Genomic DNA, 56,199 nt, shown 5'->3' with positions numbered 1-56,199 from the left:
CCAGGAGCTCGTCGACGCCGTCCGCCGTGTCCGCCGCTGCCGCAGGTGTGGGGTCCGCCCCGCGCCGACTCGGCGTCCACTCGGTGGATCCTGGTCCCGTGCGCCTGCCGGCGAGTCCAGAAGGCCGGCGGGGAGGGGGAGGGGAACACGGTCCAGCACTCCAGGCCGGCGGGTGCGGTCCGGAGCGCGTCGACCGGCAGGCGGTGCCTCTCGGCGTAGCGGTCGAACAGCGCGTCCCCGTGCAGATCGGGTTCCCCGCGCGCCGGGCGAGGCGTCCGGTGCCCTGCGGCGACGAACACGGCCGCCCAGCGGTGCGCCATGCCGGTGTGGCTGAGGAGATCGCGTATCCGCCATCCCGGACCGGTCGGGACCGGGGCCTCCGGCCCCGCTTCACGAGCTGCGGAGACGCGTGCGCGACCTTCCTCGGTGAGCGCTGTCAGGTGCTCCGCGATGTCCACGCGGCGATCGTGTCAGATCCGTCTCAACCGCTCAGGCGTTCGTCGTGGACAGAAGTCCGATGTCTGGACCGTGATTTGTTTATTTATGGCACAAAGTGTGGCGCAGGGGCGGGCCGCCGGGGTGCGCAAGGCCGCTGTCCCGGTGGCTGCCCGGTGAACGCCGCAGGACGCGGGGGCGTCGGTGACGGCTCCGGATCATGGGAGACTCGCCCCCATGAACGGCAAGCCGACCACCACGCGGACGAAGTTGGAGAGGGGTCGCAGCGCACTGGGGCCCGCCCTGGAGCTCGTGCACACGGGACGCGCTCCCACCCGCGCCGTGCTGACCTCCGAACTCGGTGTCACCCGCGCCACCGCGGGCGCGGTGGCCGCGGAGCTCGAGGCGCTCGGGCTCATCACGGTGGACTCGAGCCCCGGCTCCGCCGCCGGTTCGCAGGGCCGCCCCTCACATCGGCTGTCCGTCCGGGACGGCGGACCGGTCGCCCTGGCCGCCCAGGTGCACTCCGACGGTTTCCGTGCCGCGCTCGTGGGGCTCGGAGGCAGGATCGTGGCCACCGCGCCGGGCTGCGTCGCCGTCATGGCCGATCCCGCCCAGGTCCTCGGCGAGGTCGTCGAAGCGGGCGCCCAACTGCTGCGCGAGACCGGGCTGCGCTGTGTCGGCGCGGGGCTCGCCGTGCCCTCCGCCGTGGCCGAACCCGAGGGGACGGCGCTCAATCCGCTGCACATCGCCTGGCCGGCCGGAGCGCCGGTCCGCGACATCTTCTCCGCCCGTGTACGTGCCGCGGGGATCGCCGGCCCCGCGTTCACCGGCAACGACGTCAACCTCACCGCCCTCGCCGAGCACCGGCACGGCGCGGGGCGCGGCGCCCAGCACCTGCTCTGCGCCGCCACCGGCCACCGGGGGGTGGGCGGTGCCCTCGTCCTGGACGGCCGCCTGCACAGCGGGAGTTCGGGACTGGCCCTGGAGGTGGGTCATCTCACGGTGAACCCGGAGGGCCGCCCCTGCCACTGCGGAGGCCGGGGCTGCCTCGACGTCGAGACGGACCCCCTCGCCTTCCTCACCGCGGCGCGCCGGGAGCCCGGTCCCGAGGAGTCGCTGCTCAAGCAGTCCGGTGACCTGCTGCGCACGGAGTACGGCGACCCCGATGTGCGGGCGGCGGCGGAGGAACTGATCGACCGGCTGGGCCTCGGCCTCGCCGGACTGGTCAACATCCTCAACCCGGACCGGATCATCCTCGGCGGGCTGCACCGCGACCTCCTGGAGGCCGACCCCGAGCGGCTGCGGGCGGTGGTCGCCGACCGCAGCCTGTGGGGCCGCAGCGGCAGCGTGTCGATCCTGGCCTGCACGCTGGACCACAACAGCCTGGTGGGGGCGGCCGAGCTGGCCTGGCAGCCCGTACTCGACGATCCGCTGGCCGCTCTGGCCTGACCGTCGCGCGAGGTCACGGCGGCAGGGAACGGCCGGTCAGGGCGTGACGGGCCCGATCAGGCGGCGGTCAGGGCGGTGGGCCCAGGCGACAGCCGTCGCGCGTGGTGCGTGCATCATCATGGAGAGCGGCCGGGCCGGGGGGCCCTCACGCCGCCGTGTTCCCGGCCGGATCGCGCCTGGATCCAGGTCACCGCTGGTCGCCTCTGTCCAGCCGGTCACGCTCGGGCGATGACAGGTGCAACACCTCGTAGCGGTCGCCCGGCACCTCGGGCGGCTCGTGCTCCCAGAGGGTGAAGTGGAGCAGCTCCCAGTGGCGCGGGTCGAAGGCCAGGGCCGTGGCCACGGCCCCGGGAGCGGCGGCCAGCCGGCGGCTCTCCTCCAGAGCCGCCTCCACCGCGGCAGCCGGCCGGGCACTGTCCGTGATCTGCTCGCGGCGGCGGACAGCGGTGCGGGGGAGCGCCTGCGAGGCCGCTCCCTCGCGGTAGTGGAGTCCGGCCCAGTGCTGCACGGCCGGGCGGCCGAAGTCATCGACGACACCCTGGAATCCGGGACCCAGGAGGAAGGTGTTCATGCCCTCGGGGGCCGACCACAGGTACAGCGGGGCGTACTGGTTGACCGGCGAGGCGGCACCCCGCTCGCGGATCAGGTAGGCCTTGAGGCCCAGGCCCGGGAAACCGTCGAGGAGATGACCCCTGGTCGCGACCCGCTCGCGGATGATCTCCATGTCGTAGCCGGCGGGCAGAGTGATCTCGTACTGCATGGCGTGCATCGTGCGCTCCTCAGACCGCGGGGGTCGATGTGGTGTGCGGGGCGAGCAGGGAGAGCACCCCTCGGACGGCCGAGTCGAAGGCGGCCGCCGACCCGGAGGCGCGGGCCAGGACGTAACCGCCCTGGACCGTGGCCACTACGGCCGCCGCGACCTCGGCGGGCGCGATGCCGGGGGAGAACTCGCCTGATTCCAGGCCTTCCTGGAGGATCCCGGTGAGCCGCTCCCGCAACCAGCCGATCGTCTCGTCCACCGGGGCCCGCAACGCGTCGCTGGCCACCACGTCGGGGTCCATCGTCAGCCGCCCCACCGGGCAGCCCCGCAGCACCTCGCGTTCGCGCAGCAGGTAGGCCGAGATCCGCTCGTACGCCGATCCGGGACCATCCAGCAGGCGCCCGGCCGTCTCCCGCATCTCCGCGGATGTGCGGAGCACGGCGGCGAGCGCCAGATCAGGTTTGCCCGCGAAATGGTGATACATGCTGCCCTGGCCCGCCCCCGCTCTCTCCTGGATCGCCTTGGGGCTCGTGCCCACATAGCCGCGCTCCCACAGGAGCTCCTGAGCCGCCTCGATCAACCGGTCCTGAGTGCTCATGAGAACTACTGTACATACCAGTAGGTACAGAATTCATGACCTCCGGCGCAATCGTGGGGAGCAGGCCCCGGACTCTGCGTACTCCCACCGCTGTACGCGCACTGCCGCCACCCGTGCGACGCTCCGGCCTCTTCCGGAGGCGGGCTCGCAGGTGGCGGGAACAGGAAACCCGACCGGGGAACTGGCCGAGATGAACACCCTGGCGGACCACGGGGACCCGGACCCTGCATCCTCTTCTTCCCGATCATCCGGGCGGTTGTCGCCCTCGGCGTCCTCACGCTGCTGCGCCGCACCGTCGGACACGGCCGGAGTGCGTGGTGACCCCACGGCTTCCGTCGTGCGGCCCCGTGGACGAGTACTCGCCGGCCGACCTGCCGGGCCGGCGGTTCGCGGCTGGTGGGATCGATGAGGACGGGTACGGGCGGAGGCTCTCCGTCCTGGACGAGCCCTACGGTCACTACGACAGGAGTGGCCCCTCCTGACCGCGGGGCAGGCGAGCTCCGGGCGTGAAACGGACGGAGCGCGTCGACCCGGACGGGCCGGCGCGCTCCAGGGTGCGCGGTGTGCGGTGCGCAGCCTCGTCCAGGTCAGCCGACGACGGCCGAGCACCCGCGCGTCCGTGTCGCCGTCGGTTCCATGAGCCCCGCGGCATCCGGGCCGAACGGGCCGTCGGTCGTCGATCCGTACACCGGGAGCGGGGGCAGAGCGGTGGTGAAGGACGGCGCGGCCAGGGTGAACCAGATGACCTTGCCCTCGTCATCGCTCGGTCGTACGCCCCAGCTCTCGCTGACCGCGGCGATCATCGCCAGTCCGCGCCCCGAGGTGGCGGACGAATCGGCGTCGCACACGGTCGGCAGCCGGGGGTCGTGGTCGTGGACGGACACCGTCAGCCGGTCGAGCAGCAGCTCTATCTCGACGGTGCATGATTTGTCCGGCTGTGCGTGCCGGTGGACGTTGGTCAGCAGTTCGGTGACACCGAGCGCGGCATGGTCGATCAGAGGATCGAGATGCCAGTAGCGCAGTTGCGCCGAAATGATTCTGCGGACCTGACCGATCCGCGACGGCAGGGCCTGGAGCTCCACCGTGCAGTGCCTGCTTGGCTCGCTGATCACGGCTGCGACTCCCCGAAATAGGTCCGGAAGAAGACGAAGGAACGGATCCAGCAGATGGCTGACTGCTGTTTCTGGTCATGCGTGGTCCGCCCTGCGTGGCTTCCGGCGGGGCGGCTCTCACTGTCACCGCCGGTGCACCATCAGTGACGTGTGACCAGCGTGACGCAGGGGTTTGGGCTCCGCAACTCGCGGTGTCCCTACCGGGCCGTAGCGTCAGATCCGTCGTCCTGCGGCCCGCCGCAGGACTTCCAGGAACCTGCGGACCGGCGCGGCGCCGCCCGGCCTGCGGTTGCGCTGGCCCATGGTCAGCCGGTACCGCACCCCGTTGATACGGGCGATCGCCGAGTCGGAGGCCAGGAACCACGGTTTCCCGGCGCGCACAGCAGTCACCGGAGCGCTGGCGATCTCCCGCCCGTCACTTGTCAGCAGCGCGATCCGGCCGTCCTTGACGATCACTTGGCCCGCCCTGGTCAGCGACCGCGCCCACCGCTGGATCCTGACATCACTCGCGCGGAACTCGACCACGCCGAACTCCGCCGCACCGAACTCCGCAGCGCTGAATTCCGTCTCAGCCATGGCGACTTCGCCCCCCTTGTGCCGGCTTCTGCAAGTCTGCCCGCGGAACGGGCCCCTGCACCAGGCCTCCCCACCACTATTCCGGACGGGGCCGGCCCGGGGTGGGGTGCCGGGGACACCTGGGCCAAGGGAGGGCTATGGGCCGCCAAAGCAAACGTTTGTGCTGGTGGGGGGAATATCGTGGGCGCGGACCGTACCGTCGTCACCCGGAGGAGACCGCTGATGGACGCCAGTGAGCACACACCCGGCGCTGCCGTGATGGAGACCCTGGACATCGACCGCAGTGATCCGGACTACCGGGCCTGGCTGAAGGAAGCGGTGCGCAAGGTCCAGGCGGATGCCAACCGATCGGCGGACACGCACCTCCTGCGCTTTCCGCTGCCGGAACACTGGGGCATCGACCTCTACCTCAAGGACGAGTCGACGCACCCGACGGGCAGCCTCAAGCACCGGCTGGCCCGTTCACTCTTCCTCTACGGCCTCTGCAACGGCTGGATCCGCCCCGGTAAGCCGGTCATCGAGGCCTCCAGCGGTTCGACAGCCGTCTCGGAGGCGTACTTCGCGAAGCTGATCGGTGTGCCGTTCGTCGCGGTGATGCCCCGGACCACCAGTCCCGAGAAGTGCCGTCTGATCGAATTCCACGGCGGCCGGTGCCATTTCGTCGACGACTCCCGCCGACTGTACGAGGAGTCGGCCGCCCTCGCGGCCGGGACCGGCGGGCATTACATGGACCAGTTCACCTACGCCGAGCGCGCCACCGACTGGCGGGGGAACAACAACATCGCCGAGTCCGTCTACCAGCAGCTGAGGCTCGAGAGGTACCCCGAACCCACCTGGATCGTCGCCACCGCCGGCACCGGAGGCACCTCCGCGACCATCGGGCGCTACGTCCGCTACATGCAGCACGACACCCGGATCTGCGTGCCTGACCCGGAGAACTCCTGTTTCTTCGACGGGTGGACCCGGCACGACCAGCTGGCTACCAGCGACTGCGGCTCACGCATCGAAGGCATCGGCAGACCCCGGATGGAGCCCAGCTTCGTGCCCGGAGCCATCGACCGGATGATGAAGGTGCCCGACGCGGCCAGCGTGGCGGCGGCCCGGGTGCTCGAGCGTGCCATCGGCCGAAAGGCGGGCGGCTCGACCGGCACCGGCCTGTGGAGCGCCTTCAAACTCGTCGCCGAGATGGTGGAGGAGGGGAGTACCGGAAGCGTCGTCACACTGTTCTGCGACCCGGGTGACCGTTACCTCGACAAGTACTACTCGGACGACTGGCTGAGCGAGCAGGGACTGGACATCCGGCCCTACACGGAGACGATCGACCACTTCCTGGCCACCGGCGCCTGGCCGTCCTGATCCGGACAGGAGCGACGCCCCGCCGCGCGGGGCAGAGGCCCCGCGCGGGATTCAGTCCTCCAGCAGAAAGCCGAGCTCGCGGGCGAAGACCCGACGGCCGGTGGTCGCCAGCAACGGATCGAACCAGCGGGGCAACAGCCTCACGCGCAACTCCTCGACCCAGACCACATGCGATCCCGAACCGGTCGGGCACACGTCGATCGACGCACGACCGCGCACCACGGCCCCCCGCTTCTCCAGCCGGCACGACCCCGCCCGCCCGGCGGCGGGCGGGGTCCACCGGACCACTTCCATCGGATCGTCGAAACCCAGCGGCCCCACTCCGGTACGGGCCACGAACACCGTCCCGGCCCGGGTGGGCTTGCCTGCGCGGACGGTGACCGAGGTCAGCGGAACGGTCCCCCCGTGCCGCTCCCAGTCCGTCACCCGGCGCCAGGCCTCGGCGGCCGGAAGGGGAGTGAAGCGCTCGACGCGGAATACGGCCATATATCGATACTAAGGGCTGCCCCGCACTTCCTGGCGGGCGCACGACGCCAGCCACGGCACCTCACCGCGTTGTCGAGACGCCCGGATACATCCAGTACGCGGGCGCCTCTCCGCCTTGTGATGCACCGCATCCGACGCCACGCGCTGATCCACCAGGAGGGGGACAGCCCTTAGGACGTCCGCCACCCGCGAGCCCGGGGACGGAAGACGTGGGCGCCACCCGGGAGCGCGCTACTCGTCCGGCTGCCCGCCCGCCACCACCAGGCCGGGCAGGTGCTCCTCGATCTCCTGCCTGTCGGTGTCCGGCAGGCCCGCGTCCGTGACGAAGGCGTCGACCTCGTCGAGCGTCGCGAACGAACTCAGCCCCACCGTTCCCCACTTGGTGTGGTCAGCGACCACGACGACGCGCCTGGCCGCCCGTACGAAGCGGCGGTTCGTCTCGGCCTCCGCGAGGTTCGGCGTGGAAAGGCCGGCCTCGGCCGAGATCCCGTGCACACCGAGGAACAGGACATCGAAGTGGAGTGAACCGATCGCGCGGTCCGCGACCGGCCCGACGAGTGAATCCGAGGGTGTGCGGACCCCGCCGGTCAGGACCACCGTGGCAGCCCCGGCCCGCGCCCCGCCCCCCGCCGCCGGACGCTGCGCGCCGTGGAACACATCGGCGACCCGCACCGAATTCGTCACCACGGTCAGCCCCGGCACCTCCAGGAGGTACCGGGCCAGCGCGAACGTCGTCGTGCCACCGGAGAGCGCGATCGCACTGCCGGGCACCGCCATCGTGGCCGCCGCGCGTGCGATGTCCTCCTTGGCACTGAGCTCCAGCGTCGACTTGGCCTCGAAACCGGGCTCGTGCGTGCTCGCCTCGACGACCGGAACAGCTCCGCCGTGGACCTTCTCGATGACGCCCTGGCGCGCCAGGGCGTCCAGGTCCCGGCGGATGGTCATGTCGGAGACACTCAACTTGCGGGTCAGTTCGTTGACCCTGACCCCGCCGCGCTTGCGCACATCGTCGAGGATGAGCGCGCGCCGCTGCTCCGCGAGCAGGTTCTGGTTCTCGCTCAACGCCGGGACCCGGTCCTTCCCTCTGTCCGCACGGTCCGGCAGCGGTCCTGCGGGACGAACTCATCCTCCCACGCCCCTCAGCAGGCGGCTCCACTGGGGAGATTCGGTGAGAGCCGGTGCGGCGAGTGCCTCCCGTCCGCGATGGTGGTGACTGCGCATCAGTTCATCTCCCAGCCGCCCCCTCCCGACGGTCGCGAGCCGCCGGGCCCGAGAACGAGGCACCGACATTGCCCACTGTCCCTCAGGCCGAGGCCGAGGCCGCGCAGAGCAGCGGCGCCGCACTGGAACTGCTCGTCCACGGTGTCGGCGGAGCAACCCCGCAGGAGATGCTCGGGGACCCGCGTACGACCAGGATCACCGGTGACACCACGGCCGCCGTCCACCGGCGCACCGAGGACGTCGGAGCCGAGCACCGCCCCGGGCGCCACCGGGACGGTCCGGTCGTCGAGGCCTACTGCTGGTCCAACCTCACCTCGGGCAACGGCGCCCGGGCCCTGTGGCTCCTGCTGCTCCCCTTCATGGTGGTCAACCTCGCCCACTGGATGCGGCCCACGGCGCGGGGGCGCATCCACGCGGTCCGGCTCTACGGCGTGCTCGTGCGGCTCGTCGCCCTCAGTCTCACGGTGCTGCTGACCGCCGCGGCCTGCGAGGTCGCCCTCGACCTGGTGGCCTGGCAGTGCGCGGGGACACCCGAGTGCTCCGTACAGCGTTCCTGGCTCGGCTTCCTGTCCACCCGGCAGGACGGATGGTTCGCCCAGCCCGGGCGCCGCCTCGCCGTCGCCGCGCTCGTGCCGGCCGCCCTGGTGGGACTGCTCTGGTACCTGTCCCACCGGACCTGGAGCGCCTACGAGTCCCAGCGTTCCCTGATCATGGACGAACCGGACAGCACGGAAGCGGACGTGGACGTGGACGTGGTGGCACAGTCCGGCGCCCCCCTCGTCCGCCCGGCCCTCGGCAGGCCCGGCTTCTGGTACGGACGCAGACTGGTGGCCCGGCTGCGCGCGGCGCACACCGCCGCCGGATTCCTGACGGTCGCGGCCGCGGTCGGCGGTCCGGCGGCCCGGCACGACCGGACCGCCGACAGTCCCGTGCCGCCAGCGACCGGCGTCCTGTTCGAGGCGGCTCTCGTCCTGTGCGCACTCGTCGCCGTCGCGGTGGTCTGCCGCCGGGGGCGCAGCGAGCGACGGCTGGACAACCGGCTCGACCGGGCCCTCACCACCTACCTCCCGGGCACCGCTCTCGCCCTGCTGCTCTGCGCAGTGGTGTACGCCGGCTGGTCGCGTCCCGGCTGGGCGTCCTCAGGCGCCCTCCCCGGCGAGGCAGTCTTCCAGGCACTCACCGTGGGCCAGGGCCTGCTCGTCGTCGCACTCGCCGTGGTGGCCCTGAACCTGTACCGGAGCGCCTCCGAGCCGCGCACCACCCTTCACGGCCTCGGCGGCCCAGCCGTGGCCATGCTCGCCTGCGCCCTCGGAGGCGTGATGACCGGCGGGGTCGCCCAGCGGGTGGCCGACTGGCTCGACGGCCCCGGAACCCCCGGGATGGGCGCGGCCGCCACCATGGAGGGACCACCCGTGCTCCTCAGCTGGCAGGCCTCCGTGATCCCGGTCCTGCTGCTGCTCCTGCTCCCGCCCGTCATCTGGCTGGCGGTGCGCACCGCGCGTCACGCCCGCCGGCTGGGACCAGTGATCGAGGCGGAGTACGAGGAGGAGCACCCCGAGCCCGGACGCACCCGGCAGATCGCACGCGCCCGGGCCACCGCCGCGCTCACCGACTCCGCCCCCGGGATCCTCGGGCTGCTCGGCGCTGCCACGCTGCTGCTCGGCGCCGCAGCGGTGACCGGCTCCTGGCTCACCGGAGAGGTCCCCGGCCTCGCGATGGACGGCACGCCCCCGTTCGTCGAATCGGTCGCCGAGACGGCCCAGTCCACCGGCTCCTGGCTGACCGGATTCGGCGTCATACTCTTCGTCACCTGGGGCCGTCGTGCCTATCGTGACGTCTCCGCCCGGCGCACCATCGGCATCCTCTGGGACGTGGGCACGTTCTGGCCGCGTGCCGCCCATCCCTTCGCGCCACCCTGCTACGCCGAGCGGGCCGTCCCGGACCTCTCGTCCCGGATGTGCGCATGGACGGGGCGCACCCGCGGCAGGCTCGTCATCTCCGGCCACTCCCAGGGCAGCGTGCTCGCCGCGGCAGCGGTGTGGCAGCTCCCCGACCAGGTCCGGCACCGGGTCGCGCTGCTCACGTACGGTTCCCCGATCGAGCGGCTGTACGGGCGATGGTTTCCTGCCTACTTCGGCCGGGTCCCCCTCGAAGGCCTGCAGCGGTCCGTGCACTGCTGGCGCAACCTCTGGCGTGTGACGGATCCGATCGGCGGCCCGGTCCGGATCGACGAGGGGCAGGGCCACGAAGTGGACCGGGGCCCGCTGAAGGACCCGCTGGTCTACGGCCGCACCGCCGAATACCCTCTGCCGGAACCGATCCTGGGGCATTCGGAATACCAGGCCGACCCGGTCTTCGGCGTCGAGCGCGCCGCTCTCCTGGACCGGCTCGGCCCTGTCGTGCCCCAGCAGGCGGGCGCGGGCGCGGAGGACCGGGACAGCTCCGCTCAGGGCGGCGCCGGAAGGTCCTCCGGATAGAGCATGGTCAGGTCGTCGGTACTCGGCTCGGCGAGCTGGGCGACCCGGCCCGCATGCCGCTCCACCATCGACTCGAAGGTCTGGCGGGCCGTCCGGCCGTTTCCGAAGGCGGGGCCCTTGGGAAGCGCCGTGAAGTACTTGAGCAGCGCTTCCCCCGTCCCCTCCGCCAGGCTGTACTCGTGCTCGTCGCTCTGCTGCTCGACGATCCTCAGCAGCTCCTCGGGCTCGTAGTCGCTGAAGGTGATGGTCCGCGAGAAACGGGACGCCACACCGGGGTTGACCGTGAGGAAGCGCTCCATCTCGTGCGTGTACCCGGCCACGATCACCACCACGGCGTCACGGTGGTCCTCCATCAGCTTCACCAGCGTGTCGATGGCCTCCCGGCCGAAGTCGCGTCCGGAGTCCTCGGGCGACAAGGCGTACGCCTCGTCGACGAACAGCACCCCGCCGCGTGCCCTGTCGAACGCCTCCTGGGTGCGGATGGCCGTGGACCCGATGTGCTCACCGACCAGGTCGACGCGTGAGACCTCCACGAGATGGCCGTGCTCCAGGACGCCGAGCGCGGCCAGGATCTCCCCGTACAGCCGGGCCACCGTCGTCTTGCCCGTGCCGGGGGAGCCGGTGAAGACCAGGTGCCGGCGGACCGAGGCCGCCTTCAGACCGGCCGCCCGGCGCCGGCGGCCGACCTCGATCATGTCGGTCAGCGCCCGCACCTCGCGCTTGACGCTGTCCAGACCCACCAGCGCGTCGAGCTCGCCCAGTACGGCGCCCGGAGCGCGTACCGGTCCCGAGAGGGCCGAAGGGACGGGGGCGGGTTCGGCGGTCCGCTGCCCAGGCATCGCGCCGAGCAGCCCGGACGTGGCCTGCGCCGCCGTCAGGACGGGGGGAGGCGGGGGAGTGGCGCCGCGCAGGCCGCTCTCGTCGCTGGTGCAGTCCTGTGCCACGGGACCGCCCGCGTGCCCGTCAGCGCCGGAACCGTCGGCGAACTCGTAGCCGCCGCGTGCGCACCGCTCGGTCCGGCAGCGGGTCAGGGTGGAACGGCAGCCGTCCATCACATGGAAGCCGTAACCCTCGCTCCCCGTGACCCGGCAGCTGTCGAAGGTCCCCCGGCCTTCGGCGGAGACGTAGAAACCGGCCTCCGCGGGCGAGGTCACCGTGCACCTCTCGATGACCGGGTCGGCGCCCTTGGTCACGATGACCCCGGTCTGCGCCGCGTCGATGGTGCAGTTGTTCAGTGTGCCGCCGCTGCCGTGGTCACGGAACCAGGCTCCGGTGGACGCCTCGCGGATCCGGCAGTCGTCGAGCTGGGCGGTGGCTCCGTCGCTCACCGAGACCGCGGTGTTGCGGATCTGGGACAGATCACTGTCCACGACGTCCGCGCGTGAGCCCCGGTCCAGGACGAAGAGGGCGTCGGGCACGTCGTGGATGCGGCACGAGTCGAGTACGACCGTCGCCCCGTCACTCACCCACACCGCCGGGTAGTCGCCCGTACTGTCGTGGATCTCGCACTGGTTGGCGTCGACACGGGTGCCCGGGTCCCAGACCGAGAGGCCGTTGCGGCCGAACCTGCGGACGGTGGAGCGGGTCAGGGTGAGTACCGAACGGGACCGCAGGTCGACCGCGTTCTCCGGTATGTCGTGGATGTCGCAGTCCGCGAGCGTGAGGACGGCGTCGGTGTCCAGGGTGACCCCGTCGGCGGATGTGCGGTGCACGGTGCAGTCCGTGAGATGGGCGGTGCCCCTCGAGGTGACCTGTATCCCGCTGCCCTTGATCTCGTACACCTCGCAGCCCACCGCCTCCAGGCCACTGCCTTCCCCGGTCACGCTCAGTCCCGCGCCCGACGAGTGGTGCACGCGGCAGCGATCGAACCGGGGGTGCGCACCGTCGCGCACCGAGACGCCGGACTGCCCGGCCGAGACGACCTCGCACTCCTCGAACACGCCGCCGGCGCCGTCGAGTACGGCGATGCCCACGCCGGCCGGGTTGTCGACCGTGCAGCGGCGCACGGTGGGCCTGGCCGCGCCCCGCACCTCCAGGCCGGCGGCCGACCTGGTCACGATGCGCAGGTCCGACAGTTCCGGAGCGCCCTCCTCGACGAGCAGTGCGGGGGCGGCCGAGTCCTGGCCCTCCACATGGAGGTCGTGGAGGACGGCGGAGGCGCGGACGGTCAGGGGGACGCCGTCGGACGGCGCGATCCGTACGGACCCGGCGGATCCCTCGGGGCCGCGCAGCGTCACCGCGCGGTGGATGACGAGATTCTCCCGGTAGGTGCCGGGAGCGACGGTGAGGACGTCGCCGTCCGCTGCGGCCTCCAGAGCGGCGGTGAGGGAAGCGTATTCGCCCGTACGGCGCCGCCATCGCGATGTGCCGGTGTGCGTCACCTGGACCGTGCCCTGTGCCATGGTGCTGCTGTGCCCCCACCTCGTGCCGTGTGCGCTGCCTCGTGCCTGTCCGCAGTGCAGCCGTTCACCGGCAGTCCTGCGGCCCGCCTGCCGAGGAGTCCGGCGGGCCGGTCCACCGTAGCGCGCATGGCGGGCGTGAGCTGACGGGCCGGTTGCCGAACGGCCCTGCTCAGCCGTACACGAAGGGAACCTGCGCCTCCGGGGTCAGCTGCCCGTACCCGTTCTGCCCCAGTCGGGGCCGACTTCGGCCCAGGCGCGGTCGAGCCGGGCGTACCGCCTCTGCATCATGCGCCATACGGCGAGCCTGCGGGCGGTTTCCGTCAGACCGCCCGCGAGCAGTGCGGCACCTGTGCCCGCGAGCACCGCGTGGGTACGGGCCGTAGAGGTGTCCAGGGGGCGCGTCGCGGGGTCGCCCCGCCCGTCCGTCCATATCCGGATACGGGCTCCGGGAGCGGTCTTCGCGGACTCCGTCGACACGGTGCCCGTACGCGCTGTGCCGTCCGGGGCACGCCAGACGGCCACCACCGACGTGCGCAGAGGCCCCTCGGTGGCAGTCGTCTCGGGGTCGCGGGTGAAACGGGATGTGCTCGAGGCCGGACGGACCACGACGGCCGCGGTGGGACGGAGCCGCTCGTGCTGGGCACGCACCGTGCGCTGGAGCGTGTCGTCCGTGAGTGAACCGATCTTCCAGCCGAGCAGCGGTGCCGCCAGCAGCATCAGCAGCAGCGCGACCAGCGCCGTCCACGCCTCGTGACGGTCGGTGGCCCGGCACACGGGATTGTGCCGCCACCGCCGGATTCCGAGAACCGCTCGCACAGTTGTCCACTCCCTTCTCGGTCCGTGATAACCCGGCCGGCCGCGATTGCCTCTGCCTGCGGCGAAGAGAGAGCAACCTCACGCCGTCAACACCCCACGCCCTCCCCGGACTTCCGGAGGCTCCGACAGCACGTACGGTCAGCCGAGGACGCGCACCGGGTCCCCCGTCCGGATCACGCCGGTGCCCTCCGGGATCAGGTTCTGGCCGAAGAGGAGCTGCTTTCCGTCCCTGCGGTGCCGCGCGAGAGTGCGCAGCGGCTCCTTGCCCCGCTCCGCCGTCCGCTGGTCGGTGGTCGTGACGACGCACCGCCCGCACGGCTTCACGACGCGGAAGGCGACCTCCCCGATCGCGATCCGCTTCCAGCCGTCCTCGGCCCAGGGTGCTGTGCCGTCCACGACCACGTTGGGCCGGAAGCGGTTCATGGGCAGCGGCCCCTCGTCCGCGTCGTCACCCTGTGCCACCAGCAGATTGAGCGCGTCCAGTGAAGCGCGCGAGGTGAGAAGCAGCGGAAAGCCGTCGGCCAGCGACACGGTCTCGCCCGGCCGGCCGAACTCCGGATCCATGAGCCTGCGGTGCGACGGCGCATCGAGATGGACGAGCCGGACCTCCGCACCGAGGCGTGTGCTGAACCAGGCGTGTGCGGCCTTCGAAGCCACTGCCAGCTCGACTCTGCTCCGGTGGAGCTCGGTGACGACGGTACAGGCCGGATCAGGCACCTCCACCCTCAGCGACGGGCCTCCGGGCGCCGACAGCGCCACTCCGCCCCCGGGCACGAGCTCGGCGGAAAGCTGCGCCATGCGGGGCTGCTGACGCTGGGTGACCACTCTGTTCTCCTGGTCGATCAGCATCCACCGGCGATCCCCGCCGAGTCCCCATGGCTCGACGGTCGCCTCGTCGGCCGCGCGGGCGGCCAGCGACTTGACCGGATGGATGTGCACGGCACTGAGTACAGGAGAAAGCATGTCTTCATCCTGCCAGCCGTCACTGACGGTGGGCGGCAGCGCCTCTCAGTATCCCCGGCCCTGGTGCGGGCGGTTGTAGGGGTCCTCGTACGGTGACTGCGCCGGAGCGGGCGCGGGCCGGGGTGACGCGGGACGCATCGCCTCGTACCCCGTACCGGTCCGCTGCGGCGGCTGCTGGTATCCGCGAGGCGCCGACGGCTGCTGCGGGATGTACGGCGCGGGTGCCTGCAGATGTGCGGGCTGCATCGTCGGCGCCTGCTGCATCCCGGCGTTCTGGTGCTGCGGCTGTGCCGCTTGTTGCTGCGGGTAGCCGTAGGACCCGGTGTGCTGCGACGGGGCGGCGGGCAGTGCCGGGAGCGCCGACGGCAGGGCCGGCAGGTAGCTGTTCCCGGTGTCGTAGGCGGCGGGTACCCGGATCGGTGCGATCTGAGGGGTTCCCCGCTCGGCGACCAGGGAGTCGTAGATCGGGGTGTCGGGGAACGACGACGCGGCGTAGTAGCCGCTGCCGTAGGTGGAGCGGGGGGAGGTCATGACACATAAGTTAAGCCCACGATGTGCTGGTTGGGGAGACCGATAAGAGGGTTGTTTCACGAGTTGTGCGTGAACCTTGTTCCCCAATGCGAGCGAACTTGGCAAAATGGGGCACCAGGTGGCGTTGTGATCGTGTAAAGAGCGAGTTCATGGGGGTTACCGGCGGATCGCCGGCAGGCGGCCCGCCGGGGCTGTGGGCTCTCCGGCGCGCCGGGATTAGGTTGGCGGGAAACTCTCCGGCAGCCGGACACGTGATGGGGGCGAGCATGGCCATGCAAAAGGGAGCCAATGTCCCGGTGCCGGCTCAGGCCGTACGGGTCGAATTGGGCTGGCGTGCCTCTTCCGGGGCGCCCGACGTGGATGCCTCGGCGCTCCTCCTCGTGTCGGGAAAGGTGCGCAGCGACGCGGACTTCGTCTTTTACAATCAGCCCGCGCACCGGTCAGGTGCGGTGCGCCACGAAGGCAAGCGGACGACCGGGGGCACCGTCACGGACACCCTCGCTGTCGACTTCGCACGGATGGAGCCGGCGATCGACCGTGTCGTGGTCGCGGCCTCGGCGGGCAACGGCACCTTCGGACGGGTGACCGGCCTCTACGTGAGGATCGTGGACCCGGTGAACGGCTCCGAGATCGCGCGCTTCGAGAGCGCGGACGCGACCGTCGAGACCGCGTTCATCCTCGGTGAGCTCTATCTGCGCCAGGGCGCATGGAAGTTCAGGGCCGTGGGACAGGGATACGAAACGGGACTCGCGGGACTCGCGACGGACTTCGGGATCTCCGTCGACGAACCGCAGCAGACGCAGCCGCCCCAGCAGCCCCCGCAGCCCCTCACGCGCCCTGTGACGTCTCGGACCACTCCCATGCCGCCGGCTCCCCCCGTCGTGCAGCCCGTGAGGCTGACCAAGGTGACACTGACGAAGGAGGCCCCTTCGGTGTCGCTGTCGAAACAGGGCGGCACATCAGGTGCGCTGCGCGTCAATCTCAACTGGGAAGTGCGCAAGCAGTTCAGGGGCTGGGGCGCGAAACTCGGCCGGGCGGTCGCCGTGCACGCGGACCTTGATCTCGATCTGTGCGCACTGTACGAACTCACCGACGGAAGCAAGGGAGTCGTCCAGGCGCTCGGAAACGCCTTCGGATCCCTCAAGCAGCCACCGTATATCCATCTCGACGGGGACGACCGTACCGGTGCGCTCTCCACCGGCGAGAACCTCACGGTCAACCTCGACCACAAGAACCGGCTGCGCCGTGTCCTGATCTTCGTCACCGTCTACGAAGGCGCCCGGAGTTTCGCCGATCTGCATGCCACGGTCACACTTCAGCCGCAGAACGGTGCGGCGATCGACTTCTCCCTCGACGAATGCACCGTGCCTTCCACCGTGTGCGCGCTCGCACTGATCACCCATGACGGGGGAGACCTCACCGTGCAGCGCGAGGCGCGCTATCTCGTCCCCCGGCGCGGTGTGAGCCCCCAGCGGACCATCGACGCCGCCTACGGGTGGGGCATGAACTGGACACCCGGCCGCAAGTGACACCGTCACGAGTGGGCCGTGGTGCCCGGGCGGCAGGGATCAGGGTTCCGGTGCGGCCTCGGAGCGGGCGTACGTACGGCCCTTCCAGGCCACACCGAGGCCCCGGTGGTGCTGTACCGCGGAATCCACCGTCATCAGGAGATAGAGGACCGCGGTGAAGGGCAGCAGCGGCGCCAGCCACAGCGACTGCCGGTAGTAGCGGAGCATGGGCATGTAGGTCCCCGCCATCACCGCCCAGGCCGTGCCGCCAGCAGCCGCCGCCACGGTGTCACCCGTCGACAGCCCGGCGCCCAGTGCGACGGGCGGCGCGACATAGACCAGGACGAGACCGAGCACCGTGCCGGCCAGCAGCGACGGGCTGTGCCGCAGTTGCGCGTAGGCACTCCGCGAGACCATGCGCCACAGGTCCGCCAGTCGTGGACAGGGGCGCACGCTGTCCACCCGGTCGGCGAGACCCAGCCAGATCCGGCCGCCGCTGCGCCGCACCGCACGCGCCAGCGACACATCGTCGATCACCGCCTGACGGATGGACTCCGGGATCCGCGCCCGCTCGGCGGCTCCGGCGCGCAGCAGCACACAGCCACCCGCCGCCGCAGCTGTCCGCGCCCCCTTCCCGTTGATCCGGCGGAACGGGTAGAGCTGCCCGAAGAAGTAGACGAAGGCCGACACGACCAGCCGCTCCCAGGTGCTCGTCACCCGTAGCCTGGCCATCTGCGAGACCAGGTCGAACCCTCCCGCAGCTTCGGTACCGGCCGCGGCGACGAGTTCCCGCAGGCTGTCCGGTTCATGGGCGATGTCGGCGTCCGTCAGGAGCAGGAATTCGGGCTTCCGCTGCCGGGCCAGCGCCATACCGTGCCGCAGCGCCCACAGCTTGCCCGTCCACCCCGCCTCCGGCTCACCGGGCGTGACCACGGTCAGCGGCAGCCCCCCGCATCGCCCGGACAGTGCCCGGGCGAGCTCGCCCGTGCCGTCGGTGCTGCAGTCGTCGACCAGGAAGACCTCCGCGTCACCCGGGTAGTCCTGGGCGAGCAGCGACGGCAGGCTCATCGACAGCACCCCGGCCTCGTCCCTCGCGGGTACGACCACGGCCACCGAGGGCCAGCGCGCCGGATCCCTGCGTGCCGGAAGCCGCTGGTCGGTCCGCCAGAAGAAGCCCTGGCCCAGCAGCAGCCACACCCACACGGTCAGTGAACCCACGGCGATCCAGGCAACGGTGCTCATCCGCCGAAGTGTGCCCCACTCCGGCCATGGCGCAAGGGCCGTCGACTATGGTGACCGGGTGAAGATCGCACTCATGGACTCGGGAATCGGCCTGCTCGCGGCAGCGGCCGCCGTACGCCGGCTACGGCCCGACGCCGATCTGGTGCTGTCGTCCGATCCCCGCTCGATGCCCTGGGGGCCCCGCACTCCCGACGACGTGACCCGCCGCGCGCTCGCCGTGGCCCGCGCGGCAGCGGACCACCGGCCGGACGCCCTGATCGTGGCCTGCAACACCGCCTCCGTCCACGCCCTGCCCACCCTGCGGGCGGAACTCGAACCCGGGCTGCCCGTCATCGGCACGGTGCCCGCGATCAAGCCGGCCGCCGCGGGCGGCGGACCCTTCGCCATCTGGGCCACACCGGCGACCACCGGGAGCCCCTACCAGCGCGGGCTGATCCACGCCTTCGCCCGCTCCGTGGACGTGACCGAAGTGCCCTGCCCGGGACTTGCCGACGCTGTGGAACATGCCGACGAGGACGCGATCGGCCGTGCTGTGGCCGCCGCGGCCGGCCTCACCCCGGCCGGCGTGACGGACATCGTCCTGGGCTGCACCCACTACGAACTGGTGGCCGAAAGCATTCGTGCCGCGGTGGAGAGCGCCCGGCCCGGGGACGCGCCACTCGTGCTCCACGGCTCCGCCGACGCCGTGGCCGCACAGGCACTGCGCCGTATCGGTGAGGCGCCCGCTCCGTCGGCCGAACCGGTCGGCACACTCACCGTTCTCCTCGGCGGCCGCCCCGCCGACCTGACCGAACCCGCCCTGGCCTATGCCGAGGGCCAGCTCCTCAAGGCCGTCAGCCCCGCGATCTGACCGATCGGAGGGCTTCGCCGGGGCATCACCGCCCCGCCTCGCGGCACGAAACGTGGGTACGCTGCTTGGCATGACGGACCACCCCGGCAATGCGCGGCACGGTTCGAGCCAGGCCCCGAGCACGGTCTGGACGGGACGGGCCACCAACCGCTTCCAGTGGCTGCTCGCGGCTGCGGGAGCAGGGTGCCTGGCGCTCGGTATCGAGCTGGCTGTCGGCTCGGCCTGGGATGCAGGCCTCGCCCCGCTGCTCATGTCCGTCATCGGATGTGTCGCCGCCGGACTCCTGATCCTCTTCGGCACCCTTGCCTTCGTGCACGTGGCCGTCAAGGTCGACGGCGACGCCCTGGAGGTCCGCTGCGGTCACGCCGGCCTGCCCAGGCGCCGGATCCTGCTCACGCACGTGGTGGGCGCGGAGTTCGCACCCAAGGTCACCCCGCGGCAGTGGGGCGGCTGGGGCTACCGCTGGCGCCCCGGTCAAGGCACAGCCGTGGTCGTACGCCGAGGAGAGGCGCTGGTGCTCCGGCTGGGGGACGGCCGGACCTTCACCGTCACGGTGGACGACGCGGAGGCCGCCGTACGTTTCATCCGCGACCGCCTGCACCTGGCGGGCACGGGAAACTCCTCGGGCCACTGAGCACAGCGGCGCACGCCCGCCCCTGCCGGCCGGAGCGGCTGCCGCCCGCACGGCCGCTCACCGTAGACTCCGGCAGGTGAGCGCCACCGTCATCACCGCCGAACCGCAGCCCGCCCCCGTGCCCCGCAGCAGGAAGCTGTGGCCGCGGCTCGTCCGGCCGGCCGCAGCCGTGCTGTCCGGGGCACTGCTCTACGCGAGCTTTCCGCCCCGGCCCCTGTGGTGGCTGGTGCTCCCCGGCTTCGCCCTGCTCGGCTGGGTCCTGACCGCACGCAGACTGCGCGCGGCGCTGGGCCTGGGCCTCCTCGCGGGTCTCGGCTTCATGCTGCCGCTGCTGCACTGGACGGGGGAGGAAGTCGGTCCTGTTCCCTGGCTCGCGCTCGCGCTCGCCGAAGCGCTGTTCATCGCCGTCGGCTGTGCCGGTGTCGCCGCGGTCTCCCGGCTGCCGTACTGGCCCGTCTGGGCAGCCGCTGTGTGGACACTGGACGAGGCGCTCCGGGCCCGCGTCCCGTTCGGTGGCTTCCCCTGGGGAAAGATCGCCTTCGGCCAGGCCGAAAGCGCGTTCCTGCCGCTCGCCGCACTGGGCGGCACCCCACTGCTCTCGTTCGCCGTCGTGCTGTGCGGCTTCGGGCTCCTGGAAGCCGTCCGGCAGGTCCGCCGCCACCGCACCACCGGCACCGTGCCCCGCTCCGGCGTGGTCGCGGCGGCCGTCACCGTGGCCGCCCCGGTCGCTGCGGCGCTGGCCGCCCTCCCGCTCGTGGACGACTCACCCGAGGACGGCACCGCCACGGTCGCCGCGGTCCAGGGCAACGTGCCGCGTCTGGGACTCGACTTCAACTCCCAGCGCCGGGCCGTCCTGGACAACCACGCGAAGAGGACGGAGCAGCTCGCCCAGGACGTGAAGGACGGGAAGGTGCCCCGACCCGACTTCGTCCTCTGGCCGGAGAACTCCTCCGACCTCGATCCGTACCGCAACGCCGACGCCCGCGAGGCCATCGACCGGGCCGTGCGGGCCATCGGCGCCCCCACCGTCATCGGCGCCGTCCTCACCCCCGACAGCGGACCTCTGCGCAACACCCTGATCGAGTGGGACCCGGAGGACGGCCCCGTGGACACCTACGACAAACGGCACATCCAGCCGTTCGGTGAGTACATGCCGATGCGGTCCGTCGCGCGCGTCTTCAGCGAGGACGTCGACCGGGTGCAGCGGGACTTCGGCCCTGGCGGCGAGGTCGGCGTGTTCGACCTCGCGGGCACGAAGGTCGGGCTCGTGACCTGCTACGAGGCCGCGTTCGACGGCGCCGTACGCGATACCGTCAAGGACGGCGGACAACTGATCGCCGTACCGAGCAACAACGCGACCTTCGGGCGTAGCGAGATGACCTACCAGCAGCTGGCGATGAGCCAGGTGCGGGCGGTCGAGCACGGCAGGTCCGTCGTGGTGCCCGTCACCAGCGGCGTCAGCGCGGTGATCAGGCCGGACGGCACGATCGTGCAGAAGACGAAGATGTTCACTCCGGACGCCCTGGTCGACGAGGTTCCCCTGCGTTCCTCCCTGACCCCCGCCACCCGGCTGGGAACCCTGCCGGAGGGCGTTCTGGGGCTGCTCGCGGTGGCCGGCCTCGGCTGGGCGACGGCACGAGCGGTGCGCGCGAGGCAGGGGCGCAAGGAGCTGGTGACCGGCACGGAGAACGGTCCGGCCGCCCCGTAGTCTCGTCGCATGGCTACTCCAGACTTCATCCGCGACATCCGTGCCACCGCCGGACACCAGTTGCTTCTGCTGCCCGGAGTCACCGCGGTCGTCTTCGACGACGAGGGCAGGGTGCTGCTGGGCCGGCGCTCGGACACCGGCAAGTGGTCGGTCATCGGCGGTATCGGCGAGCCCGGTGAAGAGCCCGCGGCGACGGCGGAGCGCGAGGTGTACGAGGAGACGGCGGTGCGCTGCGTCGCGGAGCGGGTCGTGCTCACCCAGGCGCTGAAGCCGGTGCAGTACGCCAACGGCGACCGTTGTCAGTACGTCGACATCACTTTCCGCTGCCGGGCCACCGGCGGCGAGGCACGGGTGAACGACGACGAGTCGCTGGAAGTCGCGTGGTTCGACGTCGACGCGCTGCCGCCGCTGAGCGAGTTCGCACTGTTCCGGATCAAGCAGTCCCTGACGGACGGCCCCACCTGGTTCGAGCGCACCCCCGAGGCCTGACGGGCCCGGCTCCCCGGCACGCGGTGGGGGCGGGCCCTCCGGCCGGTCGTGTCAGCGCGTACGGGCGTCGGCCGGCCGCGTCGCGGCATCTGTGGCCTGCCGGTCGTCCGGCTCGATGTCCGTGAGGTCCCGGCTCCTGGTCTCCTTCGCGCAGATGATCGCCAGCACGGTGAGGAGCGAGGCGGCGATGACGTACAGCGAGATCGGTGTCGAACTGCCGAAGTCGGCGAGCAGCGCGGTGGCGATGAGGGGCGCCGGGGCACCCGCGGCGACCGAAGAGAACTGGGCGCCGATCGACGCGCCCGAGTAGCGCATCCGCGTGGCGAACATCTCCGAGAAGAAGGCCGCCTGCGGCGCGTACATCGCACCGTGGAAGACGAGCCCGACCGTCACTGCGAGCAGCAGGCCCCCGAAGCTCCTGCTGTCGATCAGCGCGAAGAACGGGAACATCCACAGCGCCACCCCTATGGCGCCGACCAGGTAGACGGGCCTGCGCCCCACCCGGTCGGACAGTGCCCCCCACAACGGGATCACGGCGAAGTGCACGGCGGATGCGACGAGTACGGCGTTGAGCGCCGTCTGCTTGCCCAGTTCCGCGGAGGCAGTCGCGTACACGAGGATGAACGCGGTGATCACGTAGTAGCTGATGTTCTCGGCCATCCGCGCGCCCATGGCGATCAGCACATCGCGCCAGTGGTGCCTCAGGACAGCCACCAGAGGAATCTTCTCGGCGGGGGAGGAGTCCGCCTTGCGCTGCTCGGCCTGGGCCAGGGCCGCCTTGAAGACGGGGGACTCATCGACGGAGAGACGAATCCACAACCCCAGAATCACCAGCACACCGGAGAGAAGGAAGGGGATCCGCCAGCCCCATGACTCGAAAGCGGACTCCGGCATCAGAGCGGTGAGGGCGGAAAGCACCCCGGTCGCGAGCAGCTGTCCGGCGGGCGCACCCGTCTGGGGCCATGACGCCCAGAACCCACGCCGCCTCGCATCTCCGTGCTCCGACACGAGCAGTACGGCGCCGCCCCACTCACCACCGAGGGCGAACCCCTGCACCAGGCGCAGGACGGTGAGGAGGACGGGCGCGGCGGAACCGATGCCGGCATGCGTCGGCAGGAGCCCGATGGCGAAGGTGGCGCCACCCATCATCAGCAGGCTCAGCACAAGAAGCTTCTTGCGCCCGAGCCGGTCGCCGTAGTGCCCGAACACCAGGGCGCCGACGGGGCGTGCGGCGAAGCCCACGGCGTAGGTGAGGAAGGAGAGAAGGGTGCCGACGAGCGGGTCGGACTCGGGGAAGAAGAGTTTGTTGAAGACCAGCGCGGCAGCGGATCCGTAGAGGAAGAAGTCGTACCACTCCACCGTGGTCCCGACGAGGCTCGCGGCGACGATCTTCTTGAGGGAGCTGGGTGGCGTCGGGGAGGGTGTTGCGGCGGCCATGTGCACCACTTCCAGGCATGTGCGGGGACGTTTCGGTGTCGCCATACCGTAGGAAGGGGCAGGTCAGGGGCGTATGTGGCGGGACACCATAGTTCGGGTGGGCCGTGTACGCCCGGCCTCCATGGTCTGCTGCGGTGACCCTGGCGAAGGTCTTCCGAAGTGGATAGGGAAGGCGCTCAGAGAGGCCTTCCAACGCGTGGTCCAGCGGTTGCGGTCCTCGCCTGCCGGGCCCAGGGGCACCGGCGCCGGGAGACGCGCCTCATGGCGGCCTGCTCGTTCGGGAAGTGCCCGCGAGCGCGTTGGCCGTGCAGATGGTGCGGCGGATCTGGGTGCCGGGGCGGAGGAACGGGGTGGGCTTCCCCCGGGCTTCGCCCGGGGACCCTCGCGCGGGCGTTCTCCCGGAGCCGGACGGCCGCCGGGTGCTTTCCGGCCCCATGGTGCCGGTGGACTCGGCGAGCCGGTCGAGGGCGGCTTCCTCGGCCGGCGCCGTGCAGACCGGCTTCAGGAGACCGGCGGTCCTGTCCCCGTCCTGGCGGGCTGCACAGCGGAAGGAGCTTTGCGGCAGGTGGACCACGCAGGTCCGCACGATCGTCCGCGGCCAGACCCTCTCCACCACCTCGGGCGGATCCTTGAGCCCGGCTCGGACCGGCATGAGGACGGCGTTCACGCCGCGGTTCTTGATCTCGGTGAGGATGTGCATCCCCCGCGCCGCTACTGCCGGATGGCGACGAGGACGTAGCTGTTGCCCACCTGCCAGACCGGGCTCGCATGGCCGAAGCCCGCTTCGGCCAGCAACTCGACGTGCCGACCGAGCGTGACGGCGCAGTCGGCGTGGAGGAAGCCTGGTTCACGGCGTTCCGCGCACAGCTCCATCAGCTCGGGATCGTTCTCGACGGCGGACCACCACGTCTCCCAGTCCTCGTGGTCGAAGGCGTGCCGGCGCTCGGCCCGGCGGACCCCGACGAACTCTGCGATCTCGGCGAACCCTGCCCCGTCCTGTGACAGGTGATCCGCGTTGATCAGCACGCCGCCGGGCCGCAGCAGGGCTGTCAGCTCGGCGTAGGTGCTCCGCAGGACTCCTTCGGGCAGGTAGTGGAGCGCCGTGGTGGACACGACCGCGTCGACCGGTCCCCCGAGGTCGAGGGCGCTCGTCCAGCCCTCCTCACCGATCACCGCTTCGACGTACCGGGCAGCGTTCGGATGGCGGGCGCGAGCGAGCGCCAGCAACAGCGGGTCCATGTCGACGGCGACGATCTCGGCCTGCGGCAGGCGCTCGATCAGCCGTGCGGGCAGCGAGCCGGGCCCGCATCCCAGATCCAGCACGCGAGGGGTCCCGTGGCCGGCCGTCACGTGTTCCACGACGTCCGCGACCACGGTGAAGCGCTCTTCCCGGTCGATCGCGTACCGCTGCTGCTGCCGCTCCCAGCGGTCCACCCACAGCTGGGCCGTCGACATGCTCACGCTCATCTTGCTGTACCACCTCTACGCGTTCGGTTCCGCCGCTGCCCCCGAATCTACAGGTGAAAACGATTATCACCGGCACTAACTCAGCTCGGTGAGTACCTCCAGCAACCGGTCTACCTCGTGCCGGCTGTTGTAGGCGTGCAGACTGACCCGTACGGAGCTGCGGTTCTCACCGGCCCGGCCCTGGCAGAGGCTGTCCGCTCGCACCATGAACCCGTGGCTGAAAAGGATGAACCCCAGGTCGGCCGAATCGATGTCCCGGTGCCTGAACGTCACGATGCCGTGCCGCTGTTGCACCGAGGACCCCTTGGCCAGACTCAGTTGGCACCCCACGACGTGGTACGGCGGCAGCGTGCGCAGTCCGTCCGTGAGCCGGCTGGCCAGCTCCACGGTCCAGCGTTCGATGCGCTCCACCCCGGCCCGGTCCAGCCAGTCCAGAGCGGCGTGCAGGCTGGCGATGCCGACGGTGTTCGGTGTGCCGCCCCAGCCGCGGGGCGCGAACGGAGCCCCGCGTACGCCACGGGACCAGACCGCACCGGTGCCGGGCAGCGCCAGTGCCTTGTGACCGGAGAAGACGGCGAAGTCGACATCCAGCGCCTTCATGGAGACGGGGAGGTGGCCGACGCTCTGGGCGGCGTCCATGCAGATCACCGCATCAGGTCCCACCGCCCGGCGGATCCGGTGCACGTTCATGTCCCCGCCGTAGACGTGGTGGACGTGGGTGACGGCCACGAACCGCGTCCGGGAGGTGACGAGCCCGGCGAGCCGGTCCGTGTCGTAGTCGCCGGAGGAGGCCTGGTAGGGCATCTCCCGGACCGTGACACGAGTGCCCTGGCGGGCCAGTGACTCGACCGCCTCCAGCCAGGGCGAGAGATTCGCCTCGTGATCCGCGAACGGAAGGATGATCTCGTCCCCGTCGCGCAGTTCGTGGACCAGCCAGTCCAAGGCCACCAGGCGTAGTCCTTCGGTGGTGCCACTGACGAAGTGCACGGCCGAAGTGTCCGGATCCGGGTCTCCGAGGAAGGTCTTGACGCGCCGCCCGGTGTCCTCGATCAGGCTCGTCGTCCTGTTGGCCCACGGGTAGGTACCGCGCCCCGCGTTCGCGTTGGAGGTCGTCAGGTACTCCTGGACCACGTCCAGGACGGCCTGCGGCTTCTGCGCAGTGGCGGCACTGTCCAGATAGGCCAGACCGGGGTGGCCGGCCACGATCGGGAACTGGGCACGGAGGGCACTGTGCCAGGCGGCCAGGTCCTCCGCTTCCGTGGCCGCCGCGTGGCCGGGCACGGGCGTCACTCCCGCACCAGCGGTGCGCCGGCGTCGCGCCAGGCGATGATGCCTCCGGCGAGGCTGCGCACGTCCGGATGGCCCATGCGGGTCAGGAGGGCCGCGTACTGCAGGGACCTCTCGCCGACGGGACACGCGAGCAGCACCGGCTGGGACTTGCTGAACGGCAGGCCTCCGCGGACGAGATCCTCGAACAGCTCGTCAACGATGTTGATCGACCCCTCGATGTGCAGGGCCGCATAAGCGTAAGGGCTGCGCATGTCCACGACGAGCGGCCTCTCCTCGGCCATCCACTTCTGCGCCTCGGTGACTCCCACGGCAGCGGTCGCGTGCAGATCCGCGGGGGACACGGACGTGGCGGAATTGTTCCGCGGCCGCCGGCCCAGGAGTTCGGGACGGCGCTTCCTGATGTAACTCAGATAACTCTCGACGCGGTCGCACACGATGAACACGGCTGTCGCGGGCTCGGTGAGCTGCGGCCCGATGTCCCGAAGGTGCCGGACCGCCCCGGAGTAGGCGGCTCCGCCGGTCGGTCCGGCCAGAATTCCGCACCGCCGGACAAGCGTCAGCATTCCGTCGATGGCTTCGGAGGAGGTGACCTTCTCGATGGTGTCGTAGGTGAGGGGATCGAAGATCCCTACCTCCTGCACCTCGTCGATGTTCCTGATGCCCGGGATGAAATCCGACTTCTCCGCGACGAGCCCGACCACGGCGACCTTCGGATTGTGTCCCCGTAACGCGCGCGCCACACCGGTGGAGGAGCCGGCGGTGCCGACACCGGAGACGAACCAGTCCGGGGCCCGGCCGTCGAGATCCGCCACGATCTCGGGACCGGTGCCGTTCTCGTGGGCCTCCGGGTTGCGGGCGTTGTAGTACTGATCGGTGTGGAGGTAGGTGCTTCCCGGTTCGTTGAGGCTGCGGTGGAACAGGGTCAGAGGATCCTCCGCGTCCGTGGGATCGAGGCATTCGGTCTGCCCCGGCAGCTCCTCGATCTCGGCGCCCAGCAGGAGAAGCATCTCCTTCACTTCCGGAATCCTGATCCGGTTGGTGACGCTCTTGAATCCGATCCCGTGCATCCCGGCTATGGCGGCAAGCGCTTTGGCGGTGTTTCCGCTGGACAACTCGACGATCTGGCTCCCCTGTTCGACCGCCGAGGCGAGGCCGGGCCGGACCATGTTCCATGCTGCCCGGTCCTTCAGCGAACCGAAAGGGTTGCAGAACTCGAGCTTCGCGTAGAGGTCGATGTTCTGCAGGCCGTGGACGTGAGGGTCGATACGCACCAAGGGTGTGTCACCGACGGTTTCGATGATGCTGTCATACCTCATGTGCGTCGTCCTCTGCGGAATGTATGGGCCAGTACTGATCGTCGAGACGCCACTGCCAGCCGCCGGAACCTTGCTGAACCGCCACCTTGCGGGCGAGGGGGTGTTGCTGAGCGCGGTGCGCGTTGAAATCCATGCAGTACCCGGCTGTGTTGGGGAACGCCAGAAGGTCGCCCGGGGCCGGCAGGCGGCGGAGGAAGACCAGCCTGCGCGTGATGAGGTCGGACTCGAGGCACAGATTGCCGTGGAGGTGTACGCCGAAGGATTCCGCGGAGCCCGCTTTCGCCTCCCAGGGCTCGCCCCGGTGGAGGACGACCGGGTCCAGGAGGATGCCGTGTTCCTCGAGGGCGCAGTCGTCGGCGTTCATCGCCAGGCGTATCGAGTGCGTGCCGTCCGGCTCGAGCCGCGTCTCCAGCACGCGTGCCAAGGTCAGCCCGCACTGGTCCAGCAGGGCGCGGCCCGGCTCGATGCACAGGTCGTACAGGTTCTCCAGGAGCAGGGTCGCCAGCGGGCCTCCGAGCGTGGGGGCGGGGCTGCGCAGGAGCTCGTCCAGGTAGTCGGCCCCGGCGAGCGGGCGATGGGAGGGGTAGAGGTCCAGGCTCCCGCGGAGGGTCCCCCCCTCACTGCTCAGCCCGTACGTGTGGCCGCGCCAGGCCAGAGCCCCGCGTCGGCCCATGGCCGCCAAGGTCAGCTGGCTGGTGTAACGCTCCCACTGGGCTCCGTCGGCGAGATAACTGACCCCGAACCCGCCCCCGGCGTCGATCACCCGCGGACGCATTCCACGGGCCCGGCATTCGTCCATGGCCTGTACACAGCCCTCCAGGGCGAGGGCCTTCTCCTCGAGGCTGGTGGTGTCGAGGTGGTAGGAGACGCCGATGACCTCCACCGCGTCGTGGTGCCGCTCGCAGGCATCCAGCAGACCGGTCAACTCGGCTGAGGGGGAGCCGAACCGGCTGCGGCGGCTGAGGACTTTCGCCGCCGTGCCGGAGAAGTCCGACAGCCGCAGCAACACCCTCACCGGGGGCAGCCCGTGGCGGCGCACCAGCGCGGCGAGTGAGGCCAGTTCAGCGTGTCCCTCGACGTTGACCGTGACGCCGGTGCGTGCGGCCAGCCAGAGGAACTCCGGCTCCTTCGGCCCCGTCGCACCGATGCGGTCAGGGGTGAACCCGCAGGCCAGTGCATGCTGCAGTTCGCCGAGCGAGGCGACATCCATGGTCGCGTCGGTGGTCGCCAGCCGGCGTACCAGCGCGCTCGACCGGTTGGCCTTGTGGGCGAAGGAGATCTCCCCCTCCAGGTGATGGCGGCGGTACACGGACCGGAACCGTGCGACGTTCGCGGCGATCCGGTCCGGAACCACCACGTTGAGGGGTGAACCCAGCCCGTCCACGAGGCCGTGCAGCAGGCGGGAGGCCGCCAGTAAGGACTTCAGGGGTGGTTCGAGCTTCGGGTCCAGGAACAAAGGGGAAGCCACCAGCGGCACTCGCCTCTCAGCGGGGCAGCGACAGGCTCGACTGTCGTGTGCACTGGTCGGCGCGTCGCCACAGGTGATGGGTCGGCTCGGCAGGATGATTGTCGTATCCATGATGTCCAGGCCGAGCGGCCTCCATGCCTGCTTCGTGCATGAACGTGACGGCGACAGGCGCCGGTACGGAAGTCCGCACCGGCGCCTGTCATATGCGCGGATGTCACCCGTTCGGCCGAGGCCGGCGGGAAGGGCCGGTCAGTGGTCGTCCCAGTGCCCCTCGTGCGAGGCGTGCCGATGGCCGTCATGGACGTAATCGACGTGGTCCTCGTGCGGCACGGCGACATGGCCGCAGTCCTGTCCGTGCCGGTGCTCGTGCGCTTCGTGGACCGAGTGCGCCGGATTCACGCACTCGTCCACGTGGTCCTCGTGGGCACGGTGCAGGTGGTTGTCGTGTGCGTAGTCGATGTGGTCCTCGTGCGGGATCGCCACGTGGCCGCATCCCGGGGCGTGCTGGTGCGTGTGCGCGGGATGAGGGCGGTGCGCCGTGGTCGTGGACATCTCGCTGACTCCTTCGCCGGTTCGCTGTCCTGGAGGCACCGGACGCACCCACCGGAGGGAAAGAGCGGACATGTCCGGCATATCTCGCAGCATATGCCCGTCCAGGTGCGGGCACCTCCGGGCGTGCCGCCGGAGCTTCGGATCAGCACTCGGAGCCCTCGGACGTCACCTGTCGTGACGACTGTCCCGGTTCGCGGATCACTTGCCGGAAGCGGTGTACGGCAGCAGCGCCATCTCGCGTGCGTTCTTGACCGCTGCGGCGACCTGCCGTTGCTGCCGGGCGCTGATCCGGGTGACCCTGCGGCTGCGGATCTTGCCCCGGTCGGAGATGAACTTCCGGAGCAGATCGGTGTCCTTGTAGTCGATGTAGGTGATCTTCGCCGCGTCGAGGGGGTTCGGGCGGTCCTTCGCGGGCTTGCGGGGTTCCTGGCGTCGGGCCATGGGTCTTTCCTTACGGGGCCGGGTGTGCGGGTGTGTGAGGCGGTCAGTGGGCCGGGTCGAGAAGTGCGTCGAAGGCGGCCGGCAGGTCCTTCCACGCCGTGCGGCCCGCTTCGTACTCGCCGTCGGTCAGCAGGCAGGAGTCCAGCAGAGCGGTCAGCCCCTCCCGGTCGAGGCCGGGTGAGACGAAGACCAGGTGCTGGCAGCAGTCGCCGTGCTCGGGGTGCCAGTCCAGTGCGGCGGCCGCTCGCCGGACCGGCGGAACCATGTCCCATGCGGCATCCGGCAAGGACGCGAGCCAGGGGCCGTTGCTCTCGACACAGAGCGCGCCCCCCGCCGCGTCCCAGGACAGGAGGGTGTCCAGGCGGTCGGCGAGCCAGAACCGGCCCCGGCTGCGGGCGGCCGCGCAAGCCAGGTCCTCCAGCGCGTCGTACAGGCGCCCGGGGTGGAACGGACGGTGCCTGCGCCACACGAGAGTGCTGACGCCGGCCTCCTCGGCCTCCTGGGGCAGCAGAGCGCAGGCGGGATGCTGGCCGGCGCCGGCCGCTTCCACGTCGAACCCCGCCAGGGCCAGCTTCGTCAGCTCCTTCGAACCGGCCGCGGCCTGAGGTGCGGTCGGGTGCAGCTGGCTGATCAGTGCCCGGTCCTCCTCGTCCCCCCGGCCGTCCTCCACGAGGGCGACTGCCGACGCGTACTCCAGCTGCCGGGCCCAGGTGTCACCGACGGTCCGCTGGTCGGTGGCCGCGGCTGCCAGGCCCGCCTCGGCGAGGTCGTCGCCGTTGACGAGGTACGGCAGCACGAGGGCGGGATCGACGGCGGTGATCACACCGGTCACCTCGACCACGCCCTCACCGTGTGCGGCGATGACCTCGGCCATCGTCCTGGGCTCGACCGAGTCCCACAGCTCGACGACGGCCGTCCGGGTCGCGCCGTCGGCCGCCAGGCGCTCCAGTTCCGGCATCAGGTCCTCGCGCAGGGCGCAGCAGGCGCAGTCGTTCACCAAGGGAGCCTCGCCGTCGGCGAGTACTCCGGAGGTGTCTCGTACCGTCCGGCGCACCGTGCCCTTCTCCGCTGTCGCCAGGTCGTGGTGCAGCGCGACGCTGTGAGGCACGTCCCTCAGCAGCCCTTCCACGACCTGGTGGCGCGCGTCCGAGTGCAGCCCGCCGACGATCACGACGGGGAGCTTGTTCCTGTCCTCCATCACCGGCCCTCACGGCGGCCGTAGCGTCGCTCGAAGCGCTCGACGCGTCCTGCGGTGTCCAGGACGCGGGCGGTCCCGGTGTAGAAGGGGTGGCTCGCGGAGGAGATCTCCACGTCGACGACCGGGTAGGTGATGCCGTCCTCCCACTCGACGGTCCGGTCGCTTGTCAGGGTGGAACGGGTCAGAAAGGCGAAGTCGGCGGCCTTGTCGCGGAAGACGACGGGGCGGTAGGCGGGGTGGATTCCGGGCTTCATGGCGGTGTCCTGGGGGGTTCGGAGGAGGGCGGATGGGGGAGCGGCGGTGTCAGCGCTCTTCGCGGAAGTCGACGTGGCGCCGGACGAGCGGATCGAACTTCCGCAGCACCAGCCGGTCCGGGTCGTTCCGGCGGTTCTTTCGGGTGACGTAGGTGTAGCCCGTTCCCGCGGTGGAGCGGAGCTTGATGATCGGGCGTAGTTCGTTGCGAGCCATGCCGCTACTATATGGCAATGGTTTCCATTTTCAATATGGGGTCCGACCCGATGAGAGGCAGGTAACCTCGTGTCCGCCCACTGCCAACTGACCGGTGCACAGCCGGGCTTCGGCAACAAGATCTCCCACTCGCACCGGCGCACGTCGCGCCGGTTCGATCCGAACGTCCAGCGCAAGCGTTACTGGCTGCCCAGTGAGGGACGGCATGTGCGCCTGGTGCTGAGCACCAGGGCGATCAAGCTGATCGACACCATCGGCATCGAGGCGGCGGTCGCCCGCATCCGGGCGAGGGGAGTGAAGGTCTGATGGCCAAGCAGAGCAAGATCGCGCAGAACGAGAAGCGCAGGGCGACTGTCGCGCGGTACGCCGCCCGGCGTGCGGAGCTGAAGCGGATCATCCGAAGGCCCGGCACCCCGGAGGCCGAGCGGCTCGCCGCGGTCGAGGAGCTGCGCGGCCAGCCGCGCGACGCCAGTGCCACCCGGGTGCGCAACCGGGACAGCGTGGACGGTCGTCCCCGCGGTCATCTGCGGAAGTTCGGGCTGTCCCGGGTCCGGGTGCGCGAACAGGCGCATGCCGGCTTCCTTCCCGGAGTGACCAAGTCCTCCTGGTGACACCTCGCTGCTGATGGCGGGTGGTGGTGCGGCCGGTGAGCCGTGACGCCACCCGCCACCGGCAGGCTCCGCTCGTCGGGTCCGAGGCGTGCGCCGTGCGGTCGCGCAGGGGCGGGGGCGCATCCCGGGGAGAGGCGGCGTGTCTTGAACGGGGTTCGTTGGTCCCGGGGGAACGGAGCGAATGGCCCCACCTCTCGAATGGTCAGACGACCGTTCACCCGGAGCCCTGACGGCCTCTTCTCGCTCGCTGCGCTTGTTCGCGGACCGTCGGTCGAACATCTGGCGGCGCCAAAGCAACTCGGCGGGGTGGGGCCGGAGCTTTCCGGCGGAGACAGGTGGCGGGCGGTGGTGCGCGTCAGCCCCACCCGGCGGTCCGCCGGGGGTGTGGGTGTGGGTGTGCAGGTGAGGTGAGTCCGGTGCTTCAGCTGGAAATGGCCACCCTTTCAGTTGCGATGGATGCGGTCGCGGACGCGCGGACCGCCACTGTGGTGACGGGCCGCCAGAACCCCGGGCGTTCTTCGGGCGGCCCGTGTGCGAGGCGCCTCCGGAAAGCTGACGTGACCAGCAGCTGTACCCGCCCGCACGTGAGGAGGCGACGAGGGGCGCCGCCTCGCCGGCTGCCGTGTCCGATGGGACCGGACACCGCCACGCAGCGGGCCGGAGGTCCGAGGTGCTGGCCGTCTTCCAGGGCGACGGAGGGTTTTCGAGTGCTCAGGTCCTCCACGCGCCGACGGGTCAGCAGGGAATCCGCATCGGCCTCACCGCGGTGTACCGGGCGCTATCCGCTGCGGATGCGGAGGGGCGGCGGGAAGCGGTCTACGCGGGCAGCGGGCCGAAGGCGTACCGGCACCTGTCGCCGGCTCACGAGCGCCGCTTGACGTGCCGGAGCCGCGGAACCGTCGTCGTGTCGTCTCCCGGGTGCCGGGGGACCGGGGCGCACGGCACGGGCCTCGTCACGGGTCCGAGGGTGTGCGGCGCGCTGCCGCCGCGACAGGTACTCGCCGTGTCCGCGCGCCGGGCCACGCGAGTGGAGAAGGGCTGACAGCTTCCCCCCCTGCCTCGCCTCTGCCGGGTGACCTTCCGAAGCGTCACCGGCCTGCCGTCGCTCCACCCCGTTCGGCGGGAACCGGCGCTTCCGGGGGCTGCTCAGCGCTGTCGCCGGCGGCACTCCGGCGTCGGCCGATGTCCTGGCCGACGGGGCCCGCCTGTACACGGGTGCGGACCGGACCGGACGATGCCGTGGCTGCGACCACCGTCCGGTCCGGAGTTCAGCGGTGGGAGGCCACCGTGTCCGGGCGCTCGTGCTCACACGCGTCGTCGATGCCGTACGTGTCCCACTCGGGGAAGAGATCGGCCGCGGGCCGTGCCTCTCCCTCGGACATCAGGCACGCGGACAGGGCTTCATGGAGAGGCTCCGTGCGCAGGTCCGTGCCGATGAAGACCAGTTCCTGACCCTGCGTGGTCCCGGAATCACGTGCGCCGGACGGCTCGAAGCGGGCCACGGAGCCCGCCTGCGACCAGAGACCGGTCACCTTCGGCCGGCTGGCCAGCCAGAAGAATCCCTTGGAGCGCAGGACCTGTCCGTACCGGCCGCTGTCGAGCCCGTCGGTGACGAACCTCCACAGGCGGCCGGGATGGAAGGGACGCTCCGACCGGAAGACCGTGCTGGAGATGCCGTACTCCTCGGTCTCCGGCATGTGGTCCCCGTTGAGCTCACGCACCCACCCGGGGGCCTGCTGGGCCCGTTCCAGGTCGAAGAGGCCGGTACCGAGCACCTCGGATAGTTCCACCCGGCCATGGCGGGCGGGCACGATCCGGGCCACAGGGTTGAGGCGGTTGAGCGCGGCGTGGAGTCGCTCACGCTCTCGCTCGTCCACGAGGTCCAGTTTGTTGAGCACGATGACGTCGGCGAACTCGATCTGGTCCATGAGCAGGTCGCTGACCGTGCGCTCGTCGCCCTCGTACTGGTCGAGTCCGCGCTCGGCGAGGCCGTCACCTCCGGCCAGTTCAGGGAGGAAGCCGGCCGAGTCGACCACGGTGACCATCGTGTCCAGCCGGGCGAGATCACTCAGCGTCGCCCCGTCGTCGCGGGGGAAGGAGAAGGTCGCCGCCACCGGCATCGGTTCCGAGATCCCGCTGGACTCGATCAACAGGTAGTCGTAGCGCCCCTCACGGGCGAGCCGGTCCACCTCTTCGAGCAGGTCGTCGCGCAAGGTGCAGCAGATGCATCCGTTGGTCATCTCGACCAGGCGTTCCTCGGTGCGTGAGAGTGCCGCCTCACCCCCGCGCACCAGTGCCGCGTCGATGTTGATCTCGCTCATGTCGTTGACGATCACTGCGACCCGCAGGCCCTCGCGGTTGCCGAGGACATGGTTGAGCAAAGTGGTCTTTCCGGCTCCCAGGAAGCCGGAAAGCACGGTGACGGGCAGAAGGCCCTGCGTCATGAAGGATCAGTCCTCGGGGTGCAGGAGGCCGCGCTCGTACGCCTTCACCAGCCGCTGCGGCACCTGATGGACGGAGCCGTCGACCGTGACCGGCACGAGCTGAGGTGTCGTCGCCTTCCACTGGGCGCGGCGGTGGCGGGTGTTGCTGCGGGACATCTTCCGCTTCGGGACTGCCATGGAGACCTCCTGGGTCGTCGGGGGAGACGAACGCTATATGAAAATGATAGTCAATTCCAATTGCTTGTCGATCGCTGCCGGACGGCCGGTGGGAGGAGCGGCCGGGAGCAAGGGCTTCGTGGCGGTGCGGGCGTGCGCGGCCGCTCTTCTCCCCGTGCCTTGCGCCTTGCGCCCGGGCGGTGCCGTCGTGGCCGGCCGGGAGCGCCGGTCGTGCGTGCGGCCGGCTGGACGTGTTGCGCGGGCGGGGGTGTCACCTCGTGCGCCCCTTCAGCGCCCCACGGGGTCGCCGTCGGTGCCGTCCTCCCGGCCGCACATCATCAGGTGGCCTCCGTGGTGCAGGGGCGTGCCCGTCCTCAGGCGGGTCGCTTCGTGACCCGTCCGTGCGTCGAAGACATGCACTTCTCCGTGGCCGCCCCGTGTGACAGCCACCCAGTCGGAGCCGGGCGAGGCTGCCACCGCTCGGCGTTGGACGCCTTCCCACGGAGTGCCGCCGCGGCGCGGTGCGCCGTCCATGGCGGGAAGGGGGGCGCGGCGCGGCGTGTCGTCGGCGCCCAGGAGAACCAGGTCGTCGCCGTCGGGGTGGATGCGGGTGAAGGCCGTGTGGTCACGGGCGAAGGCCAGCCGGAAGACCAGACCCGGGCCGAGGTCTGCGAGGTGGGTGCGGCCGGTCGCCAGGTCGTGGCGCCACGCCTGGTTCGTCCAGTCAGGCCACCGCAGCGGATCCGGATCGCCACCGCGCAGCGTGGTCCACAACGCCCGCCGGCGGGTGTCGAGGCGTAGGTACCAGCCCCGGGCGGGTGACTCCCACGGAATGACCGCCTCGGCCACCAGTCCGCCACCCGTCCTGCGCGCCGGGTGCACTCCTTCGCTCGTGGCGGCGAACGTGCGGCCCGAGCGGGGGTCCTGTGCGTCGCCGTGACCGTCGTCGGGCAGCGGCAGGAGTGTGTCGGGCGTGACCGGAGGGCAGCCGGGCCGGGCCGTGAGCAGATCCGCGAACCGGTGGACGGCCAGCGCGCCGGGCTGCCGGTGCCGCAGTACGACGAGCGGGTCGTCACCGCCGAGGACCGTCACGCCTGGTTCACCCACACGTGTACGCACCCGTGCGGCCTCCCCGGTGGCGAGGTCGACGACCGTCAGGAGGTCCGACCAGGGCTCGGTGTTCTTGCCCAGGCCGGTGGTGACGGCCAGCCGGCGTCCGGAGGGGTCGCAGGCCAGATGCTCGGCCGGCACGGCCACCGGGACGGCGGCTTCCACGAGTTCGTCGCCGAAGGGGTTGAGTACCAGCAGTTCTCCCCGGCGTTCGTCGACACAGGCGACCCGTCCTTCGGGAAGGGCCAAGAACCCTGCGTGCTCGGAGATGTGACGCCCGGTGAGGTGTCCCGTGACGGTGCCGTCCGGCACGGTCAGCACGCTGACGGAGCCGGCCACGTGGTCGGAGACGAGCAGTGCGGGGGCGGCGGCGGGCATGTGTCCTCCAGCATTCCGGTCGAATGAAAATGATTATCATGTATCTTCGGTGCGTTCCAGGTTCCTGAGGAGAAGCGAGGGCTTCCATGCTGCGCGCACCGTCCAGATTCGTCCGTAGTTGGCTCACCGCGGTAGCAGTGGGTTCCGTCCTGGCCGGCTGTGGTTCGTCCTCCGACGAGGCCGTGAATGACGACGCGAAGCCCGCCCCGAGGACCGAGGTCACTGTCGAACCCATCAAGGCGACGACGGAGTTGACCGACGTCAACGGCGTCAAGATCTCTTTGGAGAAGGAACCGGAGCGCATCGTCTGCCTGTTCGCACTCTGTGATGACATCCTGACCGAGCTCGGCATCGTCCCGACGGCCACCAACAGTGCGCTGCTCCCTCACCCCCGCTTCCTCGGGGAGGCCAAGGCCGAGGAGGTCGACGTCATCCCCGGCGGGTTCATCGCCCCGGAGGTGGAAGCGATCCTTTCCCACAAGCCGGACCTCGTGATCGGCCTCGGGGACACCCATGGCAAGCTCACCCCGGCCCTGAAGGGCGCGACCACGTTCTGGGCCATGCAGCCCGAGACGTGGGAGGACAGCGTGGGTTACCTGCGCGACACCGCCGCCCTCACCGGCCGCACCACCGAGGGGGAGAAGGCGGAAAGGGTCTTCCGGGCCAAGCTCGCCGAAGCCGAGGAAGCCCCCAGCGACAAGACCGCCCTCATCATCTACGGCAGTGACGAGAACTTCGGCGTCGCGACCCCGGAAGGTGACGTGGCCGCCAGCCTGCTCCCCAAGATCGCCGATTACCCCTGGAAGTCCCGTGGTGTGGAGGGAAGTTACAGCCTCGAGGAGATCCTCGCCCGGGACGTCGACGTGCTGTTCGTCGAGACGATGAGCTTCGGTGGGACGGACGGCAAGCTGTCGGAGAAGCTGGCGAAGAACCCCCTCTGGGGCAAGATCCCGGCGGTGAAGAACGGCGACGTCCATGAGGTGGACGCAGAGGCGTGGGCCAAGGGACGCGGCACCCGCTCGCTGGGCATCGTGCTCGACGAGGCCACGGCCGCACTGCGGTGAAGGCGGCCCTCCTGACACCCGCTGCGGCGGGTCATGGGACAGACGAGGACGGCCGGAGCGCACGGACCGCACGGTCTTGGCAGCCTTTCCTGGCGATCGCGGTACTGGCCGTCACCTCGGCCTGTGCGCTCTGCCTCGGTACCCCGTACGTCCCACCGCATCGGCTCGTCGGTGTGGTGCTGGACGGAGACACCACGCTGGCCGGGATCGTCGTCAACGAACTCCGCGTCCCGCGCCTGGTGCTGGCGCTGATCGCGGGAGCCTGTCTGGGGGCGGCGGGACTCGTCCTCCAGGAGGCGCTCCGTAATCCTCTCGCCGTACCCGAGATGCTGGGCGTCTCGTCCGGGGCCGCGCTGGGGGTGGCCGCCCCGCTGGTGCTGACCCTGTCACTGCCCGCCGCGGTCCAGCCCCTGCTCGCCCTCGGCGGGGCCGCGCTCGGCGGTGGGCTGACCCTGCTCGCCGCAGGGCTGGGGCGCAGCCCGTCCGCGGTGCTGCTCACCGGTGCCGCGGTGGCAGCCGCGTTGCAGGCCGCGCTGCTGGTCCTGATGGTCATGGCGGACCAGCTGGACCTTCAGCTCATCTACCGGTATCTGCTGGGTTCCCTCTCCGGCCGGACATGGGAGGACGTCTCGGGTCTGTGGCCGTGGCTCCTCGTCGCGGTGCCCGCCCTCGTGCTCTGTGCGCCGGTGCTCTCGGTCCTGCGCCTGGGTGACGAGGATGCCGAGGCGCTGGGCGTGCGCGCCCAGCGTGCGCGGCTGGCCGCGCTCGCCATCGCCGTCGTGCTGATCGCGCCCGTCACGGCCGTGTGCGGACCCGTCGCGTGGGTGGGGTTCCTCGCCCCGCACCTGGCGCGATGGTTCAACCCTTCCGGGGGAGCGGTGCGCTGGCTTCCCTGGTCCGCCGCGTGGGGCGCCGTCGTCGTGACGGTCGCCGACGTCCCGGCCCGGCTGGCGCTGGCGCCCGTGGAGACACCGGCCGGTGCCTGGACGGCCCTGCTGGGGGTGCCGGCCGGGATCGCCCTGATGCGTTCCCGTCGCCGCGACCGGACGGCCGTGGGCGGTCGGACCGGAGTGGCCGCGGTACGCACGCCGGTGCCTGGAGCGCGCCCCGGCGCCCCTGGCGCGGCCGCCGGAGCACCTCGTGACGGAGGCCGGGGGAGCGGCAGCCGGGGAGAACCCGGCGGCCGCGGCACAGTGCCACCGCCCGACGGGGCGACTGGAACGGAGGAAGCGCGGTGAAGTGGCGTTTCGTGGCGCTGTCGGTTTCGGCCGTCGTGTGCGCCGTGCTGGAACTGGTGGCCGGGCGCGGCATGTCCCCCGGCGCCGTCTGGGACGTGCTGAGCGGTGGTGGCGACGCGACGGAACGTCACATCCTGCTTCAACTGCGGCTTCCCAGAATGCTGGTGGCCCTCGGCGCGGGTGCGTGCCTCGCCGTGGCGGGGCTGATCCTGCAGTCCGCGCTGCGCAACCCTCTGGCCGGGCCGGAGGTGACAGGCGTGACGCCGGGGGCGGTTCTCGGTGCGGTCACGGCCACGGCCCTGGGGCTCGCGGGGTGGGAGTCGCCCCTGGCCGTCGTCCTCGCCGCGTGCGCGGGCGGATGCGCCGGAGCGCTGCTGCTCTGGCTGCTCGTCGGCCGGGGAGACGGGGATCCCGCCCGGACCGCCGTGCACGGAGTGCTGGTTTCCGCGGTGCTCGGCGGGCTCACCGCCATGGTGCTGCTCGTGGAGCCGGGGGAGCTCGGGAGCGTTGTGCAGTGGCTGGTGGGAACGACGGAGGGCCGGGTGTGGGAGCACTGGCACCTGCTGTGGCCCTGGGCCCTGGTCTGGGGGGTCGCGGCGTGGCTGCTGACCGGGCCGCTGACCCTGCTGCGCTGCGGCGACGACATCGCCATGTCCGTCGGCCTCCCGGCCCGGCGGGCGCGGACCCTCGCCCTGCTGTGCGCCGTGGCACTGACGGCAGGGGCCGTGGCCGCGGTCGGAGCGCTGGGCTTCGTGGGACTGCTGGTCCCGCATCTGGCCGTGGCCGTCTTCGGCGCGGACCTGCGGGTGGGGCTCCCCGGTGCGGCCCTGCTGGGCGCGGTCGTGGTGTGCGGGGCGGACGCCGCGGCACAGCTGTCCTCGCGGCTGCTCGCCGCGACGCTGGATTCCGGGCGGCTCACACTTCCGGTCGGGGCGCTCACCGCGTGCTTCGGCGCCGCGCTGCTGCTGGTCGTAGTACGCCGTACGCCGAGCCGTACCTTCTGACACCGACGGAGGACCGAGCATGACCAAGTCCATGGGCATCCACATGGAGGATGTCCACTTCGGCTATCCCTCACGGCCCGTGCTGCGGGGCGTCGACCTGACCGTGCGGCCGGGCGAGCTGACGGCCCTCATCGGCCTCAACGGCTGCGGCAAGTCGACCCTCCTCCGGCTGGCCGCCGGGCTGCTGCGGCCCGGCCGGGGGCGTGTCCTGCTCGGCGGGGACGACCTCGCCGGGCTCTCCCGGCGGGCCACGGCGGCCAGGGTGGCGCTGCTGCACCAGTCGGCTCCCGCCGTACCGGGCATGACGGTCCGTCACCTAGTGCGGCAGGGGCGGTACGCGGCACGTGGCCCGCTGGGCATGCTGCGCGAGGGCGACGACCCCGTCGTGCGTCGGGCTTTGCGTGATGTCGGTGTGGAGCGGTGGGCCGACCGTGACGTCGACGCGCTGTCCGGGGGGGAGCGGCAGCGGGTGCGGCTCGCCATGGCACTCGCCCAGGACACCCGAGTCCTGCTGCTCGACGAGCCGACCACCTATCTGGACCTGCACCACCAGCTGGATGTGATGCAGACGGTGGTCCGGCTTCGGGAGGAACGCGGGCTCACCGTGGTGATGGTGCTGCACGACCTCGCCCACGCCGCCCGGTTCGCCGAGCGCATAGTCGCCCTGCGCGACGGTCGCGTGGTGGCGGACGGGACGCCGGGAGAAGTCGTCACACCGGGACTGCTGGCGGAGGTGCTGAACGTGGCCGGCCGGGTCGGCCGGGACCCCGAGGGCGGCTGGCCGGTGTGTTACCCAGATCACCCTCTTCCGGCTCTAGAATATGAAAATCAGTTCCATTAGTGTCACCGTTACGACGTTCACCCGAACGGCGTATCTCCCCTACGAACAAGGAGAGTTCATGGACAACGAGCAGGTCTTCGCGCCGATCGCCGACCCGGGCCAGCTGGCCCACGACTCGGCTTCCCACTCCAACGCGCTCGTCGAGAACCCCTTCGAGGACACCGAGGAGTAGCCGAGACCGGCCACTCTCGACCGTGGGTCCGCCCGTTGCCTTTCGGGCGGGCCCACGCCCCTTCCCGCGTACCTGTCGTCAGGAGGAACATCGTGTCCCGCAACCAGCTCGCACCCGGTGTCGAGGTCGTCGCCGTGCCAGGGCGGAATCTCGCAGTGCGCACCGCTGACGGGGAGTTCCTCAGCGTCCGGACACGGGACGAGGACCAGGACACCCTGCTCTCCCTGCTCTCCGGTGCCGGCGCGGTCCCGGAAGGCGACGAACTCGTGCGCGTCGTACGAGCCTTCGCGGAGGCTGGGTATCTGGTGGAGGAACCCGAACGTCCGAAGTGGCCCGCTGCCCGTCGGCACGTACGGCTGCTGGGCGCCGCGGCCCTGACCGAACCGCTCGCCGCGCACCTCGCCTCACTGGGCGCCGAGCCGCGGACGACGACCACCGCCGTGACCGCCGACGACGTATCGCCGCCAGGTATCGAGGGCCTCCTCGAAGGAAATCCCGCCGCCGTCGTGTGGTGTCTCGACGGGCCCGTCCCCGACGGGCTGTGGGACGCCGCCGACCGGCTGCCGGAGCACGGGGTGGCCTGGCTGCGCTGCCACCATGAGGGCTGGCAGGCGTACGTCGAGCCCCTCGCTTCCACTCCCGAAGACGTCACGGCGGCTCACGTCCGTGCCCGCCGGCTCGCCGCCACCCCCGCCCACCGCGAGCTGTCCGCATACTGGAGCGGGCCCCGGGCCTCCGGCGTGCCCGTCCGGCTCACCGTCCCCGCCGCCGCGCTGCTCGCGGCCCTGCTCGCCGACGACCTCAGCCGGTGGGCCACCGGCGCCCCCGACACGGCCGGTTTCCCGGCACGGCGCAGGATCCGGCAGGTGGACCTGCGCACGCTGACCGTCACCGAGCACCCGGTCCTGCCGGTACCCGATGTCGCGCGCATGCCGAAGAAGGACAGATGACGGTCCTCCGTCCGACCGTCGAAGGCCTCGCCACGGATGTGTGTCTGCCCGGCGGCGCCGGCCCCTTTCCCGCCGTCCTCATCCGTACTCCTTACGACCGTGCCCGGCACCTGGCCGAGGCGCGGGGCTGGGCACGCAGAGGGTTCGCCGCCGTCGTCCAGGACGTGCGGGGCCGATTCGCGTCGCCGGGGAAGTGGTGCCCGTACCAGAACGAGGCAGCCGACGGGGCGGCGGCAGCCCGATGGATCCGTCGACAGCCCTGGAGCGACGGGCGGTATGTCGCCGTCGGCGCCTCCTACGCCGCCTACTGCGCTCTCTCCCTCGCCCTCGAAGCACACGGGGAAGACCGGCCGAGCGCTGTCATCGCCGCCGTGCCCGCCCTCGGTGCCACGGAGACTGCGCGTGAACCCTCCGGTACGGAGAAGCTGCTGGCCCGCGCCGGGTGGTGGGCTGCCCACGGAGACCGGCGGGACTCCGACGAACGCGCGCTGGAGAGGGCCCTGGCGGCGGATCCCGGTCTGCTGCACCACCTGCCGCTCACCGGCCTCCCCGAGCGGCTGGGCCGGAACCTGCCTTCCTGGGCGGGTCTGTGGCGGCGTGACGATCGCGGCCGTCTCACCTCCCGGGCCGCCCACGCCGGCATCCCGCTGCTCGCGGTCGGAGGCCACCACGACCACTTCACCGAGGACACCGTCGCCCTGTGGCGCGCCTGGGCCGGGCCCTCGGCCCGCTTGCTGCTGGGCCCGTGGGGACACGGTCTCGTCACCGCGCCCGGACCTGACGCAGGTCCCGCGCACCGCGTGAGCCTCGGCGAACTGTACGCGCGTTGGGTACTCCGTGCCCTGGGCGGCGACCTCACTCCCGGGCACCATGGCGCGGTGGCGCTGGGCGGCGGTGACCTCTGGCTGCCCGCCGGCACCGAGGGCGCGCCGGCCGCACAGCGGCTGCGGCTGCTCCATGGCTCCGTCTTCACCGCCGACCCCGACCGCCCCGTCCGTTCCGACGACCTCACCGTGCCCGAGGGGGACCCCCCCGACCGTTGTGTGCTGGTCACCCGGCCGCTGCCGCGCCCGCTCGACGCCGTCGGGCCCGTGCGTGTACGCCTGCGGGCCACCGCCGACACCCCGTCCGCCGACTGGGCCGCCCGCCTCGTCGCCCTCGCACCGGAAGGAACCGCCGAGCCCCTTGCCGTCGGCATTCTCCGGCGCGAGGAAAGAGCGGCCGGCAGCGGGGAGTTCACCATCGGGCTCGGGCGTCTCGCCCGCCGGCTGACGGCCGGCACGCGGCTGCGGCTCGAGATCGCCGGACACCATTTCCCGGCCCACGCGCGCAACCCCCACACCGGGGGCGACCCGATGACCGCTGACCGGCTGCTCGCCTCCCGGCGAGCAGTCGACCCGCCGAGTGTCTCGCTGAGTCTGCACGTCCTTCCCTCCCCTCCCTCGTCCGTCGATCCCACCAAGGAGATCCTGCGATGACGGCGCTGCCGCTGGAAGCTCTCGTCGACCCCGTCTGCGGCATCGTCCGCAAGGTCAAGCCCGTCGAGCACCCCGCGGGTGCCCCGCCCCGCTACACGGCACTCACGGCCGAGATAGCCGACGCCCGGAAACTGGGCTTGTGGCCCGCTGACCGGGTGTCCCTGGGGACCACCTTCCAAGACCCCGAGCAAGCGAGAATCGCTGCGATAGCCGAAGGGATCGAACGGTACTGCGGTAACCGCGTGCCGCCGCCCGGTCACCCCGATGCCCCTCTGCGCGCCACCGCCGCCGAGCTGGCTCAGAGGGGCCTGCGGCTCTACGGTCCCGATGAGCTGCCCGTGTACGCGCCGTGGCAGTACACGAGGGCCAAGTTCCCCTACCGCCGACTCGCCGAGGACACTCCTTCCCTGTGGACCCGCGGCACCGAGCGGTTGCCGGACGGACGGACCACGGAGGTCTGGGCGCCCGTCGCCCTCACCCACCTCAACTGGCGCCAAGGCGACCTGCGGGAGCTGCCGCGTACCCACCACCTCAACTACGCGGGCATAGCCACCGGGCAGGGATTCGACGATGCTGTCGAACGCGGGCTGTTGGAGGTCGTCGAACGCGACGCCCTGGAACTGTGGTGGCACCTCGACGGACCGGCCCGCGGCATCGACGCGGCCAGCGTGCCCGGCCTCATGGACGACCTGGCCGGATCCGCGCTGGACGTCCATCTGGTCGAGATGGAGTCGGAGTTCGCCCCGTGCGTCGCCGCGCTCGTCCACGACCCGGCTCTCGGTCTGTACGCAGCCGGGTTCGCCTGCAAGTACGACCCCGCCGAAGCCGCCCGCAAGGCGGTACTGGAAGCGGTCCATACCTGGGTCTTCACACAGGGCCTGACCGACTCCGACGGCTGGGTCTTCCAAGCCGTCGAGGCCGGCTTGCTCGCCCGTGGGCTCTACCTGGAGCACCGCGCCGACGGACGCTACCTCGACGCGTGCGGTGAGCAGTTCGAACACGTACGGGACCTGGGAGCCCACGTCCAGGTCTGGCTGGACGAACGGATGACGGCCGAGACCCGGCGGTTCACCGAACCCGCCCGCCGGACCGTGCCCGTCGACGCGATCGAGCCCGGCAGCCGTGAGCGGCTGGAGAAGGCACTGCACGCGGGCGGTCATCGTGTCATGACCTTCGACCTGACCACCGAGGACGTGGCCGAGACCTCTCTGAGAGTGGCCCGGGTCCTCGTATCCGGGCTCCTCCCCAACGCCCCGGCGGCCTTCGGATACTTCGGCTGCCCGCGGCTCGCCGAAGCAGCCGTGCGACGGGGCTGGCGGACGAACGCCCCGGGCGCACCGGAAGATTTCACGCTGGCGCCTCCGCCCCACATGTGAGGAACCCCGTGCACCACCTCGATCAGAACCGTCCGAAGGGCCTCGCGACCGCTCTCGCCCACGCCCGCTCGCCCAGGCCTCCTTCCCCGGACACACCTGCGGGGCCCGCCGTCCCGGCCTGGCCGGGACGGCCGCAGACGGTCCCCGAGGCGGGCCCCGCGGACCTTGACCTGAGAGCCCTGCTGCGCCTTTCGCTGCGTGCCTCGGACGGCTCCGGCCGGTTGCGGCCCGCACCCTCCGCCGGAGCACTGCACCCGGTGGACACCGAACTCGTCCTGGGCGCGGGATGCCCTCTTCCGCCCGGGCGCTACGGCTACGACCCACTGCGCGACCACGTGCACTTTCTCGGCGGGCGAACCGATACCGCGCCGCCGGGGATCAGGGCCGAACTTTCAGTCACCGCACGTCGCACGATCTCCCACTACGGCCACCGTGCCTGGCCGCTGCTCCTCCTCGACGCCGGGCACGCCGCCGCCGCGCTGTTCCTCGCGGCTCGTGCCCTGGGTATGACCGCACCCGAACTCCACCTGGACGGAGAAGCCGAGCTCCCCCTCGCCTTCCTACGGATCGCCCCGTCCCTCCCTGCCCCCGGGGCCCCCGTGGGTTCTCAGCCGCCGGAGAGGCCCCCGGCTCCCGAGGAGCTGCTGGCCCGTCGCAGCGCACCGCCGCCGCTGCCGGGCAGGCCGGCCCCGGAGGCCTTACGGGCGGTTCTCACCGCTGCCACCCGCGCGGGCGGCAGCGACCTGCGTTGGTGCGTGGCCGTCGGCCCCCCGCGGCCCGGCCTGATGGAGCTGGGCACCGACGGCAGGACCCTGCGACGGTTCGCCGTGGGGGAGGCCCGGCCCACGCTCGCGGTCTGGGCCGCCGGCCAGGCATGGATCGCGGACGCGGGTGCCGTCCTGCTCGCCATCGGTTGTCCTCAGGACGCCGACGAGCCGCACATCCGCCGCGCTCACCTGCGGGCCGGCTTCGCTGTCCATCTGGCCCACGTCACCGCCCGACACCACGGTGTGGCTGCCCGGCCCGTCGGCTCCTGGCAACAGGCGGACCTCGGGGCCGCGCTGGGTGCCACACCCGGCCGGGACTGGGTCGTCCACGCACTGGCCCTCGGCACCCTCCACGCAGACGAGGAGAACACCCCGTGATCGTCCACCCCGAACTGCGCCGTGCCGCCCGCCGCGTACGGCGGCCGCTGCTCACCGCCAGTCTCCTCCAGGGGGCCGTCACCCTCACCCACCTGGCACAGGCCGTGTTGCTCGCCGTCGCGCTGGCAGGCCTCGCCCGCGGCCACACGACACAGCTTCCCTGGCTGCTCCCCACCGTGTTGTTCGTTGTCGCGGTCCGAGCCGGACTCAGCACCTGGCAGCGGCGCACCGCCACCCGCGCCGGAGCGGAGGCGAGGGTGGCTCTGCGGGACGAGCTTCTCGCGCACCTGGGGCGGCTGGGGCCCGCGCATCTGAGCACCGCGCGCGCCGGAGCCGTACGCACCACCCTCGTAGACGGAGTGGAGGGCGTCGACGCCTATGTCTCCCGCTACCTGCCCCAGCTCCTGATCGCCCTGACCGTGCCGCCCCTGGTGCTCGCCGTACTGGCCGTGGTGGAACCGATGGCGCTGCTCGGCCTCGTACCGGCGCTGCTGCTGGCCCTGTTCGGCCCGCGCGCCTGGGACCGGCTCCTGGCCACTCGCGGCAAGGAGCACTGGGACACGTACGAAGGACTGGGCGCCGACTATCTGGAAGCCTTGCAAGGCATGCCCGCTCTCCGCGCCGCCGGCGCGGTCGGCCGTACCCGCGAACGCCTGGAGAAGCGATCGAGGGCGCTCCACAGGGCGACCGTCGCGAAACTGCGCGTCTCCCTGGTCGACACCGGCATCACCGACCTCGCCATCCAGGGCGGCACCGCTGCCGCGGCACTCCTCGGCTGCTGGTCAGCCGTCAGCGGATCCACCACGGCAACCGGCACCTATCTGGTGCTGCTACTGGCTGCCGAGTGCTTCCGGCCGGTCCGCGACCTCGCTCGCGAATGGCACGCCGGTTACCTGGGTGCCTCGGCCGCGGACGGGATCGCGGCCCTGCGCACCGCCGAACCAGCGGTCCGGGACACCGGAACGGCATCCATCCACCGGCCTGCACCTCCGGCGCTCCGCTTCGAAGACGTCAGGTTCACCTACGACGGCGCACCGGAGCCCTCCCTCCACGGCGTCTCCTTCACCGCCCCGGCGGGACGCACCACCGCGATCGTCGGCCCGTCCGGCGCAGGCAAGTCCACACTGCTCGCCCTGCTCCTGCGTCACCACGACCCCGACGAAGGCCGGATCACCCTCGACGGGCGCAGCACCGCCCACTACTCCCTCGAAGCACTCCGGCAGGGCATCGCCGTGGTGTCGCAGGAGACGTACCTCTTCCATGCCACCATCGCCGGCAACCTGCGCCTGGCCCGGCCGGACGCCACGGACGACGAGGTGACGGCGGCGGCGCGCACCGCGGGTATCCACGACGAGATCACAGCCCTGCCCGACGGCTACGCCACCGTCCTCGGCGAACGCGGCGCCACCCTCTCCGGCGGCCAACGACAGCGGCTCGCACTCGCCCGTGCCCTGCTTACGGACGCCCGGGTGCTCGTCCTCGACGAGGCGACGAGTTCGGTCGACGAACGCCGCGAAGCGGACATCGTCCGCGAACTGGCGAACGCCACCCGCGATCGGACCGTCCTCGTGATCGCCCACCGGCTGGCCGCCGTCCAGCACGCCGACCACATCGTCGTCCTCGACGCCGGACGTGTCGAAGCCATCGGTCAACACGCCGGGCTCGCCGGGGCCGGGGGCGTCTACGCACGGCTCGTCGAGGCCGGCCGCACCCACTCCGAGGAACTCGCCGCATGAGCAACGACACGGACACCCCGGCCACCGGCACGAGCGTGCCCGAGCGCGGTGCGCTTCGCGCCCTGCTCCCCGCCCTTGCCGGGCACCGGGTCATGACGGCCCGCACGTGCGCCGCCGCACTCCTCGAACAGGGCTCCCTCGTCGCGCTGCTGACGTCGGCTGCGCACACCGTGGGGACGGCCGTGATCGAGGGCAGGGCACCGTCCTCCGGCATCGTCGGCGTGATCGTGGCCCTGGTCCTCCTGCGGACACTGATGACCTGGCGTGAGATGGACCTCTCGCACGACCTGGCCTACAGGGTTCTCGCCGCACTGCGCGTACGTGTCTTCGACGGACTCGCCCGCAGCGCGCCCGCCCGGGTCGCAGGCCGGCGCAGCGGGGATCTCGCCACCACCGCGATGGCCGACGTGGAGGCGCTGGAGTTCTTCTACGCCCACACCACCGCCCAGCTCCTCGCTTCGGGCACGGTCTTCACCGCCGGTACGGCAGTGCTCGCCACGGTCGAGCCGTGGCTGCTGGCCGCCGTGCTGCCGATCGCGGCTCTGCTCACCCTGGCTCCTTTCGCCGAAGCACGCGGTCGCGCGAAGCGTGGTGCCCGCACGCGGCAGGCCGGCGCCGAACTGTCGGCCGATGCCGTCGAGGCCGTTGACGGACTGCGGGAACTGCTGGCCTTCGGCGCCCTCGACAGCCGACGACGCCGACTGGCGGAACGCGGACGCCGGGTGGGCGACGCCCAACGCCTCGAAGCGACCTGGGAGGCCCTGGCTGCCGCGGTCCGCGACCTTCTCATCGTGGTGGCCGTCCTCGGGGTGGTGGCCGTGGTGGCGCAGTCCGTGACCTCGGGGCGGCTGCACGGAGCGTGGGCGCCCGCAGCGATGGCCCTCGCCCTCGCTGTCCTCGGCCCCGTCGCGGAGTCCGCCCGGTCCCTGAGCCAGGCGGTGTCCCTGCGCGCCGCCGCCTCCCGTGTGGGAGCCGCGGTGAAGGCTCCGGCCCTCGCCCCGCCGCCGGCCTCCCCTCGCCCGCTTCCCCCCGGCCCCCTGGGCGTCCGGTTGCACGGGGTGAGGTTCGACTACGGCGGCGGTCCTGTGCTGGACGGCATCGACCTGACCGTTCCAGCGGGACAGACGCTTGCCCTGGTCGGCGCCTCGGGTGCCGGGAAGTCGACATGCGCCCACCTCCTGGCACGTTTCTGGGACCCGGCTGCGGGCTCGGTAGAGCTGATACCTTCCGAAGGGACCCCGATCGACGTACGCGAGGTGGACGACGCCGAATTCCGGCGGACCGTAGCGCTGGTCGGACAGGAGACACCTCTTTTCCACGGCACGCTCGCCGACAACCTCCGGCTCACCGCTCCCGAGGCCGAAGACGACCTCCTCGCCGAAACGGCCCGTCTGTGCGGAGCCGACCGGATCGCCGCGATGGACACGCTGGTCGCTGAGCGCGGAGCCACCCTCTCCGGAGGCCAGCGAGCCCGCATCGCCCTCGCCCGCGCGCTCCTGACGCAGCCGAGAGTCCTGATCCTGGACGAGTCCACCGCCCACCTGGACAACGAGAGCGACGCCCGACTCGCCACGGCACTGCACCAGGAGGGGCGCACGACCGTTGTCATCGCCCATCGCCGTGCCACCATCCGCCGGTGCGACCGCATAGCGGTCATCGACGCCGGGCGCGTCACCGAGGAAGGCACTTGGGAGGAGCTGACCGGTCGCCCCGGCAGCGCACTCAACCGCAGCCTCGTTCACCTCCTGGCTTGACCACCCGGGACAGGCGACGGCCGTCCCGAGGCAGTGCCCCCGGTCCCTGAGAGCCTGTCTCAGGGACCCCCGGCCCTTGAGAGCCTGTCGCAGGGCCGACAAGAACGGCAAAGGCCGGCGCGAATGAGCAGTCCCGAAGAGCTGATGCTCCTGGTGACGGTGACGGTGACGGTGACGGTGACGGTGACGGTGACGGTGACGGTGACGGTGACGGTGACGGTGACGGTGACGGTGACGGTGACGGTGACGGTGCAGCAGGCAGGCAGGGGGACGCCGCCCTCGGCCCCCGCTGTGGGCACGGCTGACGTCCCTGCCCGGGAGACCGGTGACGCCGGTGCCCGAAGACGGGGCAGGCGTGTGCACCCTCCTCCGCGGACAGCGAGATCACGGCGTTTCCGGCCTGTACGGACGCGCCGGGGAGACCGGCGCTGTGTACGTGCGGGCGCGCCACTTCTCCATGGTCCGGGTGAGCTTCGAGGAGCTCGGAATGATCTCCTCGAAGCTCACGGCTGCCCGCTCAGCCTCGGCGCGGTCCTCAAGCGGGGACGATCCGCCCGTCCCGCATCTCGATCACCCGGTCCGCGAAGTGCCGTACGACCGCGCGGTCGTGGCAGATGAACAGGTAACCGAGGCCCAGCTCGTCCTGGAGATCGGCGAGCAGGTTCAGCACGCCGGCCCGCACGGACGCGTCGAGTGCCGACACCGGTTCGTCGAGGACGAGCAGCCGCGGTCCGGAGGCGAGGGCGCGGGCGATTCCGGCCCGCTGGCACTGGCCGCCGGAGAGCTCATGCGGACGGCGGTCCCCGCACGACGGGTCGAGGCCGACCCGGTCGAGCAGTTCGGCCACGCGGGCGGGTCCGCCGGCCGGGTCCCACCTGCCGTGCACCTTCAGCGGCTCCGCCACCGCGTCGTGGACGCGGTGGCGGGGGCTGAGCGACCCGTAAGGGTCCTGGAAGACCGGCTGCATGCGCGGGCGCAGCGGGCGCAGTTCGCGTTCGGTCAGGGACGTCAGCTCCCGCCCCTCGAAGTGCACCCTCCCGGCGTCGGGCCGGCGCAGCTGGAGTACGGCGAGGGCCGTGGAGGACTTGCCGCACCCGGAAGGTCCGTTGAGAGCAAGGGTCTCACCGGCGTCCAGTGCGAACGAGACGTGGTCCACGGCGGTCACCGGGCCGTAGCGGACGACAAGGCCGTGGACGTCCAGCAGGGGGTGGTTCACACGAACTCCCGGAGAGGGTCGGGCACGTCGGCGGCGTGATGGCAGGCGACCAGGCGGCCGCCCACGGTCTGCGGTTCGGGTTCGCGGTCGCGGCAGGAGACCGTCGCCAGTGGGCAGCGCGGCGCGAAGGCGCATCCCGGCCCGAGGGCGTCCGGGGCGGGCGGGGCGCCGCCGAGCACCGGCAGCCGGCGGCGTCTGAGGCCTTCCTGCGGGAGCGAGGCCAGCAGGCCCGCCGTGTACGGGGCGCGCGGGCGGTCCAGGACCTGCCGGACCGTGCCCAGTTCGGCCGCCCGCCCCGCGTACATCACCAGCACGCGGTCCGCGTGGTCCCGTACGACGCCCAGGTCGTGGGTGACGAGGACCAGCGCGGCGCCGACCGCTTCCCGCTGCTCGGCGAGTACCCGCAGAACCTGCTCACGGCGCTCCTCGTCCAGCGCGGTGGTCGGCTCGTCCGCCACGACGACGTCGGGCTCGTTGACCGTCGCCATGGCGATCACCGCGCGTTGTCGCATGCCGCCCGAGTATTCATGGGGGTAGGCCCGTGCCCGGCGCGCGGCGTCGGCGATACCGACCCGGTCCAGTGCCGCCACGGCCCGGGCGCGCGCGTCCCTGCGGGACAGGCCCCGCACCGACCGTACGGCAGCGGCGAGCTGATCGCCGACGGGGTGGACGGGGGACAGTGCGGACAGGGCGTCCTGAGGGACGAGGGTGATCCGGCGTCCGCGTTCGGCGACGAGATCCCCGGAGTCCCGCAACCGCACGCTGCCGCCGGCGGTCGCGCCGCGCGGCACCATGCCCAGCAGCGCCCGGGCGGTGAGGGACTTGCCCGCGCCGGATTCCCCGACGAGGGCGAAAACCTCGCGCGGGCGGACGTCGAAGGTCAGCCCGCGCACCGCCTCGACGGCGCCGAACGCGATCCGCAGGTCACGGACCGACAGCAGTGCTTCGGACTGCATGGGCGGTCTCCTTCCGTACAGTGCGGCCGGCCGTGTGCCTGCCTCCCCGGCCCTGCGCGTATGCCGCGCCCGACACGGCCAGTCCCGCCAGCAGGGCCAGTGCGGCGGCCGGGGAGAGGGCTGCCCAGGGTGCGCGTTCCACGTACGCGCGGGATTCGTCGAGGAGCAGACCCCACTCGGGAGCGGGCGGCTGGGCGCCGAGGCCGAGGAATCCCAGGGACGCCAGGGCGAGGGCGATGCCGGGCAGCCGCAGCAGGGCGTGGCGGGCGACCGGGGCTGCGACGGACGGCAGGACGTGCCGGGTGAGGATCCACAGCGGTGGTGCGCCTATGGCGCGTTGGGCGGTAAGGAACGCGGACGCCCGCACCTCCTGCACCAGCGCCGCCGCGTGGGCGGCCAGGGGCGGCCAGGAGATCAGCGCGACCGCGAGGGCCGCTCCGCCGGTGCCGGGGCCGGCCACCGCCGCGACCAGGATGCCGACGATCACCGGCGGCAGGGCGTTGGCGATGTCGGCGGCGCCCGCGGCGATGCCGGGGAGGAAGCCGAGGACCAGTGCGACCACCAGGCTCAGCAGGCACACGGCAACCGCCGTACCGACCGTCGAGGCGGCCCCGTGGCCGAGCCGGGCCAGCACGTCACGGCCCAGTCCGTCGGTGCCCATCGGGTTCGCCCAGGAGGGCGGGGCCAGCCGCGCTGTGGTTTCGACCGCGTACGGGTCGCGCAGCAGACCCCAGACGACCGCGACCAGCAGCAGGGCGCCGAGGGCGGCCGGGACCGCAGGGTGTACCCGGACAGGGCGGGCCGGCGGCAGCGACAGCCCGGCGTCGAGCAGGGCCGGGCCCAGCAGCCGGCGTCGTACGAGGGCGGCCAGCGCGCCGATGGCCAGGCCCAGGGTGAGCAGGGCGAAGACGGCTCCCTGGAGCAGCGGCAGGTCCTGGGACTTGGCCGCGCCCAGCGCGGTGCGTCCGATGCCCGGCACCGCGAAGACGGTCTCCACCGCGACCGCGCCACCTGTCAGACCGACGGCGACCATACCGAACTGCGGTACGAGTGGCGGCAGTACGCGACGCAGAGCCGCAGCCGAGACCCGGGTGCGGCTCACCCCGGCTCCCCGCCACAGCTCCACCCATCGTTCGTCCAGTACGGCGGGCAGCGCGTCCGCGACGAGCCGCCCGAGCAGGCCGCCCGCGGGGACGCCGAGCGCGAGTGCGGGCAGGATCACGTATTCGGGCCCCTGCCAGCCGGACGTCGGCAGCCACCCCAGCCACACTCCGCACACCAGCAGCGCCACGGTGGCCAGGAGGAACTCGGGCACGGCGGCGGCCATGGCGGCGAATGCCCCGGCTGATCCCCGGTTACGCACGAGAACGGGTGCCACCAGGGCCACAGCCAGCACCATCGCCACCGCCAGCGCGGCGGTCATCAGGCCCAGTGATACCTGGAGCCCGGAGATGACGGACGGCAGGACGTCCGTCCCCGACACCCAGGAAGTGCCGAAGTCGCCGTGCGGGAGCCCGGTGGCCCAGTCACCGAGCAGAGAGAGCGGTCCTGCGTCCAGGCCGAGGTCCTGGCGGATCGCGGACAGGGCCTCCTCGGTCGGTTCCTGTTCGGCGGACCGGGCGCGTAGCACGGTCAGAGCCGGGTCCCGGCCGGAGAGCCAGGGCAGCAGGCCGACAGCAGCCAGTGCGGCGGTGAGGGAGAAGGCGCGGGTCACCCCCGCTGTGGTCGGCCTCACTTGACGTGGGTGTCCAGCGTGATCAGTTCGCGCTCGCGCGGGTCGTGGGCCGCGCCGGCCACGTCGGCGGCGTCGCCCTGGATCACACGCTCGTGAAGCATCGGCACCGCCGCGTCGGTGGCGAGTACGGCTGCCTCGGCTTCGACGACGGCTCGGCGGCGGGTGTCACCGGTCGGTGTGGCGCCCGCCTTGTCGAGGGCCTTGTCCACGGCCGGGTCGGCGAGCTGGGGGATGTTGAACGAACCGTCGGAGGCGAAGTCGCTGTAGAGGTATGCGGCCGGGTCACCGGAATCGAGGACGGTGGCCCGGGAGAGGATGAACGCGTCGAACGCGCCCGCGAGGGCGTCGGACTCGATGTTGGCGTACTCGCGGACCTCCAGCTTCACCTCGAACCCCGCCTTCTCCAGCTGCTGTTGCAGCGTGGCGGCCACTTCGGGCAGCTCGGCCCGGTCGGTGAACGTGCCGATGGTGATGCTCTCGCCCGACGGTTCGCCCGGCGTCGCACGGCGCGCCGGCTCGCGCAGGTCGGCCGCCCACGGCAGGGCGGGCCCGAGCAGCCCTTCGGCCACATCGGCTCTCCCCTCGTACACGCCCTTCACGATCGACTCGGCGTCGACCGCCTCCCGGGCCGCGGCGCGCAGCGCCGGGTCCTTGAAGGCGCCCTTCTCCGTGTTGAGGTACAGCGTGTTCGTGCGCGGCATCGGGACCTCGGTGATCAGGTCCTCGTCCAGCAGTGCGGCCTGCGAGACGGGCACCGCCTCGACGATGTCGGCCTCGCCGCTCCGCAGAGCGGCCGCGCGGGCGGTGCCGTCGGGCACGAACGTCACGTCGATGCCGGGAGCCTTGGCCGTACCGCCCCAGTAGTCGTCGTAGCGGTCAAGGGTGGCGGAAGAGGTGCCGTTGACCTCGGTCAGCTCGAAGGGGCCTGTGCCGGCACCGACGGGATCCACCGTTCTCCCCTCGTACGCCTTCGCCGCGAGGACCGACAGCTGAGGGGAACTGAGCCGCTGCGGGACCAGGGGGTCCTCCTCGGCGGTGGTGACGACCACGGTGCCGGGGGCCCCCTTTCTCGCAGTCAGGTCGACGCCGTCGAGGATGCGCGGCTTGGGAGAGGCACCAGCGGCCGTGGTGAGGGAACGGACGACGGCCTCAGCGGTCAGCCCGGTGCCGTCGTGGAACGTGACGTCCTCGCGCAGGGTGAAGGTCCAGCTCCGGCCGGCCTGTTTCCACCCGGTGGCCAGCGAGGGCTCGGCGTCGCCGTCCGGGTTCAGCTTCACGAGCGTCTCCGCCGTGGACCAGCGGGACAGCTTGAAGGCGTCGTCGGAGAGAGGGGAGAGGCCCGAGCGCGGCGGCTGCATCATCGCGACGCGGAGGCGCTCGCCCTCGCCGCTGCCGGTGGCTTCCTTCGGTGCGAAGCAGCCGGTGAGCAGGGCGGAGGCGACGAGGACCGCGGGGAGGAACAGGGGACGGGGCGGGACGCGCACGAGGTCACTCCGGGTAAAGGGCAGGTCAAGGGACGGGCGTGCGACGACCGTAGCATGATGATAATCGTTTTCAGGAATGAGGTCCGGGCCGGACGGAGAAGGGGGCGAACGAAGAGGGGCCCGCCCCTGACCTCCACCACCGCGGCCGCACTCCTCGGAGCGTGACCGGCAGGAACCGTGCCGTTCCCGGTCTGAGGGGGTCTGCGCGGGGCGTGATGGCCGTGTGGCACCGGGTGGTACGGCGAAGCCCCGCCGGACACCCTTCTGACGCGGCCTTCGCGCGGAGCCCGGAGACGGCGAAGCCGCACCGGGGCGCTCCGGTACGGCCGGGCGCTTCATGCGGTCCGCTTCGGTGCGAGCGGGCCGGTCTGTGATCACTCTGCGCGGGCGGGCCGGAGGGCGGCGCAGGCGGCGCCGTCACCCGGAACTGCTCCGGCCGTGGGCCGCGACTCGCCGGACCCGCCGATCTCATGGCCCGGCTGCCACCGCGGCTTCCCGCCTCCTGCGGCAACTCGGCGGCAAGGAGCAGCTCGGCACGTCCTTCACGCCGGGTTCGGGCGACATCGTCGTCAGAGAGCCGCGCTCCCATGACGTCGGGCAGATCACGCCGCGGTTGTGGTCGACGATGCTCCTGGTGCTCGCCGGCGGATCCGGCACCAGGACAACGCCGGCCGGGAAGGCCAACGGATTGCTGCCTCGCAGCCCGTGGTGTCCGGGCCATTTGTTCTGGATCAGCCGAGCGTGTGCGGCAGCCGCAGGGAATTTGCTGGCACTCATGACGTATGCCGGCTTGTGCGAGCTGAAGACGCAACCCGGAGTGGTCTTCACCTCGCGGTCACACCGGACGTCGGGCTCCGTCTTCTCGGCCGACATCGGCTTGCTGGTCTGACCGTTCGCCGTTCCCCTGACCGCCAGGCAGGGGCTGGTCGTTCCGTCGGCAGTGGTGGTGTTGTTCCGCTTGATCTTCTGAGAGCACAGGCGCGGGACTCCTGGACATGCGGGCCGGCCCCGTGGTCCGGGCCCTCGGCGTCGCCGTCGACGAGGGCCCGGACCACGGGGTGCCGGAGCGGAACTCGCGTGGACAAGTCTTCAGGTGTGTGCCCCGCCCGATCGCGTTGTGCGGCTGATGGACCCCCGGCCTCGGCCCCGGCCGGACGGACGGATCAGCGCAGGCCGGCGAAGAGGTCGTTCTCGGGTACGGCCGCGCCGGTGGCGTCCTTGACACGTACGAAGGTCTCCACGCCCATCAACTCGCCGAACCTCTCTTCGCCCATCTTGAGGAAGAAGATGTTCTCGCCCTGACTGGCGTGCGCGGCCAGCGCATCGAACTTCTGACCACTGAATGCGGTGGTGTCCACCCACGTGGTGATCTCGTCGTCGGGGAGGCCGATCTCCGCCATCGCGGCGGTTTCGGCAGGGTCAGGCTCCGGCATGTCCTCCTGGAACTCGCGCAAGGCCTCCTCGAACCGCTGCATCGTCGAGCGGGGCATCGTCGTCCAGTACACCTTCGGTGTCAGCGCGGTCATCTCCAGTGCCGCCATCGTGATGCGGTGGGCCTGGATGTGGTCGGGGTGGCCGTAGAAGCCGTTCTCGTCGTAGGTGACGACCACATCGGGTCGGTAGTGACGCATGAGTTCCGCGAGCCGGCCGGCGCCTTCCTCCACGGGGGTGCGCCAGAAGGATCCGGGGGCGTCGTTGCTCGGCCAGCCCATCATCCCGGAGTCGGCGTAGTCCAGCATCTCCAGATCGCTGACCTTCAGGACCTCGCAGCTCGCCTCGAGTTCTTGACGGCGTACCGAGGCGACGGCCGCCGGATCGTGCCCGGGATCACCCGGCTTGGCACCCCCCGTTCCGTCACCGCAACCGCCGTCGGTACACGTGACGAGGACCGTGCGGATGCCTTCCGCCGCATACCGCGCGAGGATCCCTCCGGTGCTGGTGGCCTCGTCATCGGGATGGGCGTGTACTGCCATGAGCGTCAAGGGCCGGTCAGTCATGGGGCAGTCCTTAAGAATGTTGGGCGGTCCGGGAGGACCGGGTGTGGCTGATGGGGTGTTTGCCGTTGATGGCTCCAGGAGAATGGCCGCCCGGTCCTCCG

53 protein-coding genes and 2 pseudogenes (1 of these 55 only partly in view) are annotated in these 56,199 nt (G+C 71.5%); 22 read left to right on the top strand and 33 right to left on the bottom strand.

Annotation, left to right across the window (positions count from 1 at the left end; translation table 11 throughout):
• Positions 1–458 (bottom strand): annotated as a pseudogene (locus ACF1FZ_RS24460) (maleylpyruvate isomerase N-terminal domain-containing protein); it reaches 293 nt to the left of the window's first position.
• Between the two features lie 214 nt (positions 459–672).
• Here ACF1FZ_RS24460 and ACF1FZ_RS24455 point away from each other — a divergent pair.
• Positions 673–1,887: an ROK family protein gene (locus tag ACF1FZ_RS24455; RefSeq protein ID WP_391775530.1), complete on the top strand. Its 1,215-nt coding sequence runs from the start codon at positions 673–675 to the stop codon at positions 1,885–1,887.
• Positions 1,888–2,074: 187 nt separating this feature from the next.
• Here the strand turns inward: ACF1FZ_RS24455 and ACF1FZ_RS24450 are convergent, their stop codons facing one another.
• Both ACF1FZ_RS24450 and ACF1FZ_RS24445 read right to left on the bottom strand, forming a co-directional pair.
• The gene (locus tag ACF1FZ_RS24450; protein WP_391775529.1) at positions 2,075–2,656 is read right to left on the bottom strand and encodes a DUF4865 family protein; all 582 of its coding nucleotides are present in this window, start codon (positions 2,654–2,656) and stop codon (positions 2,075–2,077) included.
• Between the two features lie 10 nt (positions 2,657–2,666).
• Positions 2,667–3,245 carry a TetR/AcrR family transcriptional regulator gene (locus tag ACF1FZ_RS24445; RefSeq protein ID WP_391775528.1) on the bottom strand — a complete coding sequence of 193 codons (579 nt, stop codon included), beginning with the start codon at positions 3,243–3,245 and terminating at the stop codon, positions 2,667–2,669.
• Positions 3,246–3,473: 228 nt separating this feature from the next.
• Here ACF1FZ_RS24445 and ACF1FZ_RS24440 point away from each other — a divergent pair.
• Positions 3,474–3,727, top strand: a pseudogene (locus tag ACF1FZ_RS24440) (SHOCT domain-containing protein).
• Positions 3,728–3,832: 105 nt separating this feature from the next.
• Here the strand turns inward: ACF1FZ_RS24440 and ACF1FZ_RS24435 are convergent.
• Both ACF1FZ_RS24435 and ACF1FZ_RS24430 read right to left on the bottom strand, forming a co-directional pair.
• On the bottom strand, positions 3,833–4,357 hold the full coding sequence (locus ACF1FZ_RS24435; protein ID WP_391775527.1) for an ATP-binding protein: 525 nt from the start codon (positions 4,355–4,357) through the stop codon (positions 3,833–3,835).
• Positions 4,358–4,570: 213 nt separating this feature from the next.
• Positions 4,571–4,933, bottom strand: a complete 363-nt coding sequence (locus ACF1FZ_RS24430) for a hypothetical protein (RefSeq protein ID WP_391775526.1) — start codon at positions 4,931–4,933, stop codon at positions 4,571–4,573.
• 222 nt (positions 4,934–5,155) lie between these two features.
• On the opposite strand from ACF1FZ_RS24430, the gene ACF1FZ_RS24425 reads away from it, so the two are divergent.
• On the top strand, positions 5,156–6,289 hold the full coding sequence (locus tag ACF1FZ_RS24425; RefSeq protein WP_391775525.1) for a PLP-dependent cysteine synthase family protein: 1,134 nt from the start codon (positions 5,156–5,158) through the stop codon (positions 6,287–6,289).
• Positions 6,290–6,340: 51 nt separating this feature from the next.
• On the opposite strand, the gene ACF1FZ_RS24420 is transcribed toward ACF1FZ_RS24425, so the two are convergent.
• Both ACF1FZ_RS24420 and ACF1FZ_RS24415 read right to left on the bottom strand, forming a co-directional pair.
• A complete protein-coding gene (locus ACF1FZ_RS24420; RefSeq protein ID WP_391775524.1) occupies positions 6,341–6,775 on the bottom strand; it encodes an SRPBCC family protein in 435 nt (144 codons plus the stop codon).
• A gap of 231 nt (positions 6,776–7,006) precedes the next feature.
• A complete protein-coding gene (locus ACF1FZ_RS24415; protein ID WP_391775523.1) occupies positions 7,007–7,837 on the bottom strand; it encodes a DeoR/GlpR family DNA-binding transcription regulator in 831 nt (276 codons plus the stop codon).
• Between the two features lie 326 nt (positions 7,838–8,163).
• On the opposite strand from ACF1FZ_RS24415, the gene ACF1FZ_RS24410 reads away from it, so the two are divergent.
• Positions 8,164–10,473 (top strand): hypothetical protein, encoded by a 2,310-nt coding sequence (locus tag ACF1FZ_RS24410; protein ID WP_391775636.1) that lies wholly within the window; start codon positions 8,164–8,166, stop codon positions 10,471–10,473.
• Here ACF1FZ_RS24410 and ACF1FZ_RS24405 read toward each other — a convergent pair.
• The 4 genes from ACF1FZ_RS24405 to ACF1FZ_RS24390 form a co-directional block, all read right to left on the bottom strand.
• Positions 10,443–12,875 carry a right-handed parallel beta-helix repeat-containing protein gene (locus tag ACF1FZ_RS24405; protein WP_391775522.1) on the bottom strand — a complete coding sequence of 811 codons (2,433 nt, stop codon included), beginning with the start codon at positions 12,873–12,875 and terminating at the stop codon, positions 10,443–10,445. The genes ACF1FZ_RS24410 and ACF1FZ_RS24405 overlap by 31 nt on opposite strands.
• A 204-nt stretch (positions 12,876–13,079) precedes the next feature.
• Positions 13,080–13,691 carry a hypothetical protein gene (locus ACF1FZ_RS24400; RefSeq protein ID WP_391775521.1) on the bottom strand — a complete coding sequence of 204 codons (612 nt, stop codon included), beginning with the start codon at positions 13,689–13,691 and terminating at the stop codon, positions 13,080–13,082.
• Between the two features lie 138 nt (positions 13,692–13,829).
• Positions 13,830–14,654 (bottom strand): MOSC domain-containing protein, encoded by an 825-nt coding sequence (locus tag ACF1FZ_RS24395; protein WP_391775520.1) that lies wholly within the window; start codon positions 14,652–14,654, stop codon positions 13,830–13,832.
• A gap of 45 nt (positions 14,655–14,699) precedes the next feature.
• Entirely contained in the window at positions 14,700–15,185 is a 486-nt protein-coding gene (locus ACF1FZ_RS24390) for a DUF6643 family protein (protein ID WP_391775519.1), read from the bottom strand.
• Positions 15,186–15,439: 254 nt separating this feature from the next.
• Here ACF1FZ_RS24390 and ACF1FZ_RS24385 point away from each other — a divergent pair, with 254 nt between their 5' ends.
• Positions 15,440–16,714 carry a TerD family protein gene (locus ACF1FZ_RS24385; RefSeq protein WP_391775518.1) on the top strand — a complete coding sequence of 425 codons (1,275 nt, stop codon included), beginning with the start codon at positions 15,440–15,442 and terminating at the stop codon, positions 16,712–16,714.
• Positions 16,715–16,753: 39 nt separating this feature from the next.
• Here ACF1FZ_RS24385 and ACF1FZ_RS24380 read toward each other — a convergent pair whose 3' ends face one another.
• The gene (locus ACF1FZ_RS24380) at positions 16,754–17,935 is read right to left on the bottom strand and encodes a glycosyltransferase (protein ID WP_391775517.1); all 1,182 of its coding nucleotides are present in this window, start codon (positions 17,933–17,935) and stop codon (positions 16,754–16,756) included.
• Between the two features lie 58 nt (positions 17,936–17,993).
• On the opposite strand from ACF1FZ_RS24380, the gene ACF1FZ_RS24375 reads away from it, so the two are divergent.
• From ACF1FZ_RS24375 to ACF1FZ_RS24360, 4 genes are all read left to right on the top strand, one after another.
• Entirely contained in the window at positions 17,994–18,785 is a 792-nt protein-coding gene (locus ACF1FZ_RS24375) for a glutamate racemase (protein WP_391775516.1), read from the top strand.
• Between the two features lie 70 nt (positions 18,786–18,855).
• Positions 18,856–19,419, top strand: a complete 564-nt coding sequence (locus ACF1FZ_RS24370) for a hypothetical protein (RefSeq protein ID WP_391775515.1) — start codon at positions 18,856–18,858, stop codon at positions 19,417–19,419.
• A gap of 76 nt (positions 19,420–19,495) precedes the next feature.
• Positions 19,496–21,127, top strand: a complete 1,632-nt coding sequence (gene lnt / locus ACF1FZ_RS24365) for an apolipoprotein N-acyltransferase (protein ID WP_391775514.1) — start codon at positions 19,496–19,498, stop codon at positions 21,125–21,127.
• Between the two features lie 9 nt (positions 21,128–21,136).
• A complete protein-coding gene (locus ACF1FZ_RS24360; RefSeq protein ID WP_391775513.1) occupies positions 21,137–21,616 on the top strand; it encodes an NUDIX domain-containing protein in 480 nt (159 codons plus the stop codon).
• A 51-nt stretch (positions 21,617–21,667) separates the two neighbouring features.
• Here ACF1FZ_RS24360 and ACF1FZ_RS24355 read toward each other — a convergent pair whose 3' ends face one another.
• The 11 genes from ACF1FZ_RS24355 to rpmG form a co-directional block, all read right to left on the bottom strand.
• Positions 21,668–23,053 (bottom strand): MFS transporter, encoded by a 1,386-nt coding sequence (locus ACF1FZ_RS24355; protein WP_391775512.1) that lies wholly within the window; start codon positions 23,051–23,053, stop codon positions 21,668–21,670.
• A gap of 259 nt (positions 23,054–23,312) precedes the next feature.
• On the bottom strand, positions 23,313–23,753 hold the full coding sequence (locus ACF1FZ_RS24350) for a transposase (protein ID WP_391775511.1): 441 nt from the start codon (positions 23,751–23,753) through the stop codon (positions 23,313–23,315).
• A gap of 11 nt (positions 23,754–23,764) precedes the next feature.
• Positions 23,765–24,520: a class I SAM-dependent methyltransferase gene (locus ACF1FZ_RS24345; RefSeq protein ID WP_391775510.1), complete on the bottom strand. Its 756-nt coding sequence runs from the start codon at positions 24,518–24,520 to the stop codon at positions 23,765–23,767.
• 75 nt (positions 24,521–24,595) lie between these two features.
• The gene (locus ACF1FZ_RS24340) at positions 24,596–25,801 is read right to left on the bottom strand and encodes an aminotransferase class V-fold PLP-dependent enzyme (RefSeq protein ID WP_391775509.1); all 1,206 of its coding nucleotides are present in this window, start codon (positions 25,799–25,801) and stop codon (positions 24,596–24,598) included.
• Positions 25,802–25,806: 5 nt separating this feature from the next.
• The gene (locus ACF1FZ_RS24335) at positions 25,807–27,126 is read right to left on the bottom strand and encodes a pyridoxal-phosphate dependent enzyme (protein WP_391775508.1); all 1,320 of its coding nucleotides are present in this window, start codon (positions 27,124–27,126) and stop codon (positions 25,807–25,809) included.
• On the bottom strand, positions 27,116–28,594 hold the full coding sequence (locus ACF1FZ_RS24330) for a Y4yA family PLP-dependent enzyme (protein WP_391775507.1): 1,479 nt from the start codon (positions 28,592–28,594) through the stop codon (positions 27,116–27,118). The genes ACF1FZ_RS24335 and ACF1FZ_RS24330 overlap by 11 nt, the downstream gene beginning before the upstream one ends.
• Positions 28,595–28,843: 249 nt before the next feature.
• Positions 28,844–29,146 carry a hypothetical protein gene (locus tag ACF1FZ_RS24325; protein ID WP_391775506.1) on the bottom strand — a complete coding sequence of 101 codons (303 nt, stop codon included), beginning with the start codon at positions 29,144–29,146 and terminating at the stop codon, positions 28,844–28,846.
• Positions 29,147–29,344: 198 nt separating this feature from the next.
• Complete coding sequence (gene rpsR / locus ACF1FZ_RS24320) at positions 29,345–29,587, bottom strand: 30S ribosomal protein S18 (RefSeq protein ID WP_391775505.1); 243 nt, start codon at positions 29,585–29,587, stop codon at positions 29,345–29,347.
• Positions 29,588–29,630: 43 nt separating this feature from the next.
• Positions 29,631–30,785, bottom strand: coding sequence for a CobW family GTP-binding protein (locus tag ACF1FZ_RS24315; protein ID WP_391775504.1), 1,155 nt, complete (start codon positions 30,783–30,785; stop codon positions 29,631–29,633).
• Positions 30,785–31,039, bottom strand: a complete 255-nt coding sequence (locus ACF1FZ_RS24310; RefSeq protein ID WP_391775503.1) for a type B 50S ribosomal protein L31 — start codon at positions 31,037–31,039, stop codon at positions 30,785–30,787. The genes ACF1FZ_RS24315 and ACF1FZ_RS24310 overlap by 1 nt, the downstream gene beginning before the upstream one ends.
• Positions 31,040–31,088: 49 nt before the next feature.
• On the bottom strand, positions 31,089–31,253 hold the full coding sequence (gene rpmG / locus ACF1FZ_RS24305; RefSeq protein WP_033303001.1) for a 50S ribosomal protein L33: 165 nt from the start codon (positions 31,251–31,253) through the stop codon (positions 31,089–31,091).
• Positions 31,254–31,322: 69 nt separating this feature from the next.
• On the opposite strand from rpmG, the gene rpmB reads away from it, so the two are divergent.
• Positions 31,323–31,559 carry a 50S ribosomal protein L28 gene (rpmB, locus tag ACF1FZ_RS24300; protein ID WP_391775502.1) on the top strand — a complete coding sequence of 79 codons (237 nt, stop codon included), beginning with the start codon at positions 31,323–31,325 and terminating at the stop codon, positions 31,557–31,559.
• Complete coding sequence (rpsN, locus tag ACF1FZ_RS24295) at positions 31,559–31,864, top strand: 30S ribosomal protein S14 (protein ID WP_391775501.1); 306 nt, start codon at positions 31,559–31,561, stop codon at positions 31,862–31,864. Before rpmB ends, rpsN begins: the two co-directional genes overlap by 1 nt.
• A 1,268-nt stretch (positions 31,865–33,132) precedes the next feature.
• Here rpsN and ACF1FZ_RS24290 read toward each other — a convergent pair.
• From ACF1FZ_RS24290 to ACF1FZ_RS24280, 3 genes are all read right to left on the bottom strand, one after another.
• Positions 33,133–34,308, bottom strand: coding sequence for a GTP-binding protein (locus ACF1FZ_RS24290; RefSeq protein WP_391775500.1), 1,176 nt, complete (start codon positions 34,306–34,308; stop codon positions 33,133–33,135).
• A gap of 6 nt (positions 34,309–34,314) precedes the next feature.
• Complete coding sequence (rpmF, locus tag ACF1FZ_RS24285; RefSeq protein ID WP_359414710.1) at positions 34,315–34,485, bottom strand: 50S ribosomal protein L32; 171 nt, start codon at positions 34,483–34,485, stop codon at positions 34,315–34,317.
• 267 nt (positions 34,486–34,752) lie between these two features.
• Positions 34,753–35,952, bottom strand: a complete 1,200-nt coding sequence (locus ACF1FZ_RS24280) for a hypothetical protein (protein WP_391775499.1) — start codon at positions 35,950–35,952, stop codon at positions 34,753–34,755.
• Positions 35,953–36,038: 86 nt separating this feature from the next.
• Between ACF1FZ_RS24280 and ACF1FZ_RS24275 the strand changes: the two genes are divergently transcribed.
• The 11 genes from ACF1FZ_RS24275 to ACF1FZ_RS24225 all read left to right on the top strand — a co-directional run bounded on the left by ACF1FZ_RS24275 (position 36,039) and on the right by ACF1FZ_RS24225 (position 48,710).
• Positions 36,039–37,016 carry an ABC transporter substrate-binding protein gene (locus ACF1FZ_RS24275; RefSeq protein ID WP_391775498.1) on the top strand — a complete coding sequence of 326 codons (978 nt, stop codon included), beginning with the start codon at positions 36,039–36,041 and terminating at the stop codon, positions 37,014–37,016.
• A 104-nt stretch (positions 37,017–37,120) separates the two neighbouring features.
• A complete protein-coding gene (locus ACF1FZ_RS24270; RefSeq protein WP_391775635.1) occupies positions 37,121–38,254 on the top strand; it encodes a FecCD family ABC transporter permease in 1,134 nt (377 codons plus the stop codon).
• Entirely contained in the window at positions 38,251–39,258 is a 1,008-nt protein-coding gene (locus tag ACF1FZ_RS24265; RefSeq protein ID WP_391775497.1) for a FecCD family ABC transporter permease, read from the top strand. Before ACF1FZ_RS24270 ends, ACF1FZ_RS24265 begins: the two co-directional genes overlap by 4 nt.
• A 19-nt stretch (positions 39,259–39,277) precedes the next feature.
• Positions 39,278–40,099 carry an ABC transporter ATP-binding protein gene (locus ACF1FZ_RS24260; protein WP_391775496.1) on the top strand — a complete coding sequence of 274 codons (822 nt, stop codon included), beginning with the start codon at positions 39,278–39,280 and terminating at the stop codon, positions 40,097–40,099.
• A gap of 58 nt (positions 40,100–40,157) precedes the next feature.
• Positions 40,158–40,271, top strand: a complete 114-nt coding sequence (gene amiA / locus ACF1FZ_RS24255) for a streptamidine family RiPP (protein WP_241270818.1) — start codon at positions 40,158–40,160, stop codon at positions 40,269–40,271.
• 92 nt (positions 40,272–40,363) lie between these two features.
• Positions 40,364–41,221: a hypothetical protein gene (locus tag ACF1FZ_RS24250; protein WP_391775495.1), complete on the top strand. Its 858-nt coding sequence runs from the start codon at positions 40,364–40,366 to the stop codon at positions 41,219–41,221.
• Positions 41,218–42,699: a CocE/NonD family hydrolase gene (locus ACF1FZ_RS24245; RefSeq protein WP_391775494.1), complete on the top strand. Its 1,482-nt coding sequence runs from the start codon at positions 41,218–41,220 to the stop codon at positions 42,697–42,699. The genes ACF1FZ_RS24250 and ACF1FZ_RS24245 overlap by 4 nt, the downstream gene beginning before the upstream one ends.
• Positions 42,696–44,075 carry a YcaO-like family protein gene (locus tag ACF1FZ_RS24240; protein ID WP_391775493.1) on the top strand — a complete coding sequence of 460 codons (1,380 nt, stop codon included), beginning with the start codon at positions 42,696–42,698 and terminating at the stop codon, positions 44,073–44,075. Before ACF1FZ_RS24245 ends, ACF1FZ_RS24240 begins: the two co-directional genes overlap by 4 nt.
• Before the next feature lie 8 nt (positions 44,076–44,083).
• Positions 44,084–45,220, top strand: coding sequence for a SagB/ThcOx family dehydrogenase (locus tag ACF1FZ_RS24235; RefSeq protein ID WP_391775492.1), 1,137 nt, complete (start codon positions 44,084–44,086; stop codon positions 45,218–45,220).
• The gene (locus tag ACF1FZ_RS24230) at positions 45,217–46,956 is read left to right on the top strand and encodes an ABC transporter ATP-binding protein/permease (protein WP_391775491.1); all 1,740 of its coding nucleotides are present in this window, start codon (positions 45,217–45,219) and stop codon (positions 46,954–46,956) included. The genes ACF1FZ_RS24235 and ACF1FZ_RS24230 overlap by 4 nt, the downstream gene beginning before the upstream one ends.
• A complete protein-coding gene (locus tag ACF1FZ_RS24225) occupies positions 46,953–48,710 on the top strand; it encodes an ABC transporter ATP-binding protein (protein WP_391775490.1) in 1,758 nt (585 codons plus the stop codon). The genes ACF1FZ_RS24230 and ACF1FZ_RS24225 overlap by 4 nt, the downstream gene beginning before the upstream one ends.
• Before the next feature lie 59 nt (positions 48,711–48,769).
• Here ACF1FZ_RS24225 and ACF1FZ_RS24220 read toward each other — a convergent pair whose 3' ends face one another.
• From ACF1FZ_RS24220 to ACF1FZ_RS24190, 7 genes are all read right to left on the bottom strand, one after another.
• The gene (locus tag ACF1FZ_RS24220) at positions 48,770–49,009 is read right to left on the bottom strand and encodes a hypothetical protein (protein ID WP_391775489.1); all 240 of its coding nucleotides are present in this window, start codon (positions 49,007–49,009) and stop codon (positions 48,770–48,772) included.
• Positions 49,010–49,245: 236 nt separating this feature from the next.
• A complete protein-coding gene (locus ACF1FZ_RS24215) occupies positions 49,246–49,926 on the bottom strand; it encodes an ATP-binding cassette domain-containing protein (protein WP_391775488.1) in 681 nt (226 codons plus the stop codon).
• Positions 49,923–50,882: an ABC transporter ATP-binding protein gene (locus ACF1FZ_RS24210; protein ID WP_391775487.1), complete on the bottom strand. Its 960-nt coding sequence runs from the start codon at positions 50,880–50,882 to the stop codon at positions 49,923–49,925. The genes ACF1FZ_RS24215 and ACF1FZ_RS24210 overlap by 4 nt, the downstream gene beginning before the upstream one ends.
• Positions 50,851–52,617 carry an ABC transporter permease subunit gene (locus tag ACF1FZ_RS24205; RefSeq protein ID WP_391775486.1) on the bottom strand — a complete coding sequence of 589 codons (1,767 nt, stop codon included), beginning with the start codon at positions 52,615–52,617 and terminating at the stop codon, positions 50,851–50,853. Before ACF1FZ_RS24205 ends, ACF1FZ_RS24210 begins: the two co-directional genes overlap by 32 nt.
• Positions 52,614–54,101 (bottom strand): ABC transporter substrate-binding protein, encoded by a 1,488-nt coding sequence (locus ACF1FZ_RS24200; protein WP_391775485.1) that lies wholly within the window; start codon positions 54,099–54,101, stop codon positions 52,614–52,616. The genes ACF1FZ_RS24205 and ACF1FZ_RS24200 overlap by 4 nt, the downstream gene beginning before the upstream one ends.
• 468 nt (positions 54,102–54,569) lie before the next feature.
• Complete coding sequence (locus tag ACF1FZ_RS24195) at positions 54,570–54,974, bottom strand: hypothetical protein (protein ID WP_391775484.1); 405 nt, start codon at positions 54,972–54,974, stop codon at positions 54,570–54,572.
• 290 nt (positions 54,975–55,264) lie between these two features.
• Entirely contained in the window at positions 55,265–56,098 is an 834-nt protein-coding gene (locus ACF1FZ_RS24190; protein ID WP_391775483.1) for a PIG-L family deacetylase, read from the bottom strand.
• Positions 56,099–56,199: the final 101 nt, after the last annotated feature.

This window comes from Streptomyces sp. NPDC014623, from assembly GCF_043088245.1.
In the GTDB taxonomy this organism is placed as follows: domain Bacteria; phylum Actinomycetota; class Actinomycetes; order Streptomycetales; family Streptomycetaceae; genus Streptomyces.
This window is presented reverse-complemented; position numbering and strand designations above follow the sequence as displayed.

Coding starts and splice junctions, on each gene's coding strand:
- ACF1FZ_RS24290 (WP_391775500.1), bottom strand. CDS start 34,308: ATGACGCAGGGCCTTCTGCCCGTCACCGTGCTTTCCGGCTTCCTGGGA.
- ACF1FZ_RS24350 (WP_391775511.1), bottom strand. CDS start 23,753: ATGCACATCCTCACCGAGATCAAGAACCGCGGCGTGAACGCCGTCCTC.
- ACF1FZ_RS24405 (WP_391775522.1), bottom strand. CDS start 12,875: ATGGCACAGGGCACGGTCCAGGTGACGCACACCGGCACATCGCGATGG.
- ACF1FZ_RS24430 (WP_391775526.1), bottom strand. CDS start 4,933: ATGGCTGAGACGGAATTCAGCGCTGCGGAGTTCGGTGCGGCGGAGTTC.
- ACF1FZ_RS24275 (WP_391775498.1), top strand. CDS start 36,039: ATGCTGCGCGCACCGTCCAGATTCGTCCGTAGTTGGCTCACCGCGGTA.
- ACF1FZ_RS24355 (WP_391775512.1), bottom strand. CDS start 23,053: ATGGCCGCCGCAACACCCTCCCCGACGCCACCCAGCTCCCTCAAGAAG.
- ACF1FZ_RS24325 (WP_391775506.1), bottom strand. CDS start 29,146: ATGTCCACGACCACGGCGCACCGCCCTCATCCCGCGCACACGCACCAG.
- ACF1FZ_RS24425 (WP_391775525.1), top strand. CDS start 5,156: ATGGACGCCAGTGAGCACACACCCGGCGCTGCCGTGATGGAGACCCTG.
- ACF1FZ_RS24335 (WP_391775508.1), bottom strand. CDS start 27,126: ATGAGGTATGACAGCATCATCGAAACCGTCGGTGACACACCCTTGGTG.
- ACF1FZ_RS24420 (WP_391775524.1), bottom strand. CDS start 6,775: ATGGCCGTATTCCGCGTCGAGCGCTTCACTCCCCTTCCGGCCGCCGAG.
- ACF1FZ_RS24190 (WP_391775483.1), bottom strand. CDS start 56,098: ATGACTGACCGGCCCTTGACGCTCATGGCAGTACACGCCCATCCCGAT.
- ACF1FZ_RS24195 (WP_391775484.1), bottom strand. CDS start 54,974: ATGTCGGCCGAGAAGACGGAGCCCGACGTCCGGTGTGACCGCGAGGTG.
- rpsR (WP_391775505.1), bottom strand. CDS start 29,587: ATGGCCCGACGCCAGGAACCCCGCAAGCCCGCGAAGGACCGCCCGAAC.
- ACF1FZ_RS24345 (WP_391775510.1), bottom strand. CDS start 24,520: ATGAGCGTGAGCATGTCGACGGCCCAGCTGTGGGTGGACCGCTGGGAG.
- ACF1FZ_RS24455 (WP_391775530.1), top strand. CDS start 673: ATGAACGGCAAGCCGACCACCACGCGGACGAAGTTGGAGAGGGGTCGC.
- ACF1FZ_RS24315 (WP_391775504.1), bottom strand. CDS start 30,785: ATGGAGGACAGGAACAAGCTCCCCGTCGTGATCGTCGGCGGGCTGCAC.
- ACF1FZ_RS24210 (WP_391775487.1), bottom strand. CDS start 50,882: ATGCAGTCCGAAGCACTGCTGTCGGTCCGTGACCTGCGGATCGCGTTC.
- ACF1FZ_RS24245 (WP_391775494.1), top strand. CDS start 41,218: ATGACGGTCCTCCGTCCGACCGTCGAAGGCCTCGCCACGGATGTGTGT.
- ACF1FZ_RS24260 (WP_391775496.1), top strand. CDS start 39,278: ATGACCAAGTCCATGGGCATCCACATGGAGGATGTCCACTTCGGCTAT.
- ACF1FZ_RS24390 (WP_391775519.1), bottom strand. CDS start 15,185: ATGACCTCCCCCCGCTCCACCTACGGCAGCGGCTACTACGCCGCGTCG.
- ACF1FZ_RS24445 (WP_391775528.1), bottom strand. CDS start 3,245: ATGAGCACTCAGGACCGGTTGATCGAGGCGGCTCAGGAGCTCCTGTGG.
- ACF1FZ_RS24280 (WP_391775499.1), bottom strand. CDS start 35,952: ATGCCCGCCGCCGCCCCCGCACTGCTCGTCTCCGACCACGTGGCCGGC.
- ACF1FZ_RS24360 (WP_391775513.1), top strand. CDS start 21,137: ATGGCTACTCCAGACTTCATCCGCGACATCCGTGCCACCGCCGGACAC.
- ACF1FZ_RS24450 (WP_391775529.1), bottom strand. CDS start 2,656: ATGCACGCCATGCAGTACGAGATCACTCTGCCCGCCGGCTACGACATG.
- amiA (WP_241270818.1), top strand. CDS start 40,158: ATGGACAACGAGCAGGTCTTCGCGCCGATCGCCGACCCGGGCCAGCTG.
- ACF1FZ_RS24240 (WP_391775493.1), top strand. CDS start 42,696: ATGACGGCGCTGCCGCTGGAAGCTCTCGTCGACCCCGTCTGCGGCATC.
- rpsN (WP_391775501.1), top strand. CDS start 31,559: ATGGCCAAGCAGAGCAAGATCGCGCAGAACGAGAAGCGCAGGGCGACT.
- ACF1FZ_RS24385 (WP_391775518.1), top strand. CDS start 15,440: ATGGGGGCGAGCATGGCCATGCAAAAGGGAGCCAATGTCCCGGTGCCG.
- rpmF (WP_359414710.1), bottom strand. CDS start 34,485: ATGGCAGTCCCGAAGCGGAAGATGTCCCGCAGCAACACCCGCCACCGC.
- ACF1FZ_RS24370 (WP_391775515.1), top strand. CDS start 18,856: ATGACGGACCACCCCGGCAATGCGCGGCACGGTTCGAGCCAGGCCCCG.
- ACF1FZ_RS24395 (WP_391775520.1), bottom strand. CDS start 14,654: ATGCTTTCTCCTGTACTCAGTGCCGTGCACATCCATCCGGTCAAGTCG.
- ACF1FZ_RS24410 (WP_391775636.1), top strand. CDS start 8,164: ATGCTCGGGGACCCGCGTACGACCAGGATCACCGGTGACACCACGGCC.
- ACF1FZ_RS24310 (WP_391775503.1), bottom strand. CDS start 31,039: ATGAAGCCCGGAATCCACCCCGCCTACCGCCCCGTCGTCTTCCGCGAC.
- ACF1FZ_RS24225 (WP_391775490.1), top strand. CDS start 46,953: ATGAGCAACGACACGGACACCCCGGCCACCGGCACGAGCGTGCCCGAG.
- rpmG (WP_033303001.1), bottom strand. CDS start 31,253: ATGGCTCGCAACGAACTACGCCCGATCATCAAGCTCCGCTCCACCGCG.
- ACF1FZ_RS24380 (WP_391775517.1), bottom strand. CDS start 17,935: ATGAGCACCGTTGCCTGGATCGCCGTGGGTTCACTGACCGTGTGGGTG.